Source organism: Streptomyces sp. NPDC029296, from assembly GCF_055569255.1.
Genome location: NZ_JBVHXT010000060.1, coordinates 1 through 44345, shown reverse-complemented (window position 1 = coordinate 44345; position 44345 = coordinate 1). Strand labels below are relative to the sequence as shown.

Here is a 44345-nt window from a genome sequence, read left to right as displayed (position 1 = left end):
TCCCCCCCCCCCCCTCCCCCTTCCCCCCCCCCCCCCCCCCCCCCCCCCCCCCCCCCCCCCCCCCCCCCCCCCCCCCGGGCCGGCCTCCGGCCGGACCGGTGGCCTCCGCTGCGCTCCAGCCACCCGCCACTCCGCCGCCTGACCTCACGACACCCGCCGTACCACCGGGTGCGCCACGCTCCGCGCGGCCCACCCACGGGCCTACGGCCCGAGCGGCAGCAAGGGGAAGGGGAGGTGGCAGGTAGTCGGGCGGGTGACGGAAGCTCAGGGCCGACCACCCAGAGGGGCGGACCGAATTGAGGGGGCGTCAAGGTCCCGGATTGGCTGGCGATAAGGCAAGACTAACAGCTTTGAGCCACGTTCGGGGGAATCTCGGCATTCTTTGTGCTTCATTTCTGATCTCAAGATAGACTCTGGACTCAGAGCACACCGCCCCGGACCGCTCCGGAGGGTTATCGAGATCCACCCGGCCGCCTTGCCGGTGCTCCGGTAGGGCGGATCAACCAGCCGATCGCGTCAGACCAACCGTAGTCCTTGAGGCTCCTCTACGTGCAGGTTTCCCGTTTCCCGCCGCTCGGATCGACCGGACGGCACCACAGGAGAAGGCAGGCGATATGTCGAGCACAGACCGCGCTGATCAGCGCGAGGCAGCCCAGCGAGAAGCCATTGACGCGGTCGTGCGCTCCCTCGAATTGCCTGCAAGATCACTTGTGCCCGAACGAGGGCTTCGAACGCAGGTGATCATGGCGACCGGGTCCGGGAAGACCCGGGTGGCGGTCCGCAGCGCGGAGGAGCTCCACGCGGGCCGTGTGCTGGTGCTCGTGCCCTCGCTGGACCTGCTGGCGCAGACCGAGGCCGCGTGGCGGGAGGGGGGCCGCCGGGGGCCGATGATCGGGGTGTCCTCACTGCGGGGTGAGGAGGTGCCCTTCCCCAACACCACGGACGTGGATGAGCTGGTGGAGTGGACGCGGGGCCTGGAGAAGGTGACCGTGTACGCCACGTACGCCAGCCTCGGGCTGGGAACGCTGGAGCGGGCGCACGCCGGGGGCCTCGCGGCCTGGGACCTGATCGTGGTGGACGAAGCCCACCGCGTTTCGGGCCGGATCGGGAAGCCGTGGGCGGTCGTCCACGACAACCAGAAGATCCCGTCCCTGCGCCGTCTGTACATGACGGCCACGCCGCGGCTGTGGCAGCTCGGGGACGAGGACGCGGTCGGCGCACCAGGCGAGCTGGTCGCGAGCATGGAAGACGACCCTGAGGGCCCCTTCGGCAGCCGCTGTTTTACGTTGTCGCTCTCGGAGGCGATCGATCGGGGGATTTGTGCCCCCTATCAGGTCGTATGCGTGGACGTCACCGACACCGCGCTCCAGGCCGCGCAGCTCCTGGGTGCCGAAGGCCGCTCGGCAGAGGTCCGCGGGGCGCGGCTCGCCGCGCTGCAGACCGCTCTGGTGAAGGCGTCGGCGGAGGAGGGCTTTCGGCGCACGCTGGTCTTCCACCACCAGGTCCGCGAGGCCGAGGCGTTCGCGGCCGGCCTTCCTGACGTCGCCGCGCAGCTGCACGCTGCGGACCCCGAGCTGTACCCGCGCACGATCTGGGCGGACTGGCTGTGCGGCGACCACAAGCCGAACCACCGGCGGCGGGTCCTCACCGAGTTCGCCGCCGGAATCTCCACGGACGGCACGGTGGTGGAGAAAGGCTTCCTGGGTTCGGTGAAGGTCCTCGGAGAGGGGGTCGACACCAAAAACTGCGACTCCGTCTTCTGGGCCGACGTTCGCGGCTCGATGCCCGACCTGGTCCAGGCCGTAGGTCGGGCGCTGCGGATGCAGCCGGGCGAGGGGAAGATGGCCAGCCTGGTCGTGCCGGTCCTGCTCGGGCCCGGGGAGACGGCGGACAACATGCTGACCTCGCGGGCGTTCGGCGGGCTGGCGAAGCTGCTGGAGGCGCTGCGGGCGCACGACGCCCGGATCGTGGAGACCCTGGCGGAGCAGCAGGCCCCGAGCCGCTACAAGCCTGTCAGCAAGGACGAGAGCGGCAAGAACACGGGCGGGAGCGGTGAGGGCTCCGGAGGCGTCAGCGCCTCTGCCAAGGCCCTGCTGAAGTTCTCCACGCCTCGTGACCCGGCCGCGCTGGCGGCGTTCATCAACCTGCGGGTCCTCAACCCGGAGCACGAGCACTGGCGGCGCGGCGTGGAGGCCGCCGTCATCTACGCACGGCTGCACGGCGACTTGAAGGTGCCGTTCACGTTCCGCGTGCCCGCCGTCGACGTGCAGGAGGCGCAGGGCGAGGGGTGGCCGGCCTCGCTCGCCGGTTTCCCGCTGGGGCAGTGGATCGCCGACGCTCGCCGGTTCTACGCCCGCGGCGACATGGACGAGGACCGCGTCCGGCAGCTGGAGAAGCTCGGCATGATCTGGTCGCACTTCGACGTCGCGTGGGAGGAGGGTCTCGCGGCCGCGCGCGGGTGGGCGGCCGCACACGGGCACCTCCTGGCCCCGCTGGACGCCACCTTCCAGGGGTACCGGGTGGGCATCTTCCTGAAGAACGCGCGGGCCGCCGCCCGGAAGGCGGCCGAGATCGAGCAGCGGCGTGCGGAAGGGCTGCCGGTTCAGTCGTCGGCCGGGGCCCTGTCGGAGGAGCGGCGCGAGCAGCTGGAGGACATCGATCCGGCCTGGTGCCCGAGCTGGCCGGTGACGTGGCAGCGGTGCTTCCATTTGGTGCGGATGCACCTGGACTCCGGTGGAGTGCTGCCCACCGAGGCGGGCGACGTCGTGCGCCAGGGCGAGGATCTCGGCCGGTGGGTGCAGTCGGTGCGGCTCGGGTGGGATCAGCTCACGACCGTGCAGCAGTGGCTGTGCGAGCAGGTCCTCGGCATCACACCCGCCAGCGAGGAGGAGAAGCCGCCGCCGCGCCGTACGCAGGCCGACAAGTGGGCGATGCACTACGAGGCCGCCCGCCAGTTCTACGAACGCGAGGGACACCTCCAGGTCCCCAGGAAGTGGGTCGAGCGGATCGTCAGCGAGGACCAGGAGGAGCGGGAGCACAAGCTGGGCGCCTGGATCGGGAACCAGCGCTCCCGGGCCGCGACCCTGTCCCCGGAGCGGGTGGAGCTGCTGTCCGCGATCGGGATGCGGTGGTCCTGACGGTGGACGTCGCCGTCACCGCGGCCGTCGCGCTCGCGGCCAGCTATCTGCTCGGGCGGCTGCGCCCGTGGCAGCGGCTGGGCAACTGGGCGGCCGATCAGGTCCGCTTCACCGGGACGTGGGCCCGGGGCGGCGCCGGCCGCCAGGCCGTCGTCGTCCTGGCCACGCCGTCACCGCGCCGCGCACCAGCTGGCGCATCATGCGCGCCCCGGCCACCGACGCCCCGGTGCCGGTGCCCGTACGCGATCCGGACTGGGTCGCCAACCGCACCCACCACGACAAGGGAGGCACCCCGTGAGCCCCGAGCAGCACGACGCCGACACGTACGGTCAGGAGCTGGCCCGCATCAGCCACCACCAGCATGAAGCCACCGACGCGCGGTTCACGGTCTTCCAGGCCCTGGCCGCCGTCGGGATCGGACACGAGCAGGCCGACGACATCGTGGCGAAGCTGGAGGCCGGGGCGGTAGCCGACGCCCACACCTGGATCTCCGAAAGCAGCGCCCCGCACGGCTCCGAGCCGCGGTTCGAGGACGGCTGGCACGCCGGAGTCCACGACGTCGCCAGCCACCTGCTGCGCATCGCCGACACCACCTCCACCACGGGACGAGGGCGCGCCGCGTCCAGCGCCATGTTGACCGCCCACCTTCAGCGGCCCGACTCCCTCGCCCCGCAGACGACCTCGAGTTCGTGTGGGGGCCGCGTATCCGCCTCAGCCGGTGAGCAGCCGGGAACAGCCAGCGGGGCCGGGCAGGGAGATCCTGTCCGGCCCCGCTGTCGTCGGGTCAGCCGAAGCCGAGCCACCACCGAGCAGGGCTAGTCCACCCGGCCAGCGCCAGGCGTAGAAAGTCGGCGCCCGACCCAAACATCCGGCCGGATTTCCCCCATTACCAGTAGGCCAGCACACGACGCTCTAGATCCAGGGCCCGGACCACGTGGTCCGGGCCTTCGACGCGCTCAAACCCTGCAGAACTTTCTTCCCGGTCGCTGCTGTCCGGGCGACGGCTTTCGACACCAGGGGGTGAAGAAGCCGTTCCCAGCACGACGACGAGACGCAAGCACCTGAGTCCTGTCACTGTCCCGCCCGCCAAGTCGAACTCACGCCGGAGGCCATGCCAATGACCACCCGCCAGACACCCGGGGCAACACCCGCGCCGATCGCCGCTACGCTGAACACCACGCCACCCTGGGCCAGGGCTACGACCCCACAGGGACGCTCCACAGCAGAGAGCCGCAGCAGGACCGCCGACCGCGAGGCGCGCACCACCCCCACGCGGACGACACCACCACAGGTGTCCACTGCCCTCGAACCTTCTGCTCAAGGGAGCAGCATCATGACCCGGGACAACGTTCCCGCGCCCGTCCAGCCGCCTGACCCCGCGCCCGTCCCGCAGCAGCCCGCCGTGGGTGCCGGCCTTACCCGCCGCCATAGGCCAGGGCGCCGCCCGCTCCATCACCGACCGGCTGGTGGACAAGTTCCTCACCAACCCGCCCGACTGGCTCAAAGCCCTGTGTCACGCGCTACCAAAGCCCTGGGAGTAGCCGCCACGGCCGGGCAGGAGGTTCTGCCGCCGCTCGGATGTCAGGCGGCGCTGAATTCGTGGGCGTGGTCGCCGCGCCGCTCCGCCCACTGCGGGTCGCCTCGGGGTCGGTGACACTGGCGACTTCGAGGAGTACGAACAGGGCGTGGTCGCTGTAGGTGGTGCTGAGAAACTCCTGCGGGCCCTGTCGGCAGGGGCGGCAGGGGCGGCAGGGGCGGCAGGGGCGGCAGGGGCGGCAGGGGCGGCAGCGCACGGTCACTCGAAGACGGCGTCGGGCAAGGCCGAGGACGCAGCAGGTAGCACCACAAGGGCCCTGGCGGAATCAAGTACGAGAGCAGCTGTGTACGACTCGGGCTGGTGACCCCGCCGCGGCCAAGCGGCAGGTCACCAGCCCGTTCTGTGTGGGTCACGCGCCAATCGCGACCCTGTGCGTTCCCCAGATTGAAGCGCCAACAGCAATGCGGGGGCTGCGTAGCAGGTTTAACGCAAATCCGTTATCTGCGCAGTGCCTCCACTGTGGACTTGATCCCCGTGAATGGCAGCCATTCCAATCGGGACGACTGATGAGCCAACCCCGGAACGCGATCACATCGCCGCAGGTAGATGGCTCTACGCAGGGATGGCGGTCCTGTCCCTAGACGGCGGATGAGCCAACTACTGGGCCATTAGCGGAGATGAGCCCGGCGCTGGGATCGTTGTGCCTGGCGGTCCCCACGTCAACTCCAACGGGCTGTAGGCCAGCGGTCCGTGACTGCAGGGACCTCCCGGATCCCCCGATCGCATCCGGGGCGGCACCGCCAAGCCGTCCCGCGGTCTCTCGGATTCGAAGACGCCAACAGCTGGGGCGGCGGTGTGTTCACGCCCACCGCCCCTCACAGACATGTATGGGGGTTGTTATGACCTTGCACAAGACTGTCCAGGACGGCGACTCGAACGGCAGCGCGTCGGCGTTCGGCATGCCGCAGGCGCTGGTGATTCTGGGCTTCCTCTCCGCCGCCGTCATTCTGCGGCTCGTCACCCCGATCACAGTCCGGGGCATCGTGGTACTTCTGTCCGTCGCCGGCGGCACGAGCGTGGCCGTCCTGCTTGCCGCTGGTTTCAACAGCCGCCGCGAGGGTCACAGCCTGCTGCGCCGTCTGATCAGCGCCGCCCTCACGTCCGGTTCGGGCAACTGAGGGGACGCACCATGGGACGTCCGGAGAAGCCCGTCGACCACACTGTGCCCGCCCTGGGCGCGCTGGCTGAGCACCTGCGCGCGATGCGCCGAGATGCGTGCCTGACGTACCGGCAGCTGGCGGAGCGCACCCACTACTCCTCCGCGCAGCTCAAGCGCGCCGCCAGCGGTGTGTCACTGCCTTCCTACAAACTCGTGCTCTCGTACGCCAGGGGTTGCAACAACTACTTGGAGCGGGCAGGGGCAGCACAATGGTGGGCCTACATGCAGGCAACGAACCTGTACGAGGAGGCGCGCGAAGCTGTCCACAGGAATCGCATTGAGGCTCGGGCTTCAACCGTCCGGCCCAAGCCCGAGTATGCACGGGACATCGCTGACCTCAGCGGTGCGCTGCGCGACGCCTGGGCTCGTGCGGGCCGTCTCCCGTCGCGAAAGATGGAAGCCCGCTCTGGTGGCCAGCTCCCCCACAGCACGGCCCATGCCATCTGCAAGGGACGCTCCGTCCCCCGCTACTTCCGGCAGTTCGTGACCTTCCTCCACGCCTGCGAAATCAGCGGCACCGCGCTCGAGCCGTGGTTCCGTGCCTGGTTCAAGATCTGCGGCAGGCCGAGTGAGAAGGCCGTCGCCGCCGCCCTGCAATTCCTATGGCAGATCGATGAGCGGCGGATTTTCCTCTACCTCTACGCCGAGGGGGCCGAGACCCCCGAGCAGTCGCGTCAGGAGCTAGGCCTCGTGGCCGAGATCATCCAGCAGCTCAGCGATTACGAGGTCGCTGCAGGCGCCCCGTCCGTACGGTCCGACAAGCGAGTCAATACTGCAACGATCCACCTTCCTACGGGCACTGGAAAGACGACGGCTCCCCTTGCGCTTCTGGATGGCGCAGCGCGCGGCTTGCTGATGTCAGGGCTTGAACCGTCTCGGAAACCCCTCGTCCGAGCCGCAACACGCAGGGTGAACCACGACCATTGGGAGCACAGCAGGCGCAGGATCGTCGTGGACAGGACTCTCGTGGGGTAAGGCTAGGGGCGGCGCAACGAGCACCGCCCCTAGCAGGTGCTGGCTAGCGCGGTGGCCTCCACCCGCACCGGTAGCCGCCCACCGCACCGCCGGTGCGCATCCACCGGGTGCATGCGGGACGTTGTCCAGGGATAACACACCCGAGGCCGGCGAATCGGTCGGCGGACCGACCCTGTCAGCCCAGCGCCGCCACCACCGCCGTGCGGGGCCGGGCCCGGCATGCGCACCTCCACCGCCGAGCAGCACGGTCAACCTCCCTCCAACAGCCAGTTGAAGGTGTCGCCGGCAAGTCGGCCCAGGACAGTCAGGAAGTGTCGGCGGTCCAATCCCAGCAATCCGGGGCGTCGGGGCGTGGGTCGTACAGGGCCCGGCCCGCCAGCCCCGAACTACCCCAGCTCGGTGGAGAGCGCAGCACCGGTGTCGGCCTCGTCCTGCGTCCAGCCTGTGACGCCGAGCAGCAGGCAGTCCAGCGGGGCTGCGACCAGTTCGGCGTAGCGCGGGCCGGGCTCGTCGTGGTCGGCGCCATAGACCCGGCGGCGCAGCAGCTGCTCGTCATCACGGTCGATCCGTTTAGCCTGGCGGCCGCCACCGACAGCCTGGGGCACACGAGGCTGTAGGCCGTCGTCTCACACGCCGCCCAGGCCGACGGATGGGCAGCCTAGCGATCTTCGACGATGAAGCACGCTCGCTGGTAAAGCTCGTCGAACGTGATGATCTCGACGTCCTGGATCGATGTCCGGTACAGCTCGAAGGAGTTGATCTTCTCCGGGTTGACGGCGCCGTTGTGAGTGAACTCACGCAGACTGCCGATCACCACGACCTGCCGGGGCCGAGTAGTGGACATTTCGATACCGGTCGGGGTGCCGTCGTCGTCGTAAATGCGGGTGAGGAACTCGCGGGAGATAAGCTGTTGGGCCTTGCTGGCGGTCTTCTGCACCTGCGCCACGCCGCCGCCGAGTTCTTTTGATGCCTGGTAGACGCCAGCGCGGTACGGAGTTTTGGCGAGCAGCTCCGTGTCGTGGGTCTTAATTTCACAGAAAAGCATGCTGCTGATCAGGCCCTTGGAACGCATGATGGCATCGATGCGTTTCCCGGCTCCACCGAAGATGTTCGCACCGGTGGTGATGCGTTCCAGCTTTCCGTCGTCGATGGATTCACAGGCGATGAGGTTCAGGCCGTAGCCGAAGATCCACTGGTTCGCCTCAAAGAAGTCCTGCCAGACCGCTTCAGCCCCGCGCGTTGTTGCCCGGCTCTCCTCCTGCTGGAAGTAGTCCGGATCGGTCAGCAGCCGCTCGAATCTCTGGAGCTGCTCTCTGCGGTTACTGATCAGGCGGATGTCCTCTTCGGTGAGCCCACCGCCGATCGCGGTCCTGACCGCACTGAGAACCATCGTCCGGTCGTGTCCGGTCAGCAGGTGGGTCAGTTGGCCCTCGTCCCTGGCCATGATCTGGAGGGAGTCACCGGGCGTGCTGAGCCCCGCGCATCCTTGGAGGAAGTTGATGACCTTCCAGAAGTTCTCGTGGACATCCCCGGTATCGACAAGCGCCTTGACAGCCCGGGTGGCTCCGGTATCGGGCACCGAATGCGTGGAGGAGGCCTCCCCTGCCTTCCTCTTGTCTTTCTTCCACAGCTTGATCCTTGGCGTGAAGGTATCACCCTTCTTGATGATGGTGACATTGCACAGGGTGGCCACCCGGGGGCGGTCGTCGAGGACGAAGTCGTTGATAATCCGGCGTGCGCGAGTGTCGTAGAGGTAGTGGAACGCGCTGCTGTCCTGCGAGGCACGGATTTCCAGATCGGCGAAGTCCCTGCGGGTGACGTCGAACTCAGTAGTGGAGAAATGGAGGCGGAGACCGCGAACGATGGGGGTAGCGGGGACCGCTGCTTCGGTCCGCCAGTCAGGGGAGATGTTGGGCAGCGGCCGGGTATCGCCTTTGACCACAAGGTTCTGGACGTCGGTGCGGCCGAGCTGGCTGAGCAGGGGCTGCAGAGTCCGCCAGATCACCTCCTTCGTCTCCGGGGCGCAGGTGGGCTGGAGTTCGCGCTCCACGGTCAGGACTGCCTCGTAGGTGTCGGCCGTCCAACCGTCACCAGGCACGGGGTTGAAGAAGCCACCGTCGCGGCGCAGGGTCAGGACAGCCGTGCGCAACAGATCACGTGCGGCCTCCTCGCCGGCGCAGTCCAGGAGGCTGTAAGACCGTGTCCTATGTGGTGAGGCGGACGAGTCTCCTGTAGCAGCACAGGGCGGCGGCGAGGCCGAGAAAGGCCAGGTAGTTCCGGGGATTGCGTTCGTAGCGGGGGCTGAGTCGGCGGTAGCCGGACAGCCAGGAGATAGTCCGCTCGATGACCCACCGGCGACGGCCCAATCGTTCGCTGGACTCGATGCCTTTGCGGGCGATCCGCACGCCGATGCGCTTGCCGCGTAACCATTTCCGCAGGTGAGGCACATCGTACGCCTTGTCCGCATGGAGGCGCTGGGGCTTGAAGTGGCGGCCGCGGTGGGGGTCGTGTCTCGTTTGGTGACCTTCCACCATCGGTGTGCATCTTGGAACCCGGCTTGCCCCGGTCCACGGGGCTCGGACCTGTGTGTTCGCCCCCTTTTTTGCCCTGACGTGGGCGGTGTCGAGAACGACGCGGGTGACGTCGATGAGGCCGGCGTCGTCGAGTTGGTGCAGCACGGCCTCGTGCAGGCGGCCCCAGAGGCCGGCTCTGGACCAGATGAGGAACCGGCGGTGGGCGGTGGACTTCGAGATACCGAAGCACGGCGGCAGAGCTCGCCAGGCACACCCGGACACCAGGACGTAGATGATCGCGGCGAACAGCGTCTCATCAGGTGTGTCCTGCGTTCCGCCGCCCTGCGGTCGCACCTTCGGCGGAGGGATCAGCGGCTTCGCGATCTCCCACAATCCCTCCGGAACAATCCAACTCCACGTACCCCGCCCCATGACCGGCTCAACGACGCCTCACCACATAGGACACGGTCTCAGTTTCCGTCTCAGTTCGATCGAGTCGTGCCAAGGTCCCTAAAAGCCGGTGCTGGTTGGCTGCAACGGCGCGCGCTGTCACCGGCCCTTCCTCATGCCGCGCGAATGATCTACATCGACATCCCGAACGTCAGCTCGCTGGCCTCCTGAAGGGGCCTCGCGATTCCGGCACGTCCACTGCCCCAGTCGCGCGGAGAGGCGCTGAGCGTCGCTCCAGATGCCATCTTGGAGAACGACACCTATTCTGATGGCAGGATGAGCAGTTACGGGTGGGGGAACAGGGAATTGAGCTACTCGTTCCGGGAGGCACCCATGGCAGATGTAAGAAACTGGACGGAAATCGGCGGCATAATCTACTGCTACCCGCATCCCAGTGACACCTGCATCTCCCAAGATCTACTCGCCTCACCCTCGGCGAACAGTCGCTTTCACGACGAAGTCTTGCAAGAGGCGACGAAAGAGATCAAGGGAGTCTTGGCGAAAGCGGCTGGCCGACGCAGTGACAGCAATGAAGAATTGGCGTTTCTCAGGACGGGTGACGGGCGACTAATGCTCGCTTGGGTTACGTGCGGAGACACCGTCGTAACCGCCGAAAGCGACCCGGCAAAGGTGCGTCAGGCCCTCGGGCTCCCCGATCGGTCAGCTAGCTAGCAAGCAACGGGCCGCCCGCCGCACAGAGACGGCGGGCGGCCTCTTAGTACTCCAGTTAGATTTCGTGTCTTGAGCTGGTTCTTCTTCGGTAGTGGCAGTGGCGGGCTGTGGCTTGGTGGCGTCTGCGCCAGTGGGACCAGTTCAGAGAGTGGAGGCGTCTGTCCTGGTGGGGGCGGGGGTGTGGTAGGAGAGTGTCCAGCAGGCGTCGGATCTCTGCCACGGTGAGCGGGGCGAGGGCTGATCCGTTTCTGCTGCCCCCCTTGCACCGTCGTCCGCCTGGGCGGCGAGGGCGGCCAGGAAGGCGTGAGCGAGCATGGCCAGGGTGATGTGCCGGTACCAGCCGGGATAGCGGCGGACCTCGTAATCGTCCAGGCCGCACTCGTTCTTCGCCGCCTGGAAGCACTCCTCGATCGCCCAGCGGCTTCCGGCGATCCGGACCAGGTCGGCGATCTCGATGCCGACGGGTGCGTAGGCGAGGTAGTAGGCGATCTCGCCGGGGTCGGACAGGCTGCGGCGGGCCATCACCCAGCGGTGATGGGTGGGCGGATCGGGGTCGAAGACGAGGTTGGCGGGCAGTTTGGCCGCGGCCCAGTCGTAGACGCGCGGGCCCTTCGCCCCGTCGCCGCAGGACAGCCGCTGCCAGGCGTCACCAGGCGCTTCTTCGATGAGCTGGTCGATGCGCCACATCCCGGCCAGGGACTTGATCTGCTGTGACTTGGGCACCGCTACCACATACCCGACGTCGAGCTGCTCGAGCAGGCGGCGGAAGTGCCAGTCCTGCCCGTAAGCTTCATCCGCGGTGACCCAGGCCGCGGGCAGACCAGCCGTGAGGCACCGGCGGACGATGTCCCGGGCCAGTTCACCCTTGGTCGCGAAACCCCGCTCGTCGGGGATCTTCGCCGCCCGGCAGCGCTCACGGTCGGACGTCCAGGACTTCGGCAGGTAAAGCTCCCGATCCACCAGGGCCCGGCCCGAGCCGGTGGCGTAGGCGGCGAACACACCGATCTGACAGTTGTCGATCTTTCCCGAGGTGCCGGTGTACTGCCGGCCCACCCCGGCCGACGTGCTGCCCTTCTTGATGAACCCGGTGTCGTCGATGATCAACACCCCGCCCGAGCCGAGCCGTTCGGCGACGTAGTCGCGGACATCGTCCCGGACCGCGTCGGCGTCCCACCGGGCGCCGTTGAGCAGGTGCTGCAGACCTGCCGGGTCGCGGTGGCCGGCCCACTCGGCCAGTTGCCAGCCGTTCTTGCGTCCCACCGGAGCCAGCAGACCGCGGAGGTAGTCCCGCATCCGCCGACGCAGGTCCGCCCGGGCGAACCGGCCTGCCACCCGGGCGAACACGGACTCCAACTCGCCCTGCCACTCGTCGACTTCAGCCATCGCCTCCATATCCGGACAACGACAACGACCAGCTCAGGACACGAAATCTAACTGGAGTACTAAGACCGTGTCCTATGTGGTGAGGCGGATGAGTCGCTTGTAGCAGCAGAGGGCGGCGGCGAGTCCGAGAAAGGCCAGGTAGTTGCGGGGATCTCGTTCGTAGCGGGGGCTGAGTCGGCGGTAGCCGGACAGCCAGGACATCGTCCGCTCGATGACCCACCTGCGGCGCCCTAATCGCTCGCTGGACTCGATGCCTTTGCGGGCGATGCGCACGCCGATGCGCTTCCCGCGGAGCCATCTGCGCAGGTCGGCCCGGTCGTAGGCTTTGTCGGCGTGCAGGCGCTGGGGCTTGAAGTGGCGGCCGCGGTGGGGGTCGTGTCTCGTTTGGTGACCCTCCACCATCGGCCTTAGACCTTCGCTGTCGTGGACGTTGCCGGCGGAGACGCCGACGAGGAGGGGCAGGCCGTTCGCGTCCGACAGGACGTGCATCTTGGAACCCGGCTTGCCCCGGTCCACGGGGCTCGGACCTGTGTGTTCGCCCCTTTTTTAGCGCGGACGTGGGCGGTGTCGAGGACGACGCGGGTGACGTCGACGAGGCCGGCGTCGTCGAGCCGGTGCAGCACTGCTTCGTGCAGCCGGCCCCAGACACCGGCTCTCGACCAGATCAAGAACCGGCGGTGAGCGGTCGACTTCGACACCCCGAAGCAGGGCGGTATAGCCCGCCAGGCGCAGCCGCTGACCAGCACGTAGATGATGGCGGCGAACAGCGTCTCATCAGGCGTGTCCTGTGTGCCACCGCCCTGTGGCCGCACCCTCGGCGGCGGGATCAGCGGCTTCGCGATCTCCCACAGCCCGTCCGGAACAATCCAACTCCACGTACCCCGCCCCATGCCCTGACCAACGAACCACCGCCACATAGGACACGGTCTAAGTCTGCCCGAGGACCAGATCGAGCTTGCTCGTGTCGTCGTCGTTCAGCGGCAGCGGGACCAGCGGTCCCGTAGGCGGAATCCGGACTGGCGTGTAGACAGGGCGGCCCGAGAGGAAGTCGTGTGGGCGCAAGCCCCATCCGTCCGGTGCCAGCAGCCGGTTCAGCTCCTCAACCTGCTTCATTGCCCCATCAACGCTGGCCGCAACCTCGGGATGGACGGTTCGTGCCAGGAAGGCGAGCAGCACCTCGTCCGGTCCGTCGGAGAGCTCCAACCGGGGGTCCTCGAAGATCCAGTCGTCCGGCAGATCTTGGTTGTTAAACCGGTGCTGCTGGATGTCAGCGCGAACAGTCGGGAGCCGGCTGTTATCGGCCGTAGGTTGGTCCAGGTCGTAGAGGTCCTCCAGGAACGTGACCTCGTCCAGTTTCCCCCACCAGGGGCTCGATATCTCGCGCAGGTAGTTGAAGATTTCGTACCGCGTCACCGCTGTGATCGATGGCTGCGGCTGTGTCAAGGATGGGTCACTGGACGTCATGTGTCTCAGGATGAAGGGCAGGGCGGCCGGGTACCGGCAGATCGAGACTTTTCCCGTCCCAGACGAGACGTCAGGCAGAGCGCCGCAGCAGGACCGCCGACCGCGAGGCGCGCGCCAGGGTTCCGCCGCGGTGATGTCTTCACCCGACCGAGTGCAGGTCTTCAGAGGCTGTCGCCGCCCCAGTCCAGGGGAGACGGGCCGCAGGGGCACTGGTCGTACAACGCCCGGCCTTCGGAGCGATGACGACGATGTCTGCCCACGCACTGCCGATGCCGGGGTTCTTCCACGCGCCCGTCGCGGGGATGTCGATTTCGGTGCCGCGGATCGTTGCGATGGTCTCCAATCTGACACCGCCGGACAGCGCACCCTCAGCGACAAGGTCGTTGCTGCCTCGGCAACGTCAACTCCCCCACCTTGACGGTGGGCGGCGGCCTGGCCCCCTTCTGGCTACTGCGACGTGATGGTGATCCTTAGCTCCACTGCGTCAGGCGCTACCACCTGGGTGCTGCCTTCGGCGGCCCGGGCAAGTCGCCATGTGTCCGTTGAGAGGTGTGCGGTGACTGTAGGGCTAGGGGTGTCATCGAGGGCGATTGCGAGTGGTCGGGCGATCTCGCGCGGGATCCAGCCGAGGAGGAGTCCTTCGTGTTCGACTCGGATTGCGTTCGGGTCCGTGCGGTTACTGGCGTCGCGGTGGAGAGTCAGCGGGGTGCCAGCAGTGAGGTGGGCCAGGTAGCTGGCGCTGTGGGCGTGGCGTACGCCGCGTAGGTGGCAGGTGAATGTGCCGTGGCCGCGCAGGATGGTGGCCTGGGCCGCGCGGGGGCTTCGGCGTTCAGCGCTGCGAATGAGGAGGGCAGCGATGTCCGGCGTGGTGATCTCGGTGAGGTCGTCGGTGCTGAGGTGGTTGAGCCAGTCAAGAAAGACCCTGAAGGTGGGGTCTATGTAGGGGCAGTGTGCGGCGAGGGCGATGGCGGCCGCGCGGTCGTGGATGCCGATGGTAGAGGCGTAGCAGGCTGCGGGCGTATCGACGCCGTATTTGGTCATGGCGGGGAGGACAGCGAGACGTCCTTCGGCGGGGATGCCACGGCGGTGTTCGAGGAGTTGGAGGATCGCGGAGATCGCCCAGGCAAGGTCGTGTCCGATGACGCTGTCGATGACGACGGCGGTCTTGGTGATGTCGGACGTGTGCAGCGCGTCTTTGTGGCGGTCGTGGATGTCGGTCGGGGGAAGGCCAGCGATCCAGTCGGCTGCGACGGGCGCGATGGCGGCCACGGGGACCTTCTTTTTACGGGCGCCCCGCTGCAGTTCCAGCACCGTGGTGGCTGCGTTCACGAAGAGCTGCTGCAGTTCGGGCCACTGATCGCGGTCGAGGAGATCAGGCCGTGCCTCGAGGGTGGTCGCGATGTGGTCGGCAGCGGCGAGGGCGTCGATGCCGCCTTGGACGCTCAGGCCGGTGCGGACAATGCTGGCACGAATGGCTCGGTCCGGAAGTCGTTGGCGAATGGCCCGCACACGGCGTGCGGAAAAGCGGGCCAGTGGTTGAAGCGACCAGCGGCGGGCGCCGAGCTGGTGGGCAGCTAGGGTCTGGCCGAGCAGGGTGTGGGCAGCCTCTTCGAGGAGGCCCTGGTCGGAGGTGTCAACGACTTCATCGGCAAGCTGGGCGAGCAGTTGGATGTCCAGCCCCTCTGTCCACAGGATCGCTCTGTCGTCTTCAGGGTCAGCAAGGTCCAGGGTCGTGAGGTCTTGCCCAGGGGTTGGGTTGGTGCTGAGTCGGGCACGCACGAGTTGGACGTACAGGTCGGCGAGTGTGGAGATGACCGGTTCGATGTTGCTGCGGTCCAGGTAGCGACGGCGCAGCTGCCGTGCCTCGGTCTGGTCGTTGGCGATGAGGACGACGTGGCCTTCGGTTTCCTGGAAGGCTCGGCCGGCTCGGCCGGCGGTGTTCCAGAAGTCGCGGACTTTGATCGTTTCCTCTTTGCTGCGGCGGACGTCGGGGACGAGGACGGTCTTGGTGGGCAGGTTCATGCCCTGGGACAGGGTGCTGGTCGCGCACAGCACGCGCAGGATGCCGTCCCGGTAGGCGCGCTCCAGGCAGTGGCGGACAGCTTGCGGTACTTCGGCGTGGTGGTAGGCAAAGCCGCGCAGGACCATGGTGGTCAGGTCGTGGCCGTCGCCGACGTGTCTGGCGATTTCGGTGCATAGTTTCAGACGGTCAATCAGAATCTGGGGGTCGATCGTGCCGTCCTCGGCGGTGCCGAGGGATCGGGTGCCGTCGGTGTCGAGGGCTGTGGCGAGGGCCTTGGCGGCCGCGTGGGCCTTTACGCGTGTGGGTGAGGCGATCAACACGGGGCCAAGCCGGTCGAAGTGGAGGGCCAGTGCGGCCGTGACGTCCTTGCGTTCGCGGGGGAACAGGCGGGTCTTCTTCAAGTGGCGGGTGAGGACTCGGGAGAGGAAGAAGTCGCTGCTTCCGTGGACGCCGTACTCGATGGTGCCGCTCTGGCCATCGATGTCGCGGCCGCGCCAGTAGAAGACGCCGGTGCGCAGCTGGGAGGGGGTCCAGTGGGTGCTGGCGTGGTTGGTGCCGTCGGCGGCGGGAGCGAGCCAGCGGGCCAGGTCGTCGCCGTTGGGCAGGACGGCGGAGAGCAGGATGGTGCGTGCGGCGGGGGCGGTGTGGCGGATGCGGGTGAGGAGCATCTCCAGGCGCAGGCCCCGTTCGCCTTCGGCGCGGTCGAGGCTGTGTCCTTCGTCGACCAGAATCAGGGCGAGCCGGGGGGCGAGTTCGGGGACGTTGCGCAGGAGGAGGTCGAGTTTTTCGCTGGTGACGACGAGGACGTCGGTGAAGTCCAGCAGTTGGGTTTCGTAGCGGACGTGCTCGACGCCGCCGAACATCGCGGAGACGCGCAGGCCGACCAGTTCGAGGCTTGCAGCCAGGTGCCGTTCGACCTGGGCAGCCAGTGCGCGGGTGGGGACGACGTAGACGGCCAGACGGGGCAGGTTCCACCAGGTGTCGTTGTCTGTGGGCCGGGGGGTGAGAGCGTGGAGGATGGCCCACTCGGCGATGTGGGTCTTGCCCGCCGAGGTGGGCATGGTGACCGCGAGGTTGGTCGCCGCAGCGTCCACGAGCCCTCTCTCCAGGGCCTTCCGCTGGGAGGGCCAGACTTGGGTCATGGGCCGTTTCGCAACGATCAAGGCTTTGAGATAGCGCTCCCATAGTCGGCCCCAGGTGGCCGCGCGGCGCAGCAGCATCCACGGTGAGGTGGCGACGATGTCCTCAACGACGTACGCGAGAGAGTCGATCAGGGTCCAGGTGTCGACGACCGAGGCGTCGAGGAGGATGGAGGCGGCCTTGCGCAGGTCAGTGACGGCTGCGCGTCCCGCTGCCCGGTCCCCCAGACGCCACAGGGCGGCGAGGGAGCGTGCGGCGCGTCCGGTCAGCCCGTACGCGGCGAGGACGGCGGCGTCCGCCTGGTCGGCGAGTCCTTGGCGGGCTGCTTCGACCAGCTGCTCGCCGAGAACGGGTAGGTCGGCTTCGGCCTGGGCGCCGAGGCGGGCGGCTTCGTCGATGTCGCGCTGCAGCACAGCGCCGGTCAAGGCGGCCACTCGATACGGGGCCGCGGTCGCGGCGGCCGAGAGCAGTTCCTCGGCGGCGGCGAAGGCACGCATGGCTTCGGTGCGGAACTCTGCTGCCAGGGTGGCGGAGTTGGCCTGATAGCCGGCCAGGCTCCACATCGTCGCGGCGATCGCGAGGAGCTCCATGCGCTGCGGGTCGGTGGTCTCGTACCGCGCCGCGAGGTCAGCGTAGGCCTGGGCGATCTCGGTGAGCGGTCCTGGGTCTTCTCGCCGCTCACGGGGCGTCCGGGTGAGCTGCCCCAGCCGGGCCAGCGTCAGGCCGCGGCGCAGCTCTCTGAGGTCGTAGGTGTAGGCGGCGGTGGCACCGTCGATGCTGATCTGCTCGGCCAGCACGTGCGAGCGCAGCTGGGCGCGCAGCGGCTGGGCGGCCTCTCCCTCAGTGAGGGCGTCATGGCCCAGCTGAGCCAGGACGCCGTTATAGTCCCTCACGCGGCAGTGTCCCTGGTGTGGTCTTTGGGCGCGCCTTGGGCTTCGGCTGCCTTGTACACGCGGGCGACGAAGTCCTGCAGGTCGCGGATCTTCACCACGGTCAGCTCGGTCGGCTGCTTGACGATGCCGGCGAGACGGGTGACGACCTCCTCCTTCCACGCCGCGTGGTCGTGCACGAATACCATGTGCCGCTCGACGGAGCGATGTTCCGGCTGCCTCAACACCTCGGCAATCCGGCGGGCCAGGAAGCCCTGCCCTCGTTCAAAGCAGCGGACCATGACGAACCGTATGCTTTCATCCAGCCGATCGTTGTCCAGGATCTTCTCCAGGCTGTCGTGTGCTTCCTGTCCCAGGTCGAGCTTGCGCGTAGCGCGGGTCTTCACCTCCGGCACGGCAACCACGGGTGGGTTCTGGCGGAGCCGGAACGCAAGGACATCCGTGCCTTGGACCGCCTGGTTCGCAGTCTGCTTCCAGCGGAGCTTCAAGATCGGCACGCACCATCGGCGCACCCTCCTGTACAGCGCCCCGGTGACAATCTCCCCGAAGTCACCGTGCCGCGTCCGCGTCTCAGCCGGGAACATATTCGTGCGCACGTAACGAGCGACTTCCGGCGCGCCCAAGTCGTCAAAAACGAGAGCGAGCTCCCCCGGAGTGACGTAGTTCCGGGCCACCTCACGTCCGAGCTGCTCCAGCAGCTCCGCCTCACCAATTTGCCCCGAGTCGACGAGCGCCTCGTACTGCAATGGTCCTGCCGGCAGTTGCACCGGCTCCGTCTGAAGCCACTTGTCGAACACGCACACCCCCGAGTTTCGACTCCCCGCCCAGTCACCATTGTCTCGGATTTTTCAGAATGCTGATCCGATGATCGCGTTTTTCCTGGACCACAAGCCTTTACGGCCCCCAGCAGGTCGGGACGTGATGATGGAGGAGGAGCATGACGTGCGCGCCGGGTGCTGGACGGTCAGGTACGGAAGCGGGAGAGCCAGGTGCCGCCGGCCTTCTGCTCGGGCACGGCCTGGTCGTGTCCTTGGTGCTCGGGCCCGGCCTGCTCGGCTTGACGCTCGGTGGTGATGGCGCGCTGCTTGCAGTCGTCGCACAGGTGCGGGTGGGTATCGCGCGCGGTGCCCCACCCGGCGGGCTCGATGGCCTTCCACCGCTCGTCGGTGAACCGGACGCCGCAGCTGGCACACACCGGACGGCGGGCCTCCCGCTCGACCTTGTGCTGCGCGGCGATGCGGCGCAGCTCGTCCTGGTGCTCCCGCTGGCGGGCGGCGTACTCGGCCTGCTGCCGCGCGTCGTGGGCTTCACGGCGCGGATTGCCGATCGCCTCGAGAAGCGTCTGGTTGTGCGGTCGGCCGAAGCGCCTGAAGACCGCTCCGGCCGGGCCGTGCTCCTTGAGCTGCTTCATGCCGGTGGCCACGATGGGGAGCTTGCCGTCGTACATGTGGAAGCCGCCCTCGTACCAGGTGCCCTTCCAGTGCCGCTCGGTGAGCTTGGCCAGCTGCGCGATGACGGTGTTGGGGTTGCGCGGGCCGATCCGGTTGAAGACGAGCAGCAGTGGTGGGTGCGGCTGGTCGGCGTGGCGGCCGTCGGGCGCCCACCAGCGGGTGCGCCACATCGGCCGCTCCTTGCCGTCGACGTCCTTCACCTTGCGCTGGCCAAACCGCATGTACTTGTCGATCTTCGCGGCGAGGACCTGCGCGGACTCGAAGCAGTTGTCGATCTCCACGAACAGCAGTGGCACCCCGTCCTCGGGCGCGGTGATGACGATGTCCGCCTGGGCGCCGCCCTTGCCCGGGTTGACCAGGTGCCCGTCGCGGGCAGCGCCACCTCGGTCGCGTAGGAGGCGATGGTGCCCAACCCGGCGGGCGCGTCGAAGGCGGCCTGCGCGGCGGCGCGGACGTCGGCCGGCTCGCTGGCGAGCTGGGCGAGGTCCGGCTTCGGGCGCAGCAGGGCGAGCACGGCCTCGTTGACCGCCATCGGGTGTAAGGCGCCCGTACGCCCGGCGCCGCGGGCCGGGTCGCCCATCTCCCCCAGCGGCCGCCCCAACTCGCGAGCCGCGGCCTTCAGGCCCATCGGGGTGAGGTTGCGCAGCCTGTCCCCGCCCGGGAGCTGCCCGCCGTTCTCCGCCAGGCCGTGCTTGCGCAGATCGGACAGCGCCCCGGTGTGCGAAGCGGTGCGGGCCTGCTTCCGCTTCGACGGGGTCGGCTTGTCGGTGTGCCGGTAACTCAGGTGCGGGGCCGCGATCTGCTGGATCTGTTCGGCCGTCGCGACCTTCAGCACCCCGAGCACGCGCAGCACGTCACCGCGCAGGTTGTTCGACGACCCCGCCGGGTTCTCCTCACGCTTGACCGCCATCAGCTGCACTCCCTCCCCGTCGTCTGTCGCGCGCGGCCACCTGCCGGGCGCCGGCCGCGCCCGGCCGCCAAGGGCACCCGGCCCCCGGACCCGATGATCTCCTCCACCACGGACAATCCATTCAAGTTCAGGAGGAGAGAAGAGGGTTGTGACAACGCGGCGGGCGGCCGTATCTGCGTGGTGACCTGCGGCTTTTCCGTCCTGCTCGGTGCCGGGCACCAAAGTGAGTTCCACAGTGGCCTCCCGAGTGCGCACCACAGGAGGCCAGGGCGGCTTGCCCGGTGCTGGTCGGGCCCGTGGTCGGGACGGGCACGGCGGGCGCCTGCCGGGGGTCGGTGCGGGGTCATCGCGGTGGCTCCTTCGCTTCGAACCACCCTTGGTGGGCGGTGATCGAGGAAGCAGCGTGCATAAGACCCCCTTGTCCGCGGTCTGACGGCCGCCGGTAGCGGGCGTGGTCAAGGTGAAACGCGGCCGTGGTCGGGGCGGTAGCAGAGGTGGACAAGGGGGTGCGGGCGGGTTCGTGGTCGGCCCGACCGCCCTGGCAAGGGGGCCCGGTTTGGCCCTTGCAGACCCGATTCGCCGGTTTCGGCTCGGGGGGAGAAATCTCTGACCTCTGTCCACAGGCTGGCGGGCCGACCCTGCTGGGACGACGCCGTGAGTCGCACGGCGGTCATCGTGAGGAGAGGTTCATGCCGTACCTGATCCCGACCCGTACGCCGCTGACGCCCGAACAGGTGGAGCAGGGCTTCGACTACCTCCTGGCGCTGCAGACGGGCGGCGGTACCTACGCCGCTGGTCGGGTGGAGGCGACCCCGGAGCTGGCGTTCATCCTGCTGCGGCTCGCCGAGGACATCATCTGGCCCGTCACGGCCGTGGACGGAGAGGCCGCCGACCTATACGCGGACTCCTTCGTGCTGGACGAGGTCGGGTGCGTGCTGCTGTCCGCGCTGCGGGACTGGGCGCGCGACTCCGCCACCACGGCGGTGCCCGGCATCGCCCGCAGCATCATCCGCTTCATCGAGAACGTCATCCCCGACCCCGACGACCACGGAGACACCCACGCCACCCTGGAAGCGATGCGCGACGAACACCTGGCACTGGCGCACTCCGCACCCGGTGCGCACCGCTGACCGCACCAACCGCACCACCGCACCGGATGGGAGCACACCGGTGCGGTGGCGCGTCCATCCGGTGCGCACCACGGTCCATCCGGTGGCCTCCACTCGGTGGGCGGTGCGCGCACCGGGTGGAGACGGTGCGGTGGAGTGGACCCGGGTGGAGGCGGTGTGTTTCTCCTTGACCTGAGCTGAGGTCAAGGAGAAACGCACCAGGTGGAGGCGTGGCCCCACTCTCGTAGATGGCGTCCACTTCCACTCGGTGGGCTCCACTCGGTGGCGTCCACTCCCGGACGGTGGACTCCACTCGGTGGAGTGGACGCGGGGTGTCGTCTGTGCGCACCACCGCACCCGGTGCGCGCCATCGGGTCCACTCAGTGGCCGGCCTCCCGGCCGTGGTGCGGTCCGGGTTGCTGTGGGCGGTGCGCCTGCTGTTCGTCCGGGCGCACCGGGCGCACTACGTCGGCATCGGCCTGTGCGGTGTGGCGGTCCGCGCGGACGCGGGAGTCGTCGGCCATCTTGGTGGCCACCTCCTGGAGGCGGCGCAGTCGGTCGGCCGTGAGATCGAGGGCTTCCACATCCGTGCGGGATTTCCGCAGGGCCCGCAGCGCCGTCATGTCGATCGCCTCCCGGCGGCCGGGCTCCGGCTCCTGGTCGTCGTGCTCGGCTTCGGCAGCCGGGGGCGCGAGCAGCTGCTCGGGCATCGCCGCCTGCTGGTGGGCAACGACGTCGTACGCCCGGCCCCGCACGGCGGTGGCGGTGGCGGCGCGCAGCTTCTCGCGCACCACCGCGCCAGCGAGGACGGCACGCTCGTACTGGAGCGGGACGCGGGGGATCTCCCACTCCCCCGCATCCTGTCCCAGGGGCCGGTGCGCGGGCGGCTCGCCGGGATCGGCCGGGGGTTGCCGGTCCGGGTCGGGCGCGGGGGTGGCTGGCCGGCGGCGGGCGGGGAGGTCGGACAGGGACCACCGGGCGGTATAGAGGCGGTAGCCGGCCTCCAGGCCGCGTACGGTCTTCGGCTCGCTGATGTCCAGGCAGTGGGTGGAGATGGCGGCGGCCACGATCTCCTCGTCCAGGCCGGGGTCGCGGCGGCGGCCGCGCAGGACGAGGGCGAGGTGGCGGCGGGCTTCGGCGAGCAGGTGCCGGCGGTGGAAGCGGCCGCCCTCGTTCATCACGAACACGGTCGCGGTGACGTCGACGGCCGCAAGGGCGACGTCGACCACGGCGGCGACCCGGGCCCGGATCGCGGCGGCCGCGGCGCGGGCGTGCTCGAGGAGGGAGGTGATGACGTCGGCGGCGACCTTGGAGGTGAGGATCGCGCTCACCTTCCACCAGACGCGCAGCTGCGCGAGAGGCTGGGTCTTCCGCTTGGGCGGGCGGGTCTTCCGGGCAGCCACCGCGTTGAGCTTGGCGCGGGCCCGCTCCGAGACCACGGGCAGGAACAGCGGCTCGCCCTCGTCGTCGACGGCGGTGACGTACTCGTGCTCCAGCTCTGCCAGACATGCGGCGATCTGATCGCTGCGCCGGGCAGTCCAGCGGATCAGCTCATGCGGCACCCCAGCAATCTCCATCACCGGCCGGCGCCCCGGCGTGACGGTGCGCGGCTCGGTCGCCAGCCCCAGCGCCTCGCAGACCTCCGCGGCCACGATCTCGTTGTAGAGCGCGGACGCGGCCACGGTGTTCTCGTGCAGGGCCGTGGTGTGGACCGAGCCCCACTTCCCGTCCAGGCGCTGCCCCTTCACGGACAGCAACAGATGATCATGGAGCAGGGGCCGCCCGGAGCGCGCCTCGTAGTGGCGGAAGCGGGCGGCGACCAGACCGCCGGGCGGCCGGACCCGGTAGATGCCGTTCTTGCCGTACCGGATCACCGTGACCTCGTCCTCGATCCACTCCAGCACCCGCTCGATCGCGTACTCGTGCGCGGCCTCGATCACCAGACGGGTCTCCTCGTCCCCCAGCGCCCACAGGAGGTAGATCGTCGGCTGCGGCCGGAACACGAAGTCGACACCCGTGACCGTCACCCGGCGTCCGAGGGCGCCGGCCTTGAACGCCTTCTTCGGGGAGTCGCCCTTGGCGAGCCGCTCGGCCTCGATCCGGTCCGCGTACGGGTGGCGGCCGCGCTCGCCGAACAGGTTCCGCAGCTGCGCCTCGATGACCTCCTCCCCCGGCGCGAGTCCGAGCACGGCAAGTCCCCGGCCCATCCAGCGCCCGGCCTGGACACCGGCCTGTTCCTGGGCGACGCGCAGCGGCGTGCGCGCCGGGCGGCGGCCGTCACCGACCACGGTCTCGCGGAGGTAGTAGCGGTACATCTGACCGGCCCGGATCACCCTGATATCCACTGTCATGCAGACCACGCCACACGGCTCTGACCTGCAAGGAAAGACCGATCAGCGGTACGTCCCGCCAGGCGGGAGCAGTGGCCGAACTTTCTTTGCCGCGTCCCGCCGGGCGGGACGCGGCCCCGGGCCGGACGCCAATGTCATCGCTCTCCGGCAGCCCTCACACCACGACCCGGACAACACCGACAAGCGCCACTGAGCATCACCCCACGCCAAGGAACGAGCACCGCCTACACCAGCCCCCGGCACCCGCCGGGGGCTTCGTCGTGCTGCCCGGAGGAGACCACCGTGCCCACCTTCGAGACCCTCCCCCGCTTCACCACCGACCTCCAGCACCTCACTCCCGCCCAGCGCCGGCGCTTCCACCACGTCGTCCGGGACGCCTTCGTCCCCGACCTCCGCACAGGCCGCTTCCGTCCCGGCCTGCGCGTCAAGCGCGCCCGGCAGGCGCACGGCATCTACACGCTCACCTGGTCCATGGGCACCGGCCCCGCAGGACGCGCCACATGGGAGTACGGACCCGAGCACCGCCCTGGCGAGAAGCACATCGTCTGGCGGCGCATCGGCGGCCACAACATCCTCAACCAGCCGTGAGCAAGGCTGTGAGGTGTCGGTCCCCGATGTCGTGGACCGCGTCGCCGGGCTCAGGCGCTGCGCGGCCGGCGGCCCGCCGTCTTCTTCGCCCCGGTCTGCTTGGCCGGCCGCTTCTTCGCGGCCGTCTTCTTCTTCGGCTGTGGTAGCTCGTGCACCTCGGCCGGACCGGCGTCGCCGCGGGATGCCTTCGCCTTGGACACCGACTCCTGCAGAGCGGCCATCAGATCCAGCACCTGGGCCGGCCGCTCCGGCTCCTCCACCGCGGGGAGCGGCTTGTCCTCCCGCTTCGCCTCGATGATCTGGGCGATCGCCTCGGTGTAGCGGTCGGTGAACTCGGGGCCTTCCAGCCGGTCGATGGTCATGGTGTCCATGAGGGCGAGCGCGCCGGTGATCTCGTCCTCGGAGACCTCGGTGGGCGGGGGCAGGAGCTCGGTGGGGTCGCGGATCTCGTCGGGCCAGCGCATGGCGTGCAGGACCAGGACGTCGTCGCGGACCCGCAGCAGCCCGAGACGTTCGCGGCCGGACCAGGCGTACTTCGCGACGGCCACCTTCGCCGAGCGGGAGAGGGCTTTGACCAGCAGCTTGTACGGTTTGGCCGCGACCTGGCCGGAGGGCTGGAGGTAGTAGCCCTCGGCGATCCGGATCGGGTCGACCGACTCCAGCGGCACGAACGCGTCGATCTCGATGGCCTTCGCCGTCGGCAAGGGCAGATTGCTCAGGTCCTCGTCCGTGATGGGGACGACCTGCGTCTTCGTCAGCTCGTAGCCCTTGCCGATCTCGTCCTGGGGGACCTCGCGGTCCTCGAGCTCGCACACCTTGCGGTAGCGGACCCGGCCCTGGTCGGGCAGGTGGTACTGGTGGAAGTGGATGCTGTGGTCCTCCGACGCGCCGACCACGTTGATCGGCACCGTGACCAGGCCGAAAGTGATCGCACCGGACCAGATCGTGCGGGGCATGGCACACCTCTCCCACTCACCCCGAGCACCACCAGGCTATGTACCCGCCCGGAACCCCGCATGTGCGTTCGCCGGGGCGTCGGCGGCGCGCTGCGCGTTGCTCACACCTCCCGGCATGTCCCGGGCCGGGGCATGCCGGCGCAGGAAGCCGCAGCCGCTGCTCAGGGGTGGGACTCAGACCGGGCGGGGGCCGGCACCGGCGACCCGGAGCACCGGCCAACCGATCTCGATGCGCCACTCCTCGGCGGCCGGGGTGTCGCGTGGGCCCACGATGTGGGTCTCGCGCACCGGCCCGGCCCGGCCACGGCGAGGGCGTGGCCGGCGACCCATCTGCCCGGCTCGCCGTGGGTGACGTCGATGGTGTCGTGGGACCCCGGGTGCACGGTGACCGCCGCGGGCGGGAGCTCGGCGGGCGGGAGCTCGGTGCCGTGGACGCGTCCGAGGTCTGGCACGGGCTCGGTGGCCGGGACGTACACGAGCACGTCCCCGCGGCCCTCGCTGACAGAGTGTTGTCGTAGAGGCCGCCCGCGGGGCCCGTGGGTGCGTCGATGACGGCGTCCAGCTCGGCCATCGGGCCCGCGTACCAGGGCAGCACCTCCTGGGCGGTCGAGGCCGGCAGGGGATTGCTCATGCGGATGGTCTGTCCAGGCGGCTGTTCGATGAGGCGGCCTTCGGGCGGCTGGTAGGGGCGGTGTCGTCCGGCTGGTCGCACCCCTTGGTTCGGGCGGGCCGCAGGGACTGCCGGCGGCACTGTGTGGTTCTGGGGCTGGCCTGTTGGCGGGTTTGACGGGTACGGCGGGCGGCGGCCAGGAGGGCGGTGACTTGGGCGGGGTCGGTGCCGGTGACAGTGGCGATGCGGTCGATGCTCATACGGAGGTCGTCGTGGAGGAGTGCGGTGTCCTCGGCCGGAGAGGGGGTGCGGCCGCAGCGGCGGGCGACGGCCCGGGTGTGTTCTTCCCAGGCCCAGGCCGAGGGGCATTTCCTGGTCATGACCCAGGTCCAGTTGCTGGCGATGAGGTCGAAGAGCTGGGTGACGCTGAGCTGGGCTTCCTCGTGTGGGAGGCGGGCTGCGGCATAGGCGTGGTAGGCCGGGCGGTGCAGGTCGTAGAAGGCGTAGAAGGTGGTGGTGAGTACGGCCGCGGCGGGCGGCGTGGGCTTCATGGTCCTTCCCCCCTTGTGTGGACGATGCGCAGAGATCAGCTGGAGGTGGTGTCTTCTTCGGCGGCCCGCTGCGCGCGGCGCCACAGGAGCCTGGCGATGTTGGGCAGGCTCTGCAGGGCGAGGGCGAGCCGGTGGATCACCGGCCAGTCGGGGACGCCGGGGCCGTGCAGGGCCCGGTGGAGGTCGTCGGCGCTGATGCAGTGCCGGGTGGTGGCCCCGGGGGCCGGCGAGCCGGCCGCGTAGTGCAGGCCCCGCAGGTAGGTGTGCAGGTAGCGGACGGGGTCCTCGTTTTCTGAGGGCTGGACGTTGGCGGCTACTTCCCACAGCGGCTTCATCAGCTCCGGGTCGGTTCCGCACGCCTCGCAGATGGCCTTGACGTGCGTCCAGGAAAGGGGGCGCTGCCCGGAGAACAAACGGGAGACGTAGGACTCGTCGACCCCCATCAGTTTGGCGATCTGCCGCTGGCTGCGGCTGGATTCGTCCTTCATCCGTTCGAGGGCGCAGAGCAGGCGCCGGCCTGCCCCGCGCAGGTCCGGGACGTCGGTGGCTGCGGTGCTGCCGGGGGCATGGGCCGCCTTGGGCCGCCCGCGTGTGGCCAGGGCACGGTCGACGGAGTGCGGGTTGTACTTCTTGCGCAGCCGGTCCACGGTGAGTCCGGCGATCGGTGCGAGGTCGGCGAGCGACTTGCCCTGGGCACGCTGGCGGACGACGACGGCCCCGATCGCTTCGTCGACCAGGCCTCGGAGGGTGACGAGGTCCTGGAGGAGTTCGGTGTTCGGCGTGGCCGCACCGTCGGCGCTGAGCAACAGGGTCCCGGAGACCGTGATGCAGTCCTCGGCGAGGTCGCGGACGACTTCGGTCATACGGGTGGCGAGAGCGGGGTCGGCCGGTGATGCGGGGCGAGTGGGCCGCGGGATGCCGTAAACCGTCTGGTTGCTGGAACGGGTGGACAAGGGGACACCTCTTCAGGGGTGCTGGACGGGTATCTGTACCGGCCGTCCGGCCGCGGACGGCCGGACGGAGCTGGGGGCCGGCAGGGGGGCGAGCGTGAACTCGCGCCCCTGCCGGTGATCAGGTCAGCGGCGCCAGATCCAGCGACGGACCAGCACAGACCCGTGAGCGGCCGTCAGGAAGAGGGCAGCGGCGGGCAGTCGATGCGGCGGCAAGGCGTCGGGGAACGCGAGCAGCGGGAGGCCGATCGCGGCGACGGGAAGGCTCCCGCGGAGCGTGACAGCCTTGACATGCCAGACCGGGGTTTGAGGCGAGTACCGCTGCGGGATGATACGGTCACGACTCGATTTCCGGGCGGGTGCAATTGCAGCCGCGGGGAAACGGGTTCGGCGTCGGCGCAGAGGCATCGGGATCTCCCTTCTTCTGGGCGGGCGTTGAGAGCGACAAGACCCCGGCGCACGGGCTACCAACCAATCGGCGCCGGGGTCTTTGGTGTCCGGCAGAAGATGCCGGGAGGAGGACGCTACTACGTCCAGCAGCGCTTCGATGTCGGAAAGTGACGACCACGGGCGTCTGTGCCCGCCATCCCGTGGACAGTCACACCGAGGGGCTGCGCACGTAAGCGGTAACAAGTGATCAAAAGGAGTCAGCAAAAAAGGACATATGCTATAAATTCGCGAATCGTAGTGCGCTCGCGCAGACTTCGTCACCCCTCCGTGCACCCGCCGCGCGCCCGCGTCCGCCCCTTCGGAGATCCACAAGCGTGTCAACAAAAAGGCTGAGCTGCAGCGTGTCCGCGGCCCGGCCACAAAGCGGGCGGAGTTTTTTCTGTCCCTCAAGGTAGAAGACGTGTCAGCGGAGCCCCGCCAGTCCCTCCGCCGCCGGAACCGGAACAGCCACCGGTACCGGCCATGACTCAGGTGTCAACAAAAACCCGAGGGCCGGGGCGGCCCCCTGGGCCCGGCCCGGGTCTCCGAGAGGAGCACAGCACGGGTTGGAGCAGCGCTTCGAGGACGGCCGGCACGTCGCAGTCCGCGACGTCACCAGCCACCTGCTGCGCATTGCCGACACCACGGCCACCGGCCAGCGTGGGCGTGCCGCCCCCGGCGCATGCTCCTTGCCCGCCTCCAGCAGCCGGCTTCTTCCCCGCCCAGCAAGAGACTCTGGTGGAGGAACCGGATCCAGCGCTCGACGCCAAGGACATCCTGGCGGGAGCGGAACGCCTCAGCCTCCCGTGGGCCCTGGCCGCGCCCGGTGAGCGGCACTGGCCGGACGGGGAGTTCCTGGTCATCGCCGTGGTCGTCGCCGTGAACGCAGTGCGCTGCGAGGAACACGAGGGGCACATCGGGCGCCCAGAGGTTCGTAGAGCAGCCCCGCGAACTCCTTGAGGAACTGCTGCTGGCATACGGGCCGGGCAGAAAGCCGCCTCGCTCGGCCGGTACGCGCTGATCGGGTGGCCCGGGACGCTGGTCTTCCTGAAGCGGATGGAGACAAGAACCGGGTCGCCGTGTGTCCGAAGAACCCGCCGGCCGACATGAAGCGCGCGGGCCGCACCTCCTGCGACGAGTACCCCTTCGCCTCCACCTACGAGGGCGGCACCCACCTGCCGGCCAAGGAGCGCACCATCACGTGGGTGAGGAAGGCGGAGAACGACAGCCAGGGCGGGACCATCACCACCTGGCGCCGCGCGTACCACGTCATGGACCACGACCCCTTCTTCGTGATCGTCTGAACCGCCGCACCACCTTGTGCTAGACCACAGGTGCTCCTTCCCGGCCGCCTCGGGGAGGAGCACCTCGGCTGAACGGGAGCTTGTTCATGCTGGTCCACGAAGCGGAGTTCACCGTCGACCTCGGCGAGAGCGGATACCTCATCGGGTTCACCGAACACGACGACTACCCCGACGAGATGCCCTACGGCTGGCGCTGCGGACCCGCCGGCGCCGCCAGCGCCATCGTCCTGACCACCACCGACACCGGACCCCTGCAGCTCACCCTGCAGATCCACGACAGCCGGCCCGGCCCCGAGACGGACAGCGCCTGGGAACCCGCGGAAGAGATCAGCCTGCTGGCCGGGACCGACCGTGTGCACCTCGCCACGGTCGACCCCGGCGATGTCACGGACGCATGGCCGCAGGAGGAACCGCCCCTGCATCTGCACCCCACTCCCGGCCCGGACCGCTGGATCCGGATGCGTCTGTACTGCCACGCTGACGATCCCGAACCCGGCATCGGCGACCACGGTGAACGGCACCTGATCCAGCTCTGGCCCGCACCGGCCACACCACCCGTCCACCCCACGATCGGCGAGGATGACCTCCAAGCGCGCGCCGAGTACGCCGCGAACCTGTCCGGCTTCCTCGCGGACTACACCACCGACCTGCCGGTGCAGGAGTGACCACATCACTATCCAGGCTGAGCTGGTGCCTTGGGCCGCAACGACCCGGCCCTACCTGGCGAGGGTGACGATGACCGGCGCGTTGGGGCAGTGGCTCAGGATCTGTGAGAGGGCGGCCTCCTCGACGGTGTCGATGCTCAGGCCCCAGCGCGTCTTGTCGGCGACCCAGTCGGTGACGTACTGGCAGCGGTAGCCGGCGGCCGGCGGCAGTCACGTCGCCGGGTCCTGGTCCGCCTTCGACCGGTTCGACGCGGCCGACACCGCGATCAACGCCCGCGCGTCGCCCAGGTCGTTGGCGTAGGCTTCCCGTTCCGCCGGCGACCAGGCGGATGCGCCGGAGTCCCAGGCCTCGGCGAGCGGGACCAGGTGGTCGATGTCCAGGCCGCGCGGGCCCTGGAGGTAGCGGTCGTCGTACGGGCTGTACCACTCACCCCCACTCAGCGCGCAGCGCGCACCCTGCTCGGGCGCGATCACGGCCTCGGCCTTCAGCACCTCGGCCCGGGTGGTGCAGCCGTCCTTGTCCGCGTCGACCCAGTGCTTGAACTTGGTGCGCTCCTACCCGGTGCGGTCCTCGGCGAGGACGGGCAGAGCGGCCAGGGCATCGCCTACCGGGAAGGTGACGGTCCGGCCCGGGGCGCGCCCGGTGATGCCGGCGGCCGGGGCGGAGTGCGCGGTTGTGGGCAGGAGCAGGGCCGCGAGTGCGGCGGCGAGAGGGGGGGGGGCCGGGCGGAGCGCACGACAAGGTCCCTTCGAAGATCACTGGTCGTGCTCTTCGTAGCAACGGCTCCGTGCGACGCGCCCGGGAAACCATCGCCTTTACCCGGCCAGGGGATACGGGAGACGGCCTGCGGGTGCTTCGGGCGGGTCCGGTTCCGCGCAGGCGTGGATGTCGGCCGCTTTGCTGAGCAGCCCAGTCGGATATCGGTCCAGGCCGACAACCGACTGATCGCCTGAAGGAGCGGCCCTCGATCGGCTGGTGCGGGGAACCGGCGACGTGCGTCGTCCGGCTCCGGGTGCCGGACGTCGGCGCGGCCAGCGAGTGACCTCAATGGCCGCCGCAGCTACCGCTGGTCAGGCCAGGCGGCCAGGTCGGCCGTGCGTCGTGAGCAGCAGGCGGTAGCGGCCGGGGCCGCTGATGGAAGGCGGATCACCCGGGTGCGTCCCGGCTCGCGGACGATCGCGGACTTCGTCTCCAACTCGACCAGCTGGTGCATCAGGAGCAGGCTGCGCATCGGGATTGTGAGACCTCAGCTCCGCCGGGCTAGATGTCGTTGCAGGTCGACGTGACGGAACTGGTAGATGGGTCCGGCCTGTCTTAGGACGCCCCGCACCTGGTGGGCGTCCGCCAGGAAGGCCATCAGGTGGCGTGGCAGGGTGTCGCGGTTGCGGACAGCCAGGTACAGGCGGGTCAGGGCGAATTCCCCCGTGGCGGTGCGGTGGATAGCTGCGGCCAGGCCGAGCACGAGCCCGCTCCACAGCCCGATGCAGCAGCAGAAGATGGTGTTGTGAACCAGTTGATCGGTGAGATCCAATTCCCACAGGTCCCAGTTCAGGATGCCGAGGAGGACCCCTAGGAGGAGCCCGGTCAGGAGTCCGAGGAGGGCGCCGGTGCGCACGAAGGTCCAGAAGGCTTTGTGGTCCTGTCGGAGCAGTTGCCGGGGACTCGGCACTGAGGTCAGGTCTGCTGGTGATGCGCTCCATGTAGTGATCAGCCAGGAGACGAGTCCCGCTGCGGCACCCCAGCCGACGCCGGCCACCCGGTCGAGGAGCACGTTGAGCACCATCCCCACGAGTAGGCCGCTCCCCAGCCCCAGCAAAAGGGAGTTGCGGTTCCAGGACCAACGGCCCTGTACTGCGGGGATGTCTCGTTGCCGGAGTCGGAAAAGCTGGCTGAGGAGCCACCCGACGGGTAGGTAGGCGGCGCACACCTCGGCGTATTCCCAACGCGGAGCCCAGCTGGGGAACGCGCCCTTGAGGAGGAGCGGGAAAGGCGGCCAGTCGAATATCAGCAACACGTCACCCTCGGGGTCCACGGTGAGGGATGCGAGGATGACGAGGCCGGTGCCCAGCAGCGCCAGCGCGGTCATCGCCGTGCCGAGGGCCGCACCCGTCAGCAGCCGTCGGGTGGCTTCGGGCACCGTCAGCCGCAGCTGCCACCAGGCGAAGTCCGTGCTGCCATGCAGGCCGTCCTCCAGGTGCCGGGCCAGGAAGGTGAGCGCTCGGCGGGCCTGACGGCTCGTCCACCGCGGGTGGTGACCGGGCAGCGGGCGGTAGACGGCGGGGAGGAAGCCGTCGAAGAGCCGGTCACGGACAGCGGCGGCGGTGGGGAAGCGGGTGGTGTCGCACAGCTCCGCCGGGTCGGGAAGCGTCGTGGGGCGTTCGCCGGGGCGCGGGTTGTAGACCGTCCGGGCCAGGAACAGCGTCAGGGGTGTAGCAAGGGCCCGGCCGACAGGGGTGCCGGTGGGCAGGAGATGGAGCACGGGCTGCCAGCGCTCGGCGGACGAGGTGCCGTCGCCGCCGGCGTCGCGGCGCAGGTAGGCGGCGGCCTCGCCGGGGTCCACGGATTCGAGTTCGATGCCGGCTGCCGCGGTGAGGCGTACGGGAACGCCAGCGCCGGCGGGCCCACTGACGGCGGCCCGGTACTCGTCGGTGCGGCTGGTCAGGACGAGTGGGGTGCCGGGAGGCAGGGCACGGTTGACGGCGTCCAGGGCCACTGGGCGGGTGCGCGGAGGCAGTTCGTCGATTCCGTCGAGCAGGGGAATGACCAGGTGTTGGTCCAGCAGCGCGCGGGCCCGTGATGTGGGTCGGCTTTGGCCGTTGGTGGCCAGGGCGGGGCCGGTCCGGCCAGGCCCGGGTAGTCGGTGGCGAGGCGATCGGCCAGCCATGCGCTGAGTTCCTGATGGTCAGGGTCCCAGGAGGCCAGGGGGAAGATGACCGGGACGGGTGTGCCCGGCTGCCGTGTCCGGATCAGGCCCAGCAGGAGGCGCAGGAGCAACATCGTCTTGCCCGCGCCCGGTTCGCCGAGGATCAGCAGGCGCCTGCCCGGTACGCGGTCGGTGAAGACCTCGACGACCTCGGCGTCGCTGCCGGCCAAGCCCTCGGGGCCATGAGCCCACGCGGGTGGCAGCCTGGTCCGGTCGGCGACGGCGCCGCTGGCCGTTCGGACGAGCAGGTGCCAGGGGTCCACCAGACTGGCGCAGGCGGGTCGCCAGGGAGCCGGCAGCGGGTACGGGTCATCAAGGCGACGCAAACTCGCCTCCGCCTGCCACTGGGCACCCACCGCCCGTGCCAGTTCGTCGGCCGTGGCTGCCAGGTCGAGACCATCAGCGTGCTCCCGCCGGTCTGCCCGGTAGCCGAGCCACGACATGTACAGCGACGCCACACCGACGACCAGTCCCACGCTAGTCCCGATGGCTCCCAGTACCTGTTCGGCGTCCGCCCCACCACCCACTCGAACCCATTTCGCGAGCGTGAGCCCGACAGCCGCGACAACCCCCGCGACCACAACCCACGCCCGGCGGCGTCTACGCCTGCTGGCGTCGCCTGCCTCTCCTGAGCCCTCGGATCGCATGGGCACGAGAATGCCGCACGCCGCTCGCCGGTGACAGAGGGAAGCCGGACGAGCACACCTGACCATCGGTTCTCGCGCGCTGCGGGCGCGGGACGCCCACCACACCGCTGGTGTCCTCCCTTCCCCCCTCGCAGCTCACAGTGCCTCCTGATCCAGTTCGGCGGTACGGGCCGGGGCGGGCGCCGGCCAGGGGGGACGCCGCTCTCCAGCCGCTGCTAGACCCGATCAGCCGGTGAGGCAACCGCCGACGCAGTACCGGTGTCGCTTACGATCCATGACCGTGCATGAGATCCCCGACGAGCTGATCAGCCTGGAGCGCTCCGCCGAGCAGGAGCGGGCCCGGCTCGCCGGCCTCACCGGTGACGACTATGCCGCCCAGCTGCGCCGGTGGCGCGAGGCCTCCGCCGCCTTCCAGGCGGCCGTCACCGAACACGCCTCCACCAGCCAGACGAGCCGGTACGAGCTGGAGCAAGCTGTGAAGAAGGCTGTTCGGCACCCGGAGCCCGAGGACGACGCCGCCGGCGAGTGACCCGCACGCCCGGTGCCGGGGCTATTGCCGGTCGGGCCAGTCGGCCAGTACAGCATCGGTCTCCTCATCGAGGAGGACGATGCGAGTGCCCGGTCTGCCGCCGCGCTCGCGGATCCAGCGCCGGAACTTGTCCCGCGCCGTCACCTCCCGGCGCCACCAGCCGTGCCGCACCGGCCGGCCGTCCACGGTGAGCAGCAGGTGGTAGCGGCCGGGGCCGCTCATGCGAGGCGGATCCCACGGGTGCGGCCCGGCTCGCGAACGATCGCACACTTCGCCTCCAGCTCGACCAGCTGGTAGTGCACCGAGGCCCGGCTGCGCATGCCGACCGCATCCCCGATCTGCCGCACCGTCGGCGCTTCACCGTGGTCAGCGATGTGCCGGCGGATACAGCGCAGGATGCGCTCCTGGGTGTCGGTGAGGTGGTCGACTCGGTGCATAATCCAACTAGAGCACTTGTTCGAATTTATGGGCAAGCGGAGACCCGACAGGCTTGGGAGGAGCAGGTGAGCGGTGGTGAGCAGCCGCTCTCGCGTCTGGACGCGCTGCGCTTTACCCGGCGCGTCGTCGAGCAGCAGGCGGCACGGCAGCTGGCCCTCATCGACCGGTGGATCGCCGAGGAGGAACAGCGCCAGACCGAGCGGCGCCGGGGCCAGGAGCGTCAGCCGGAGCCAGCGCAGTGGCTGATCCAGTACGGCCTGAACCGCTCCAACGTCGACGCCGTGCACACCGGTGACTGCTGGGTGGCCGCCAGGAGCGGCCGGTGCCGCCCCGCCACCCGGCAGCAGGCACGCGACGCCCTGCTCCAGCACGTCCCGGCCTGCGACCACTGCCGGCCCGACACCGCCCTCGGCCTCCTCGAATAGGCACGGCCTCGACCCGGCCGACTGGCAGGTGACCGGGCTGGTGCGCACCGTGCTCCTGGCGGCCGACGGGGAAGGCATCACCCATGACCTGGTCCTTGCCCGAGCCGATGCTGACCGTGGCCGTGGACAGCCCAGTTCTGCCCGCCGGGTGGGCCGCCGAGCCGAAGTGGGACGGCTTCCGAGCCCAGCTCGCCGTGCACACGAACGGCCGGGTACTGCTGCGCTCGAGGCAGGGAACCGACATGACCGGCTCGTTCCCCGAGATCCGGGAGGCGGCCCTCGCCCGGTTGCCCGCGGACACCGGCCTGGACGGCGAGCTGGTGGTGTGGGAGTCCGGCCGGCTTGCGTTCGAGCGGCTTCAGCAGCGCCTCGCCCGGCGCGGGACCGGGGCCCTTGAGGCGGCGCGCCAGTGGCTGGCGCACTACGTCGCCTTCGACCTGGTGCACCAAGGCGACACCGACCTGACCAGCTGGCCGTACGAGCGGCGGCGCGCGGCGCTGGAGGCGCTGTTCGCCGGCCACCGCCTGGAGGCACCGCTGACGCTGTGCCCGTCTACCACCGACCCTGCCGTAGCGAGGGAGTGGCTGGAGTGGACGGCGGCCGGGCTGGAGGGACTGTGCTTCAAACGGCTCGATGAGCCGTACCGTCCGACACGGTCGTGGCGGAAGTACAAGGTGCGGATCACGACCGAGGCCGTCATCGGTGCCGTCACCGGCTCCCTCACGGCACCCCGCACCGTGTTGCTGGGCCGCTACGACACAGCGGGCCGCCTTCGGTACACCGGGCGCAGCACCACTCTCTCCCAGGCCGTCGGCCGCGCCCTGGCCGACAGGCTGGCCCTGCCGATGGGTACGCACCCGTGGCAGGGGTGGACGTTCTCGGCGGGCTGGGGGACGCAGAGCACGCTCGACGCGGTGCTGGTGGAGCCCGAGGTGGTGCTGGAGGTGGCTGTCGATGTCGCCCGGGACAGTGCTGGGCGGTGGCGGCACCCCGTCCGGCCGCACCGCATCCGCACGGACGTCGACGTGACGCAGGTGCCGCTGTTCGGCGAGGACGACGCCTCGCCGTGAGCCCTACGCCACGGTCGGCTCCGTAGGCGGGGCCGCCGCGGCGGGAAGCTCTTGGCGCAGGTCGAGGTAGCAGCGCAGCCGGACACCCTGCTCGCCGGGTGTCCTGGTGGTCCGGTCGTCTGTCGCCGTCGCCCAGCGTCCGGCGAGCGCCTTCTGGAAGGCGAAAGCGGTGGCGTCGTCTACGGCCGCGACGTCTACGACGACGAGCCCTGGTTCCGTGACGTGTTCGTCCCTGATCGGCTTCATGCTCTGGTCGACGCTCGCGGATGGTACCCGGTGTATCCGGGCCTGGGTTGTTCACCCGGTTGAGTGGCATCACCCCCTACGCCGCCGACTGCAACACCTCTCCGGCCTACGACCCTGCCCTTTTGCGCGCAACGTCCGTCGCGCTGCGCCCTCCCCCGGCATCTTGCTTCCGGCAGGGCCGGGGGGATGCGTCCTGCCGCCGTTTGCCGTCTATGCGTCTTCGGCGGGTTGGCGGTAGACGCCGTCGTCGCCCGCATCGCGGGACCACTCGCGGAAGTCGGTGTTCCCCAGATCGATGTTGATCACGAAGCTTTCCAGGTGCTGCCGCGGGATGCGGAAGGAGGGTGCGGGTTCACCGGGCGGGTTGTCCACGGCGAGGAGGGGCAGGTCGGGTGAGGCGAGGGCCTGTTGGTCGGCGACGAGCAGGACGCTGTGATGGGGCCAGTCGTCATCGTCACGGCCGATCAGGGTGCGTAGCTGGTCTTCGGTCAGTCCGTCGTAGTCGGGGTTGTCGATGGGGGTGACGTCGATGGCACCGTCGTCCTCGCCACCGTGGTCGATGAAGTCCACCAGGCGGTGCCAGGCCTGGGGGTCGGTGAAGCAGGTGCGGACGAGGACGATCCCGCCGTCCTCACCGTGGATTTCGGGGGCGTCGGCGGCTGGCTGGTAGGGCGAGGTGCGGGGGCCGGTGTAGTCGGCTGCGGGCAGGGTGGTGTGGGAGCTGCTCTTGTGGGTCTGCTCGGGGGCTGTGGGGGCTTTCCACACCTGTACGAGGTAGGTCTCTGCCGGCGGGGTGGCCTTGGAAGGGCGGGGCTTGCGGGGCAGGGCGGCGTCTTTCACATCGGCGCGGCCCCGGGCGTGGATGCGGATCCGGTAGGTGCCGGGGCCGTCGAAGGCGAGGTTGGTGGTGAGTGCCGTGTCGTAGCTGGCGACGAAGGCGCGGCCCCGGGGGAGGTCGGCGGAGAGGTCCAGGACGTCGTCCCAGCCGTCTGTGTCCAGCGGCGGCTGCTTGGTGTGGGTCTCGACGGTGACGCGGGCGTAGCCGCGTTCGCAGCCGGTCAGGAGGGTGCCGAAGTCTTTGTGGAAGCCGATGAGGCCGTTGGTGAGGGTGGAGTGTTCGGGGAACTCCATGACGCCTTCGGCCACGGGGTCGATGAGGAGCTCGTGGTCTTGGACGTAGAGGTCCTGGGTTTCGGTGGTCACGCCGTGTTCAACTCCGTCTCGTCTTCCCCTGTGTACGGCGCTGGGTGCCGCCCCTGGTGGCGGGGGCGGCACCCGGTTCATCGGTGAGCTACGGCAGTCCTACTTGATGCCCACATAGTAGGCGTCGCCGTTCAGGACTCGCTGGCTCTTGTAGAAGCCGCCCAGGCGGGCGCCGGCGGTGCGGTTGTCGCTGGCGGAGATGACGCGGATGCTGCCGTGGCGGGGGTTTCCGCCTTCCTTGGTGGCCGCGAACGGGTACTCGTCGCAGTCCTTGCCCTGGGGTGCGCTGATGCGGCCGCACATGGCGGTGCGGTGCTTGTCGATGGTCGTCTTGTCGGTGATGCGGTGCAGCGGTGTGGAGGCGCCGGGGTGCCCGGTGATGGCCCGCTGCGCGTCGGCGATGTGCCGGGCGGACTCCTTCACCTTCGCGTCGGTGCGCGAGAGGCTGAAGGTGGGGGCGTAGCCGGGGAAAACGCAGCCCGGGTTCTTCACGCGCTGGCGGTTGTTGCGCGCCCAGAAGGTGTCGTCGCAGCGGAACTTCGCGGACTTGTAGCTGATGTCGCCGCCCGTGTAGCCGGGCTTGGTGAAGGTGAAGCGGTAGGACGCCGGGGCGGTCAGCGTCTTTTTCTTCTTCACCGTGGCCGTGTAGCTGACGGTGCCTTTGCGGACGGGGCCCAGAGTGGATCCCTGGGGGAACTTGACGCTGGTCTTCACCGCTTTGCCGGCACCGACGGTCACGTTGACTTTGATGCCGGAGGCGTTGACGAGCGTGGCCTTGCCGAGGGTGAAGCTCTCGCCCCACTTGAGCTTGCTCGACTTCAGGCCCATGGAGTGCTTGATCTCGAAGTCGGCGGAGCCGACGGGCCGGCCGTTGCGGAGCAGGTCCACGCGGGCGGCGACGTCGAGGCACATGCTGGTGCGGGTGATGGTGATGTAGCCGATCCGGCAACTCGCCCCGGAGGCCTCGATCCGGACGGTCTTGACGGGCCCCAGCTCGGTGACGCGCAGAGTCTGCTTTACCGGTGCGGGCTCGGCCACGGCCTCGCCCACCACGCCCCCGGCCAGTACACAGCCCGCGAAGGCCCCCGCTAACAGCCGCTTTGTTGTCCTGTTCAAAGAAACTGTCCCCCTTCCCCGCCGCTATGCACGGCCGCGCCGTGTTGCAGACCGCTGCCGCGGCAGGCACCGCCACCTTAGGGCTCCGCCGCCTCCAGCGACCAACGAATAAGGGGCAGTTGACGCGAAACACTTCACTGCAGACGGACACGCCGATACCAGCGAATGATTTGAAATTGCTCCCGTCAGGTCACCTCTCCCTCCTTACCGATACGAAGCGAGTAGCGCCTCGCGTAGTGCGGCATCGAGGCGGTCGAGGCGGCAGCCACAGGCCGGCTCAACCACGTGGGCTTCACTTTGGTGCGCGCAGCCCGGGAGACCTGACCGGTTGGTGTACACGCGGCGGTGGAGGTGCTGTTCGTCGACCACCGTCGGAGGCACCGCTGACCCTGCCTCCGTATTTCCGACCGCGCCCACCATGTAGGCAGCCGTCTACGGGCCGGCCACAGGTATCTCGCACGCCAGTGCCGACCGCCCCAGCGAAGCCTCCGGCAACCCCCACCCTGGTGGGTCCCTCCCCGGTCGGCATCGGTTCAGCTCCGGTCATCGCCAAGCTCCGGGCCAGCCCCGGAGGGCCGACCGGGTTGCTCAGGGGTGGGGCTCCAGCACCTCCAGGGCACCGGTCTCGGTGTCGTAGCTGCGCAGGGTGACGAGCCGGACCGACAGCGGGGGCGTCGGCAGCAGTTCGCAGACCCGCCGGCCGGCGAATGCACCGGCCCGCCGGGACCGCCCGAGGGTGATGTGCGGGCTCCAGCGCCCAGGTTCATGGAAGGGGTTGAGGGTCCCGGGCGGGCTGTCCGAGACCACCGCCTCCCACAGTCGGCGATGCAAGCCGGCCAGCGCGGAGTCGAGGTCCAGCGCCCAGGCAAGCACCGAAGTGGGCCGCTCGAAACGGACCACACCAGTGAACCGCACCGGTAGCGGCAGGGAGGCGGCCACCTCGGCGAGCTCCCAGCGGATCGGGGCAGTCAGCTCCGGGCAAGCGGCCAGGGTGAGGTGCGGGCTGTTGGTCGGTGAACGATGACGCGCCTGACTGGGTAACCCCGCCTCCGCCAGCTGCCGCCAGGCCTGCCGAACCGCCAGCTCTGCCGCCTCATCCAACAAGAGCTCGACCGTGCGCACCGCCGCAGCCTACCCGCGACTTTGCCACGGCGGGTCCGTGACTCGGCGGGTCGATAGGTTCGGGGCAGCCAGTCCCCTCTATGAGGGTTTCCGCCGCAAGACGCAGGAGCGCCGCGCTGAACCGCCGACCGCAGGCGACATGGAGGGGGCCGTCGACATCGCCGATACAACGCCGAACGGCGACGGCACCCCGCCCGGCCACACCGCAACCGCACATACAACGGCCAGGGACCATCCCTGCGGGCGCGGGGATGGTCTGTGACTCCCCCAGGGAGTGAACGCCACGGGGTGGCGGAGAAGAACCAATAGGTGGAGGCCATCGGATGATGTGGGCCTCCCGGCCTGGATGGTCGACGGCGTGGGGAGCGGACGCCGTCTCGCCCTCGCGGTCGCGGTGATCGACGGGTGCAGAGACGGCCGAGGTCCTCGCTTCGGTGGCGGTGGTGGTGACGGATCGAATGCGGGCGTCGCGGATCGTGTTCTGCACGGCAAAGCCGGCGACCCGGGCGCGCTCGTATCGGCTGGCCTCCCGTGACGATATGCCTTGAGCGGGGCTGATCCACCACCGGAGCGACACCGGGGTGGCGTCACCCAACGTCCACAGCACGACCAGCTACGCCTGCGGCCGGAAGGTGAAGTCCATGCCGAGCACCGGAGTCTGGCCGCCAACCTCGACCTCCGCGATCGGCTACCCAGCACGGTCAGTCGGCGGGCCGTGGCCGCGCCGACGCCGTCGTCCAGGACGCCACGCTCGATCCGGTCCGCGTCCGGGCGCCGGCCCTCGCCAAACAGCAGCTGACGCTTGGACACCTCCGCGCCCTCGGTGAGCCTCAGCGCGCACAGACCACGCCCGCAGCCACCGTCCCGGTGAAAGCTGTTCGGGGCCGAGCTGCGGAAGTGGACGACTTGCGGGCTTCTCGACGGTGCTGAGGATCGAGAACGCCGCAATCCATGCAGCAACCTGATGCGCTGCCCCTTGCACGTGAGGCCAACGTGTTACCCAGCAGGGACGTTACCGAGCCGCAGCGGCAGAGTACGAGACGACCATGCCTCTTAGCCGGGCACCCGCTCGGCATGCGAGACAGTTGGACGCGAGCGACCGCTCCCCCGGTCATCCCGGGGCAGCGATCATGATCAGAGCGAGGTTTACGCCGTAAAGATTTAGCGGTACAGCTCCATCTGGCGGCCGATCTTCGTGTACGCCTCGGCAGCCACGGTAGAGGGGTTGTAGAGGGTCACCGGCTGAGCAGCGGTGTACGCCTCCGGGACCCGTACGTCGGCCCGTACCGTCTCCAGCACGATGTCCTCGTACGCCTCGCGGAGCTGGTCCTCCATGTCCTTGTAGACCTTGCCCTGCGAACTGTGCTTGACCCCCTCGGTGATCACCACCCAGTCGACCCCTGTGGGCATTCCGATGTGCCCGTAGACGGCCGCCAGGTCAGCGATCTTGTCTTCCAGCTCGGTGAGCCCCCGGGCTTCCTTCTCCTGAGACTTGGTGCAGCCGACGACTTCGTCCCCGGCGATGAGTGCCCCGACGGTGGCGAGCTTCACGTCTCCGGGGCAGTCGATGATGATCAGGTCGAAGCGGCCGCGCAGCTCTCCGAGGATCCGGTGCAGCCACAGCTCCCGTGCGGTCTCGCCGGCGAGCTTGAACTCCAGCGTGTCGAGCTTCTTGGATTCGAGCACGACCCACAGGTTCGGGATGACCTGCTTCGTCTTGCTGTTCCGAGCGGGTACGACTGCCTCAGCGAGGGTGAACAGCTTGTCGATGACGTCGTAGAGCGTGGGGAGGTTCGGATCAGCGTCTGGATCGTCGTACCCCAGCAGCCGGGAGACGTCGCGCTGCTTGTCGAGGCCGATGACGCAGACCTTCTTCTCGTGCTTAGCCGCGGCGTAGGCGACAGCGCCGGAGAACGTCGACTTGCCGGAGCCTGCCGAACCGTTGGTGGCCACCAGCACTCGCGTCTTGAGTCCGGCGTCTTCGGGGATGGTGTGCATATCTGTAGTCACTGAGGGTCCTGGTGTTATGCGGTGAGGGCGTGGGCCGCGTCGGGTGCCTCATAGTCGGCATGCGTCGCCAGCCAGTCCAAGTAGGCGCGAGCGTGTTCGGGGTCGTCCGGGCCGGCGTTGGACAGGTGGATCTCGCAATGAGCGAGCGATAGAGCTAGGGCGGCCCTGGTCTGACGCTCGTGTCCCTCGTCTCCGGTGAGGGAGGGGAGACTGAGGGCGGAAGCTCCTATGCCGGCTTCACCCAGCCACTGAGAAGCAAGCGCAACGGCTTCGTCAGGCTCGGTCGGCAGTTGCAGAGCAATAATATGCAGCCGGGAGGCATCACCCTCAAAGGCTGCGACGGCGGCCGCGCACGCATCCCGGCGTTCCTTCGTCGCCGCGTCCGGCTCATTGCCTGTCGAGTCGCCGCTCTGCTTGGGTAGCTTCTTCGCGGCCTTGGGCTTCCCCGCCGCGGCCTTGCCGCTCCCGGGCTCCGCGGCTCGGGCCGTCGCCAGAGCCTTCTCCTTCTTCCAGGCGGCCAACTGCTGCTCCGGGTCCTTGATCTTGCCAAGGTCGCGGGCCAGCTCGATCGTCATGCCTTCGGCGCGCTCCTCAAGGGCCTTGCGAACCTCCGGCTGGAGGTTGTGCAGCCGACGCCGCTGCGAGACCCAGCCTGCGGACTTCCCGAGCGCCTGGGCCACAGCATCATAGGTGCCGAGTTCAGCCTTGAGCTCTTCGATCGTCGCCAGTTCCTCGAACGGCTTCAGCTCTTGACGGGCAACGTTCTCGGTGGCCGCCGCAATCAGGATGGCCTTGCGGGTCGTCGCCTTCTGATTGACGAGGATCGGCAGCTGCTTCAGGCCCGCGAGGCGTGCTGCCGCCAGGCGCCGGTTACCTCCGATGACCACATACCGTGCGTCGCCGACCTCGTGCGCGTTCTCCGGAAAGGCCGCCTTGAAGACGTCGGCCGGGATGACGGCGAGCGACTGGAGGACACCGCTCTCGTTGTAGGTGTGCGCGAGACCTTCAAGACCTTCGAGCTCTTCACGCGCGTTGCGGGGGTTGTTCGCGAGTTCGCTGATGGCCACCTCGGGCCCGGCAGGCGCCGCCTGTCCGACCCCGGCCGCCCGTCGGCGTTCTTCCTCCCGCAGCCTGCGCCGCTCTGCTACGGACAGCTCGTTCTGCGCGCCGGCCATTCACTTCTCCTGGGGGTGGTACTCGTGACGTTCTACGGCTGGAGCTTAGCGAGCGCTCGCCGTCATCCACCTCAGGCCCCGCTCTTTACGCCGTAAAGAGCGGGCGCATGCCGTGAACGTCGGCTACTCAACCGCCCCAGCGCAAGCAAGGCACGCCTCGAGTCGGATTGGGCGGGGTGCATCCGCGAGTCAACCACTCCCGTGAGGTCGACCGCCAGGGGCCACACCCAAGCCGCCTGGAGCCGCCACTTCTTTACGCCGTAAAGAACGGGCGCATGCCGTGCACGTCGGCTACTCACTGATCGTTTCAGATTGAGATTGGGACGGTCACTCGTCGTCGATTCGCTGAAGTATCTGCGTGAGGTCACCGGCGTTGAGCAGGTCGGCAAGTACCCGGGTCATGTTGTCGACGCCGGGGCCCCGAACTACTAGCCCGTCAGAGCACCAGAAGTAACGGCCGCCCAGCTCCTCGCCTGTCTGGGACCACCCCTTCATCAGGCGTTCGACCTCGGCGAGCGTGAACACGGTCGCACTCCAGCGGGAACCGTCTGCCTCCAGCCGTACCTCTACGTCGACGTTGCAGACGGCATCCAGATCCTCACCGGCGCCGGGCAGGAAGGACGCCCTCGAACCGATCTGTGCGTACCCGGCCAGGGTCCATTCCAGCCCTGCTCATTGGTCTCGCTCCCTGCGTTGTTCACCCGGGGAGTATGTCGATCCGCCTCGGCGTGCTCAACCAGGTTCTCTGGCCAGCTTCGGCCTCGTGACCCTGAACTTCGTCCCTGATGATCCCTGGGATCGGATAGCCCCGCTACTGCCGGTGCGCCCGCGGCGGTACCACCATCCTGGACGGCTCCCGGTGCCGGACCGGGTCGCCCTGGCCGGCATCGTCTACGTCCTGCGCAAGGGCGTGTCCTGGCGAGACGTACCAAGCGAAGTCGTGGGCTGCTCTGGGGTAACCGCCTAGCGTCTGCGGGACTGGACCGAGGCCGGCGTCCGGCCCCGCCTTCACGTCGCACTGCTGACCGAAATGCGCCGCGCCGACCTGCTGGAACTGGACGACTGTGCCGTAGACGGATCGCACGTCCGGGCTCTCAAAGGGGGGCCCATGTCGGCCCGTCACCGGTCGACCGAGCCCGTCCCGGCTCCAAGCACCATCTGATCGTCGATCGCCATGGCGCCCCGCTCGCCGTCACGCTCACCGGCGGGAACCGTCACGACGTCACCCAGCTCCTGCCCTTGCTGGACGCAGTGCCACCGATCCGGGGACTGCCAGGTCGCCCCGCACCAGGCCGCGGCGTCTGTACGCCGACTGCGGCTACGGCTTCGGCAAGTATCGCCGTCTGCTGTCGTAACGCGGCGTCAAACCGATGATCGCCCGCCGCGGTGTTGCGCACGGCTCCGGACTCGGCAAGCGCGAGTCGACCACTCCCGTGAGATCGACCGTCAGGGTTCACGCCCAAGCCGCCTGGTGCGGCGGCTTCTTTACGCCGTAAAGATCGGGCGCATGCCGTGCACGTCACCTACTCAACCGCCCCAGCGAAGGCAAGGCACGCCTCGAGTCAGGTTGGGCGAAGCGCACCCGCGAGTCGACCACTCCCGTGAGATCGACCGCCAGGGTTCACACTCGAGCCGTCTGGTGCGGCGGCTTCTTTACGCCGTAAAGAGGGCACTCCCTGCATCCAAACGCCAACCGGCCCGCACTCCCCCGCTGCGGTGGACGCGGGAGTGCGGGCCGTTGTTTGCAGCTCGTGAGGATCAGGCCACTCAGGTTGCAGGTGCGCCTTCATCGGAGTTGGGGATGCCGACGGCAGCCTTTGGGGCGGCCGGGTGCCGCATGGCAATGATCGGCGCAGCGCCGGGCTCGGTGACCGACGCCCACACCATCCGCCACGCCTCATCCCACTCGTAGTCGCAGCCGTGGCCCGGGTGCGGGTGCCGTTAGAAGGCGCCGCGCATGATGGAGCGAGTCCACGGCAGCGCGAGGTTGTCGCCGACGCGGCGTGGGACGAGGTGGCCGTGGAGGTGGAAGACGGTCTGGGTGGCGTCGGGGCCGCAGCTGGTGAGGTAGACGCCTCACGCCCCCAAGCCGTCAAGTCGGTTGCCGAGACGCGCGTGTAGCTTTGCTGCCGGTTCGATTACGGACGCAAGGGGGCTTCGGTG

36 protein-coding genes and 6 pseudogenes are annotated in these 44345 nt (G+C 69.1%); 14 read left to right on the top strand and 28 right to left on the bottom strand.

The window, feature by feature from the left end; translation table 11 throughout:
- Nucleotides 1-614 precede the first annotated feature (614 nt).
- The 5 genes from ACZ4W9_RS36755 to ACZ4W9_RS36735 all read left to right on the top strand — a co-directional run bounded on the left by ACZ4W9_RS36755 (nucleotide 615) and on the right by ACZ4W9_RS36735 (nucleotide 6868).
- On the top strand, nucleotides 615-3137 hold the full coding sequence (locus tag ACZ4W9_RS36755) for a helicase associated domain-containing protein (protein WP_467943283.1): 2523 nt from the start codon (nucleotides 615-617) through the stop codon (nucleotides 3135-3137).
- A gap of 294 nt (nucleotides 3138-3431) precedes the next feature.
- Nucleotides 3432-3956 (top strand): hypothetical protein, encoded by a 525-nt coding sequence (locus ACZ4W9_RS36750; RefSeq protein WP_467943280.1) that lies wholly within the window; start codon nucleotides 3432-3434, stop codon nucleotides 3954-3956.
- Nucleotides 3957-4543: 587 nt separating this feature from the next.
- A complete protein-coding gene (locus ACZ4W9_RS36745) occupies nucleotides 4544-4678 on the top strand; it encodes a hypothetical protein (RefSeq protein ID WP_467943277.1) in 135 nt (44 codons plus the stop codon).
- 895 nt (nucleotides 4679-5573) lie between these two features.
- Nucleotides 5574-5852: a hypothetical protein gene (locus ACZ4W9_RS36740; protein ID WP_467943275.1), complete on the top strand. Its 279-nt coding sequence runs from the start codon at nucleotides 5574-5576 to the stop codon at nucleotides 5850-5852.
- A gap of 11 nt (nucleotides 5853-5863) precedes the next feature.
- Nucleotides 5864-6868: a helix-turn-helix domain-containing protein gene (locus ACZ4W9_RS36735; RefSeq protein ID WP_467943271.1), complete on the top strand. Its 1005-nt coding sequence runs from the start codon at nucleotides 5864-5866 to the stop codon at nucleotides 6866-6868.
- Nucleotides 6869-7172: 304 nt separating this feature from the next.
- Here ACZ4W9_RS36735 and ACZ4W9_RS36730 read toward each other — a convergent pair.
- The 10 genes and pseudogenes from ACZ4W9_RS36730 to ACZ4W9_RS36685 form a co-directional block, all read right to left on the bottom strand.
- A pseudogene (locus ACZ4W9_RS36730) lies at nucleotides 7173-7434 on the bottom strand (hypothetical protein).
- Nucleotides 7435-7526: 92 nt separating this feature from the next.
- Nucleotides 7527-9017: a Shedu immune nuclease family protein gene (locus ACZ4W9_RS36725; RefSeq protein ID WP_467943267.1), complete on the bottom strand. Its 1491-nt coding sequence runs from the start codon at nucleotides 9015-9017 to the stop codon at nucleotides 7527-7529.
- A 55-nt stretch (nucleotides 9018-9072) separates the two neighbouring features.
- Nucleotides 9073-9813, bottom strand: a pseudogene (locus tag ACZ4W9_RS36720) (transposase).
- 831 nt (nucleotides 9814-10644) lie between these two features.
- Nucleotides 10645-11886 (bottom strand): IS701 family transposase, encoded by a 1242-nt coding sequence (locus ACZ4W9_RS36715; protein WP_467943264.1) that lies wholly within the window; start codon nucleotides 11884-11886, stop codon nucleotides 10645-10647.
- A 72-nt stretch (nucleotides 11887-11958) separates the two neighbouring features.
- A protein-coding gene (locus ACZ4W9_RS36710) for an IS5 family transposase (protein WP_467943285.1) occupies nucleotides 11959-12776 on the bottom strand; the annotation gives its coding sequence in 2 pieces (ribosomal slippage) (nucleotides 11959-12428 and nucleotides 12428-12776; 819 coding nt in all).
- 37 nt (nucleotides 12777-12813) lie between these two features.
- Nucleotides 12814-13350 (bottom strand): AbiJ-related protein, encoded by a 537-nt coding sequence (locus ACZ4W9_RS36705; protein ID WP_467943260.1) that lies wholly within the window; start codon nucleotides 13348-13350, stop codon nucleotides 12814-12816.
- A gap of 447 nt (nucleotides 13351-13797) precedes the next feature.
- Nucleotides 13798-17406 (bottom strand): DEAD/DEAH box helicase, encoded by a 3609-nt coding sequence (locus ACZ4W9_RS36700; protein ID WP_467943256.1) that lies wholly within the window; start codon nucleotides 17404-17406, stop codon nucleotides 13798-13800.
- Nucleotides 17403-18200, bottom strand: a complete 798-nt coding sequence (locus ACZ4W9_RS36695; RefSeq protein ID WP_360472371.1) for a Hachiman antiphage defense system protein HamA — start codon at nucleotides 18198-18200, stop codon at nucleotides 17403-17405. Before ACZ4W9_RS36695 ends, ACZ4W9_RS36700 begins: the two co-directional genes overlap by 4 nt.
- 167 nt (nucleotides 18201-18367) lie before the next feature.
- Nucleotides 18368-19150 carry a hypothetical protein gene (locus ACZ4W9_RS36690; protein ID WP_467943250.1) on the bottom strand — a complete coding sequence of 261 codons (783 nt, stop codon included), beginning with the start codon at nucleotides 19148-19150 and terminating at the stop codon, nucleotides 18368-18370.
- A complete protein-coding gene (locus ACZ4W9_RS36685) occupies nucleotides 19051-19764 on the bottom strand; it encodes a hypothetical protein (RefSeq protein WP_467943247.1) in 714 nt (237 codons plus the stop codon). The genes ACZ4W9_RS36690 and ACZ4W9_RS36685 overlap by 100 nt, the downstream gene beginning before the upstream one ends.
- 689 nt (nucleotides 19765-20453) lie before the next feature.
- On the opposite strand from ACZ4W9_RS36685, the gene ACZ4W9_RS36680 reads away from it, so the two are divergent.
- Nucleotides 20454-20894: a hypothetical protein gene (locus ACZ4W9_RS36680; RefSeq protein WP_467943245.1), complete on the top strand. Its 441-nt coding sequence runs from the start codon at nucleotides 20454-20456 to the stop codon at nucleotides 20892-20894.
- Nucleotides 20895-21253: 359 nt separating this feature from the next.
- On the opposite strand, the gene mobF is transcribed toward ACZ4W9_RS36680, so the two are convergent.
- Nucleotides 21254-23224, bottom strand: a complete 1971-nt coding sequence (mobF, locus tag ACZ4W9_RS36675; RefSeq protein WP_467943243.1) for a MobF family relaxase — start codon at nucleotides 23222-23224, stop codon at nucleotides 21254-21256.
- Between the two features lie 282 nt (nucleotides 23225-23506).
- Here mobF and ACZ4W9_RS36670 point away from each other — a divergent pair, with 282 nt between their 5' ends.
- Nucleotides 23507-23812 (top strand): hypothetical protein, encoded by a 306-nt coding sequence (locus ACZ4W9_RS36670; protein ID WP_467943239.1) that lies wholly within the window; start codon nucleotides 23507-23509, stop codon nucleotides 23810-23812.
- Nucleotides 23813-23862: 50 nt separating this feature from the next.
- Here ACZ4W9_RS36670 and ku read toward each other — a convergent pair whose 3' ends face one another.
- The 3 genes from ku to ACZ4W9_RS36655 all read right to left on the bottom strand — a co-directional run bounded on the left by ku (nucleotide 23863) and on the right by ACZ4W9_RS36655 (nucleotide 26792).
- Nucleotides 23863-24768, bottom strand: coding sequence for a non-homologous end joining protein Ku (gene ku, locus ACZ4W9_RS36665; protein ID WP_467943235.1), 906 nt, complete (start codon nucleotides 24766-24768; stop codon nucleotides 23863-23865).
- Between the two features lie 627 nt (nucleotides 24769-25395).
- Nucleotides 25396-25929, bottom strand: coding sequence for a hypothetical protein (locus tag ACZ4W9_RS36660; protein WP_467943232.1), 534 nt, complete (start codon nucleotides 25927-25929; stop codon nucleotides 25396-25398).
- Nucleotides 25930-25964: 35 nt separating this feature from the next.
- Nucleotides 25965-26792 (bottom strand): helix-turn-helix domain-containing protein, encoded by an 828-nt coding sequence (locus ACZ4W9_RS36655; RefSeq protein ID WP_467943230.1) that lies wholly within the window; start codon nucleotides 26790-26792, stop codon nucleotides 25965-25967.
- Nucleotides 26793-28046: 1254 nt separating this feature from the next.
- Between ACZ4W9_RS36655 and ACZ4W9_RS36650 the strand changes: the two genes are divergently transcribed.
- The 3 genes from ACZ4W9_RS36650 to ACZ4W9_RS36640 all read left to right on the top strand — a co-directional run bounded on the left by ACZ4W9_RS36650 (nucleotide 28047) and on the right by ACZ4W9_RS36640 (nucleotide 29277).
- The gene (locus ACZ4W9_RS36650; protein ID WP_467943227.1) at nucleotides 28047-28268 is read left to right on the top strand and encodes a hypothetical protein; all 222 of its coding nucleotides are present in this window, start codon (nucleotides 28047-28049) and stop codon (nucleotides 28266-28268) included.
- A 65-nt stretch (nucleotides 28269-28333) separates the two neighbouring features.
- Complete coding sequence (locus tag ACZ4W9_RS36645) at nucleotides 28334-28612, top strand: NucA/NucB deoxyribonuclease domain-containing protein (RefSeq protein ID WP_467943225.1); 279 nt, start codon at nucleotides 28334-28336, stop codon at nucleotides 28610-28612.
- A gap of 86 nt (nucleotides 28613-28698) precedes the next feature.
- Nucleotides 28699-29277 carry a hypothetical protein gene (locus ACZ4W9_RS36640; protein WP_467943223.1) on the top strand — a complete coding sequence of 193 codons (579 nt, stop codon included), beginning with the start codon at nucleotides 28699-28701 and terminating at the stop codon, nucleotides 29275-29277.
- A 51-nt stretch (nucleotides 29278-29328) separates the two neighbouring features.
- On the opposite strand, the pseudogene ACZ4W9_RS36635 reads toward ACZ4W9_RS36640, so the two are convergent.
- The 4 genes and pseudogenes from ACZ4W9_RS36635 to ACZ4W9_RS36620 all read right to left on the bottom strand — a co-directional run bounded on the left by ACZ4W9_RS36635 (nucleotide 29329) and on the right by ACZ4W9_RS36620 (nucleotide 32677).
- Nucleotides 29329-29967 (bottom strand): annotated as a pseudogene (locus tag ACZ4W9_RS36635) (HNH endonuclease family protein).
- 371 nt (nucleotides 29968-30338) lie between these two features.
- Nucleotides 30339-30509 (bottom strand): hypothetical protein, encoded by a 171-nt coding sequence (locus ACZ4W9_RS36630; protein WP_467943219.1) that lies wholly within the window; start codon nucleotides 30507-30509, stop codon nucleotides 30339-30341.
- A 15-nt stretch (nucleotides 30510-30524) separates the two neighbouring features.
- Complete coding sequence (locus ACZ4W9_RS36625; RefSeq protein WP_467943215.1) at nucleotides 30525-31991, bottom strand: hypothetical protein; 1467 nt, start codon at nucleotides 31989-31991, stop codon at nucleotides 30525-30527.
- Complete coding sequence (locus ACZ4W9_RS36620) at nucleotides 31937-32677, bottom strand: NACHT domain-containing protein (RefSeq protein WP_467943212.1); 741 nt, start codon at nucleotides 32675-32677, stop codon at nucleotides 31937-31939. The genes ACZ4W9_RS36625 and ACZ4W9_RS36620 overlap by 55 nt, the downstream gene beginning before the upstream one ends.
- 445 nt (nucleotides 32678-33122) lie before the next feature.
- Between ACZ4W9_RS36620 and ACZ4W9_RS36615 the strand changes: the two genes are divergently transcribed.
- Nucleotides 33123-33377 carry a hypothetical protein gene (locus ACZ4W9_RS36615; protein WP_467943209.1) on the top strand — a complete coding sequence of 85 codons (255 nt, stop codon included), beginning with the start codon at nucleotides 33123-33125 and terminating at the stop codon, nucleotides 33375-33377.
- Nucleotides 33378-33398: 21 nt separating this feature from the next.
- Here the strand turns inward: ACZ4W9_RS36615 and ACZ4W9_RS36610 are convergent, their stop codons facing one another.
- A complete protein-coding gene (locus ACZ4W9_RS36610; RefSeq protein WP_467943205.1) occupies nucleotides 33399-33599 on the bottom strand; it encodes a hypothetical protein in 201 nt (66 codons plus the stop codon).
- Nucleotides 33596-33814: a LexA family protein gene (locus ACZ4W9_RS36605; RefSeq protein ID WP_467943200.1), complete on the bottom strand. Its 219-nt coding sequence runs from the start codon at nucleotides 33812-33814 to the stop codon at nucleotides 33596-33598. The genes ACZ4W9_RS36610 and ACZ4W9_RS36605 overlap by 4 nt, the downstream gene beginning before the upstream one ends.
- 66 nt (nucleotides 33815-33880) lie before the next feature.
- On the opposite strand from ACZ4W9_RS36605, the gene ACZ4W9_RS36600 reads away from it, so the two are divergent.
- Nucleotides 33881-34240: a DUF6233 domain-containing protein gene (locus tag ACZ4W9_RS36600; protein ID WP_467943198.1), complete on the top strand. Its 360-nt coding sequence runs from the start codon at nucleotides 33881-33883 to the stop codon at nucleotides 34238-34240.
- Nucleotides 34241-34323: 83 nt separating this feature from the next.
- Entirely contained in the window at nucleotides 34324-35310 is a 987-nt protein-coding gene (locus ACZ4W9_RS36595; RefSeq protein WP_467943194.1) for an ATP-dependent DNA ligase, read from the top strand.
- A gap of 3 nt (nucleotides 35311-35313) precedes the next feature.
- Here ACZ4W9_RS36595 and ACZ4W9_RS36590 read toward each other — a convergent pair whose 3' ends face one another.
- The 7 genes and pseudogenes from ACZ4W9_RS36590 to ACZ4W9_RS36560 all read right to left on the bottom strand — a co-directional run bounded on the left by ACZ4W9_RS36590 (nucleotide 35314) and on the right by ACZ4W9_RS36560 (nucleotide 42883).
- Nucleotides 35314-35556, bottom strand: a complete 243-nt coding sequence (locus ACZ4W9_RS36590; protein WP_467943192.1) for a DUF6207 family protein — start codon at nucleotides 35554-35556, stop codon at nucleotides 35314-35316.
- A 210-nt stretch (nucleotides 35557-35766) separates the two neighbouring features.
- Entirely contained in the window at nucleotides 35767-36759 is a 993-nt protein-coding gene (locus tag ACZ4W9_RS36585) for a DUF6924 domain-containing protein (RefSeq protein WP_467943188.1), read from the bottom strand.
- 99 nt (nucleotides 36760-36858) lie between these two features.
- The gene (locus tag ACZ4W9_RS36580; protein WP_467943186.1) at nucleotides 36859-37797 is read right to left on the bottom strand and encodes a NucA/NucB deoxyribonuclease domain-containing protein; all 939 of its coding nucleotides are present in this window, start codon (nucleotides 37795-37797) and stop codon (nucleotides 36859-36861) included.
- 666 nt (nucleotides 37798-38463) lie between these two features.
- On the bottom strand, nucleotides 38464-38997 hold the full coding sequence (locus tag ACZ4W9_RS36575; protein ID WP_467943183.1) for a 2'-5' RNA ligase family protein: 534 nt from the start codon (nucleotides 38995-38997) through the stop codon (nucleotides 38464-38466).
- A 1161-nt stretch (nucleotides 38998-40158) separates the two neighbouring features.
- Nucleotides 40159-41007: a ParA family protein gene (locus ACZ4W9_RS36570; protein ID WP_467943180.1), complete on the bottom strand. Its 849-nt coding sequence runs from the start codon at nucleotides 41005-41007 to the stop codon at nucleotides 40159-40161.
- Between the two features lie 14 nt (nucleotides 41008-41021).
- Nucleotides 41022-42182, bottom strand: a complete 1161-nt coding sequence (locus tag ACZ4W9_RS36565; RefSeq protein WP_467943177.1) for a ParB/RepB/Spo0J family partition protein — start codon at nucleotides 42180-42182, stop codon at nucleotides 41022-41024.
- A 327-nt stretch (nucleotides 42183-42509) separates the two neighbouring features.
- Nucleotides 42510-42883, bottom strand: a pseudogene (locus ACZ4W9_RS36560) (hypothetical protein).
- Nucleotides 42884-42945: 62 nt separating this feature from the next.
- Here ACZ4W9_RS36560 and ACZ4W9_RS36555 point away from each other — a divergent pair.
- A pseudogene (locus tag ACZ4W9_RS36555) lies at nucleotides 42946-43642 on the top strand (IS5 family transposase); the annotation flags it as partial.
- Between the two features lie 481 nt (nucleotides 43643-44123).
- Here the strand turns inward: ACZ4W9_RS36555 and ACZ4W9_RS36550 are convergent.
- Nucleotides 44124-44240, bottom strand: a pseudogene (locus ACZ4W9_RS36550) (HIT family protein); the annotation flags it as partial.
- Nucleotides 44241-44345 lie beyond the last annotated feature (105 nt).

Coding starts and splice junctions, on each gene's coding strand:
- ACZ4W9_RS36740 (WP_467943275.1), top strand. CDS start 5,574: ATGACCTTGCACAAGACTGTCCAGGACGGCGACTCGAACGGCAGCGCG.
- ACZ4W9_RS36565 (WP_467943177.1), bottom strand. CDS start 42,182: ATGGCCGGCGCGCAGAACGAGCTGTCCGTAGCAGAGCGGCGCAGGCTG.
- ACZ4W9_RS36755 (WP_467943283.1), top strand. CDS start 615: ATGTCGAGCACAGACCGCGCTGATCAGCGCGAGGCAGCCCAGCGAGAA.
- ACZ4W9_RS36595 (WP_467943194.1), top strand. CDS start 34,324: ATGACCTGGTCCTTGCCCGAGCCGATGCTGACCGTGGCCGTGGACAGC.
- ACZ4W9_RS36735 (WP_467943271.1), top strand. CDS start 5,864: ATGGGACGTCCGGAGAAGCCCGTCGACCACACTGTGCCCGCCCTGGGC.
- ACZ4W9_RS36610 (WP_467943205.1), bottom strand. CDS start 33,599: ATGAGCGGCCCCGGCCGCTACCACCTGCTGCTCACCGTGGACGGCCGG.
- ACZ4W9_RS36685 (WP_467943247.1), bottom strand. CDS start 19,764: ATGGCGGTCAAGCGTGAGGAGAACCCGGCGGGGTCGTCGAACAACCTG.
- ACZ4W9_RS36630 (WP_467943219.1), bottom strand. CDS start 30,509: ATGCGCAGCCTGCTCCTGATGCACCAGCTGGTCGAGTTGGAGACGAAG.
- ACZ4W9_RS36605 (WP_467943200.1), bottom strand. CDS start 33,814: ATGCACCGAGTCGACCACCTCACCGACACCCAGGAGCGCATCCTGCGC.
- ACZ4W9_RS36655 (WP_467943230.1), bottom strand. CDS start 26,792: ATGACCGAAGTCGTCCGCGACCTCGCCGAGGACTGCATCACGGTCTCC.
- ACZ4W9_RS36705 (WP_467943260.1), bottom strand. CDS start 13,350: ATGACGTCCAGTGACCCATCCTTGACACAGCCGCAGCCATCGATCACA.
- ACZ4W9_RS36715 (WP_467943264.1), bottom strand. CDS start 11,886: ATGGCTGAAGTCGACGAGTGGCAGGGCGAGTTGGAGTCCGTGTTCGCC.
- ACZ4W9_RS36680 (WP_467943245.1), top strand. CDS start 20,454: ATGCCGTACCTGATCCCGACCCGTACGCCGCTGACGCCCGAACAGGTG.
- ACZ4W9_RS36590 (WP_467943192.1), bottom strand. CDS start 35,556: ATGAAGCCGATCAGGGACGAACACGTCACGGAACCAGGGCTCGTCGTC.
- ACZ4W9_RS36660 (WP_467943232.1), bottom strand. CDS start 25,929: ATGAAGCCCACGCCGCCCGCCGCGGCCGTACTCACCACCACCTTCTAC.
- ACZ4W9_RS36615 (WP_467943209.1), top strand. CDS start 33,123: ATGACCGTGCATGAGATCCCCGACGAGCTGATCAGCCTGGAGCGCTCC.
- mobF (WP_467943243.1), bottom strand. CDS start 23,224: ATGACAGTGGATATCAGGGTGATCCGGGCCGGTCAGATGTACCGCTAC.
- ku (WP_467943235.1), bottom strand. CDS start 24,768: ATGCCCCGCACGATCTGGTCCGGTGCGATCACTTTCGGCCTGGTCACG.
- ACZ4W9_RS36640 (WP_467943223.1), top strand. CDS start 28,699: ATGCTGGTCCACGAAGCGGAGTTCACCGTCGACCTCGGCGAGAGCGGA.